This is a genomic window from Pseudomonas sp. FSL R10-1350 (assembly GCF_009600525.1).
GTDB lineage: Bacteria > Pseudomonadota > Gammaproteobacteria > Pseudomonadales > Pseudomonadaceae > Aquipseudomonas > Aquipseudomonas helleri.
In genome coordinates this window covers 113,363-155,226 of record NZ_WIVR01000007.1, presented here as the reverse complement: position 1 = coordinate 155,226, position 41,864 = coordinate 113,363, and the positions used below count along the sequence as shown (strand labels likewise).

At 55.7% G+C, this 41,864-nt stretch carries 36 protein-coding genes and 2 pseudogenes (1 of these 38 cut by a window edge); 16 read left to right on the top strand and 22 right to left on the bottom strand.

What is annotated here, in order from left to right; all coding sequences use genetic code 11:
* Positions 1 to 259: 259 nt before the first annotated feature.
* Positions 260 to 2,215, bottom strand: coding sequence for an acetate--CoA ligase (gene acs / locus GHO25_RS05985; protein ID WP_153390131.1), 1,956 nt, complete (start codon positions 2,213 to 2,215; stop codon positions 260 to 262).
* A 417-nt stretch (positions 2,216 to 2,632) separates the two neighbouring features.
* Here acs and GHO25_RS05980 point away from each other — a divergent pair, with 417 nt between their 5' ends.
* On the top strand, positions 2,633 to 2,896 hold the full coding sequence (locus tag GHO25_RS05980; protein WP_048367889.1) for a DUF2790 domain-containing protein: 264 nt from the start codon (positions 2,633 to 2,635) through the stop codon (positions 2,894 to 2,896).
* An 86-nt stretch (positions 2,897 to 2,982) separates the two neighbouring features.
* On the opposite strand, the gene GHO25_RS05975 is transcribed toward GHO25_RS05980, so the two are convergent.
* Entirely contained in the window at positions 2,983 to 8,328 is a 5,346-nt protein-coding gene (locus GHO25_RS05975) for a dermonecrotic toxin domain-containing protein (protein WP_153390130.1), read from the bottom strand.
* A 549-nt stretch (positions 8,329 to 8,877) separates the two neighbouring features.
* Here GHO25_RS05975 and GHO25_RS05970 point away from each other — a divergent pair.
* Together GHO25_RS05970 and GHO25_RS05965 are read left to right on the top strand one after the other, a co-directional pair.
* Positions 8,878 to 10,128, top strand: coding sequence for a ribonucleotide-diphosphate reductase subunit beta (locus GHO25_RS05970; RefSeq protein WP_048367891.1), 1,251 nt, complete (start codon positions 8,878 to 8,880; stop codon positions 10,126 to 10,128).
* A gap of 401 nt (positions 10,129 to 10,529) precedes the next feature.
* The gene (locus tag GHO25_RS05965; RefSeq protein WP_048367892.1) at positions 10,530 to 10,847 is read left to right on the top strand and encodes a helix-turn-helix transcriptional regulator; all 318 of its coding nucleotides are present in this window, start codon (positions 10,530 to 10,532) and stop codon (positions 10,845 to 10,847) included.
* A 12-nt stretch (positions 10,848 to 10,859) separates the two neighbouring features.
* Here GHO25_RS05965 and GHO25_RS05960 read toward each other — a convergent pair whose 3' ends face one another.
* Entirely contained in the window at positions 10,860 to 11,912 is a 1,053-nt protein-coding gene (locus GHO25_RS05960) for an MBL fold metallo-hydrolase (protein WP_153390129.1), read from the bottom strand.
* Between the two features lie 229 nt (positions 11,913 to 12,141).
* On the opposite strand from GHO25_RS05960, the gene GHO25_RS05955 reads away from it, so the two are divergent.
* Positions 12,142 to 13,215 carry a diguanylate cyclase gene (locus tag GHO25_RS05955; protein ID WP_048367894.1) on the top strand — a complete coding sequence of 358 codons (1,074 nt, stop codon included), beginning with the start codon at positions 12,142 to 12,144 and terminating at the stop codon, positions 13,213 to 13,215.
* On the opposite strand, the gene GHO25_RS05950 is transcribed toward GHO25_RS05955, so the two are convergent.
* Positions 13,212 to 13,535, bottom strand: coding sequence for a DUF2025 family protein (locus GHO25_RS05950; RefSeq protein WP_048367896.1), 324 nt, complete (start codon positions 13,533 to 13,535; stop codon positions 13,212 to 13,214). The genes GHO25_RS05955 and GHO25_RS05950 overlap by 4 nt on opposite strands.
* A 186-nt stretch (positions 13,536 to 13,721) precedes the next feature.
* Here GHO25_RS05950 and GHO25_RS05945 point away from each other — a divergent pair, with 186 nt between their 5' ends.
* From GHO25_RS05945 to alaC, 4 genes are all read left to right on the top strand, one after another.
* Positions 13,722 to 14,027, top strand: a complete 306-nt coding sequence (locus GHO25_RS05945) for a PepSY domain-containing protein (RefSeq protein WP_048385414.1) — start codon at positions 13,722 to 13,724, stop codon at positions 14,025 to 14,027.
* A gap of 191 nt (positions 14,028 to 14,218) precedes the next feature.
* Positions 14,219 to 15,412: a GAF domain-containing sensor histidine kinase gene (locus tag GHO25_RS05940; RefSeq protein WP_153390128.1), complete on the top strand. Its 1,194-nt coding sequence runs from the start codon at positions 14,219 to 14,221 to the stop codon at positions 15,410 to 15,412.
* Between the two features lies 1 nt (position 15,413).
* On the top strand, positions 15,414 to 15,911 hold the full coding sequence (locus GHO25_RS05935; RefSeq protein WP_153390127.1) for an N-acetyltransferase: 498 nt from the start codon (positions 15,414 to 15,416) through the stop codon (positions 15,909 to 15,911).
* Positions 15,912 to 16,111: 200 nt separating this feature from the next.
* Positions 16,112 to 17,320, top strand: coding sequence for an alanine transaminase (gene alaC / locus GHO25_RS05930; protein WP_123749785.1), 1,209 nt, complete (start codon positions 16,112 to 16,114; stop codon positions 17,318 to 17,320).
* Positions 17,321 to 17,437: 117 nt separating this feature from the next.
* On the opposite strand, the gene GHO25_RS05925 is transcribed toward alaC, so the two are convergent.
* Complete coding sequence (locus tag GHO25_RS05925; RefSeq protein WP_153390126.1) at positions 17,438 to 18,790, bottom strand: GntP family permease; 1,353 nt, start codon at positions 18,788 to 18,790, stop codon at positions 17,438 to 17,440.
* 85 nt (positions 18,791 to 18,875) lie between these two features.
* The gene (locus GHO25_RS05920; protein ID WP_048367908.1) at positions 18,876 to 19,409 is read right to left on the bottom strand and encodes a gluconokinase; all 534 of its coding nucleotides are present in this window, start codon (positions 19,407 to 19,409) and stop codon (positions 18,876 to 18,878) included.
* A gap of 228 nt (positions 19,410 to 19,637) precedes the next feature.
* On the opposite strand from GHO25_RS05920, the gene GHO25_RS05915 reads away from it, so the two are divergent.
* Together GHO25_RS05915 and GHO25_RS05910 are read left to right on the top strand one after the other, a co-directional pair.
* Complete coding sequence (locus GHO25_RS05915) at positions 19,638 to 20,669, top strand: LacI family DNA-binding transcriptional regulator (protein WP_153390125.1); 1,032 nt, start codon at positions 19,638 to 19,640, stop codon at positions 20,667 to 20,669.
* Between the two features lie 143 nt (positions 20,670 to 20,812).
* A complete protein-coding gene (locus tag GHO25_RS05910) occupies positions 20,813 to 21,292 on the top strand; it encodes a hypothetical protein (protein ID WP_153390124.1) in 480 nt (159 codons plus the stop codon).
* Between the two features lie 137 nt (positions 21,293 to 21,429).
* Here the strand turns inward: GHO25_RS05910 and GHO25_RS26855 are convergent.
* Both GHO25_RS26855 and GHO25_RS26850 read right to left on the bottom strand, forming a co-directional pair.
* Positions 21,430 to 21,858, bottom strand: a pseudogene (locus GHO25_RS26855) (methyl-accepting chemotaxis protein); the annotation flags it as partial.
* Positions 21,859 to 21,981: 123 nt separating this feature from the next.
* Positions 21,982 to 22,650 (bottom strand): annotated as a pseudogene (locus GHO25_RS26850) (PAS domain-containing protein); the annotation flags it as partial.
* Between the two features lie 490 nt (positions 22,651 to 23,140).
* Between GHO25_RS26850 and GHO25_RS05900 the strand changes: the two are divergent.
* A complete protein-coding gene (locus tag GHO25_RS05900) occupies positions 23,141 to 23,593 on the top strand; it encodes a GNAT family N-acetyltransferase (protein ID WP_048385613.1) in 453 nt (150 codons plus the stop codon).
* Here GHO25_RS05900 and def read toward each other — a convergent pair.
* From def to GHO25_RS05885, 3 genes are all read right to left on the bottom strand, one after another.
* Positions 23,547 to 24,086: a peptide deformylase gene (def, locus tag GHO25_RS05895; protein WP_153390122.1), complete on the bottom strand. Its 540-nt coding sequence runs from the start codon at positions 24,084 to 24,086 to the stop codon at positions 23,547 to 23,549. The two genes, GHO25_RS05900 and def, sit on opposite strands and share 47 nt — an antisense overlap.
* A gap of 2 nt (positions 24,087 to 24,088) precedes the next feature.
* Entirely contained in the window at positions 24,089 to 25,033 is a 945-nt protein-coding gene (locus GHO25_RS05890) for a YihY/virulence factor BrkB family protein (RefSeq protein WP_048367914.1), read from the bottom strand.
* A 179-nt stretch (positions 25,034 to 25,212) separates the two neighbouring features.
* Positions 25,213 to 25,404 (bottom strand): CsbD family protein, encoded by a 192-nt coding sequence (locus GHO25_RS05885; RefSeq protein ID WP_048367915.1) that lies wholly within the window; start codon positions 25,402 to 25,404, stop codon positions 25,213 to 25,215.
* A 198-nt stretch (positions 25,405 to 25,602) separates the two neighbouring features.
* On the opposite strand from GHO25_RS05885, the gene GHO25_RS05880 reads away from it, so the two are divergent.
* Complete coding sequence (locus tag GHO25_RS05880) at positions 25,603 to 25,983, top strand: hypothetical protein (protein ID WP_048367916.1); 381 nt, start codon at positions 25,603 to 25,605, stop codon at positions 25,981 to 25,983.
* A 151-nt stretch (positions 25,984 to 26,134) separates the two neighbouring features.
* Here GHO25_RS05880 and fadD1 read toward each other — a convergent pair whose 3' ends face one another.
* Positions 26,135 to 27,826, bottom strand: coding sequence for a long-chain-fatty-acid--CoA ligase FadD1 (gene fadD1, locus GHO25_RS05875; RefSeq protein ID WP_123749780.1), 1,692 nt, complete (start codon positions 27,824 to 27,826; stop codon positions 26,135 to 26,137).
* A 361-nt stretch (positions 27,827 to 28,187) separates the two neighbouring features.
* Positions 28,188 to 29,876 (bottom strand): long-chain-fatty-acid--CoA ligase FadD2, encoded by a 1,689-nt coding sequence (gene fadD2, locus GHO25_RS05870; protein ID WP_153390121.1) that lies wholly within the window; start codon positions 29,874 to 29,876, stop codon positions 28,188 to 28,190.
* 199 nt (positions 29,877 to 30,075) lie between these two features.
* On the opposite strand from fadD2, the gene GHO25_RS05865 reads away from it, so the two are divergent.
* Positions 30,076 to 31,020 (top strand): alpha/beta hydrolase, encoded by a 945-nt coding sequence (locus GHO25_RS05865; RefSeq protein ID WP_153390120.1) that lies wholly within the window; start codon positions 30,076 to 30,078, stop codon positions 31,018 to 31,020.
* 75 nt (positions 31,021 to 31,095) lie between these two features.
* Entirely contained in the window at positions 31,096 to 31,566 is a 471-nt protein-coding gene (locus tag GHO25_RS05860) for a MaoC family dehydratase (protein WP_048367923.1), read from the top strand.
* Between the two features lie 119 nt (positions 31,567 to 31,685).
* Here the strand turns inward: GHO25_RS05860 and GHO25_RS05855 are convergent, their stop codons facing one another.
* A complete protein-coding gene (locus GHO25_RS05855; RefSeq protein WP_048367924.1) occupies positions 31,686 to 32,153 on the bottom strand; it encodes a PA2169 family four-helix-bundle protein in 468 nt (155 codons plus the stop codon).
* A gap of 207 nt (positions 32,154 to 32,360) precedes the next feature.
* Between GHO25_RS05855 and GHO25_RS05850 the strand changes: the two genes are divergently transcribed.
* The gene (locus GHO25_RS05850; protein WP_048367925.1) at positions 32,361 to 32,597 is read left to right on the top strand and encodes a DUF3820 family protein; all 237 of its coding nucleotides are present in this window, start codon (positions 32,361 to 32,363) and stop codon (positions 32,595 to 32,597) included.
* 149 nt (positions 32,598 to 32,746) lie between these two features.
* On the opposite strand, the gene GHO25_RS05845 is transcribed toward GHO25_RS05850, so the two are convergent.
* From GHO25_RS05845 to zwf, 3 genes are read right to left on the bottom strand one after another with little or no spacing between them, the layout of a single operon-like run.
* Positions 32,747 to 33,412, bottom strand: a complete 666-nt coding sequence (locus GHO25_RS05845) for a bifunctional 4-hydroxy-2-oxoglutarate aldolase/2-dehydro-3-deoxy-phosphogluconate aldolase (RefSeq protein ID WP_048367926.1) — start codon at positions 33,410 to 33,412, stop codon at positions 32,747 to 32,749.
* A 17-nt stretch (positions 33,413 to 33,429) separates the two neighbouring features.
* Positions 33,430 to 34,143: a 6-phosphogluconolactonase gene (gene pgl, locus GHO25_RS05840; protein WP_153390119.1), complete on the bottom strand. Its 714-nt coding sequence runs from the start codon at positions 34,141 to 34,143 to the stop codon at positions 33,430 to 33,432.
* Positions 34,130 to 35,599 (bottom strand): glucose-6-phosphate dehydrogenase, encoded by a 1,470-nt coding sequence (gene zwf / locus GHO25_RS05835; RefSeq protein WP_048367930.1) that lies wholly within the window; start codon positions 35,597 to 35,599, stop codon positions 34,130 to 34,132. The genes pgl and zwf overlap by 14 nt, the downstream gene beginning before the upstream one ends.
* Before the next feature lie 205 nt (positions 35,600 to 35,804).
* On the opposite strand from zwf, the gene GHO25_RS05830 reads away from it, so the two are divergent.
* Positions 35,805 to 36,665, top strand: coding sequence for a MurR/RpiR family transcriptional regulator (locus GHO25_RS05830; RefSeq protein ID WP_173430580.1), 861 nt, complete (start codon positions 35,805 to 35,807; stop codon positions 36,663 to 36,665).
* A 90-nt stretch (positions 36,666 to 36,755) separates the two neighbouring features.
* On the opposite strand, the gene GHO25_RS05825 is transcribed toward GHO25_RS05830, so the two are convergent.
* The 5 genes from GHO25_RS05825 to GHO25_RS05805 all read right to left on the bottom strand — a co-directional run.
* Complete coding sequence (locus GHO25_RS05825; protein WP_048367934.1) at positions 36,756 to 37,619, bottom strand: D-hexose-6-phosphate mutarotase; 864 nt, start codon at positions 37,617 to 37,619, stop codon at positions 36,756 to 36,758.
* Positions 37,620 to 37,760: 141 nt separating this feature from the next.
* Complete coding sequence (locus tag GHO25_RS05820) at positions 37,761 to 39,110, bottom strand: carbohydrate porin (RefSeq protein WP_048367935.1); 1,350 nt, start codon at positions 39,108 to 39,110, stop codon at positions 37,761 to 37,763.
* 93 nt (positions 39,111 to 39,203) lie between these two features.
* Positions 39,204 to 40,367 carry an ABC transporter ATP-binding protein gene (locus tag GHO25_RS05815; RefSeq protein ID WP_048367937.1) on the bottom strand — a complete coding sequence of 388 codons (1,164 nt, stop codon included), beginning with the start codon at positions 40,365 to 40,367 and terminating at the stop codon, positions 39,204 to 39,206.
* Positions 40,368 to 40,369: 2 nt separating this feature from the next.
* Entirely contained in the window at positions 40,370 to 41,215 is an 846-nt protein-coding gene (locus GHO25_RS05810) for a carbohydrate ABC transporter permease (RefSeq protein WP_153329581.1), read from the bottom strand.
* A protein-coding gene (locus tag GHO25_RS05805; RefSeq protein WP_048367941.1) for a carbohydrate ABC transporter permease crosses the window boundary here: on the bottom strand, positions 41,208 to 41,864 show its 3' portion. The gene runs 252 nt beyond the window's last position; the window shows 657 of its 909 coding nt (coding positions 253-909); its start codon lies beyond the right edge, outside the window — the gene reads right to left on this strand; the stop codon is at positions 41,208 to 41,210. The genes GHO25_RS05810 and GHO25_RS05805 overlap by 8 nt, the downstream gene beginning before the upstream one ends.

The following is a 41,864-nucleotide window of genomic DNA, read 5'->3' as shown; positions in this document are numbered from 1 at the left end:
CCCGCGCGCGCTCTTCAACTCTAGACCCAGTTTGCTGCGCGACAGCGCGGCGTCGAAGACGGGGCGGCCCCTCCTACAGGGCCTTAGGTATTAATCAGTTAATTTCTGTTTGATAAAAGCTCGCTTGCCTCGCGATCTTTTGTTCGTTAAAAAATCGCAGCCTTCGGCCATTCCTACAGGTTGGGCGGGGATTTGATCGGCCAAATAAAAAGCCCCGCCTGACAGCGTCAGGCGGGGCTTTGTTACAACGAAGGAGGCGTCAGGCGACCTTCATTCTCTTGTGGGTGTCGATCAGGTGTTGCACCACGCCCGGATCCGCCAGGGTCGAGATATCGCCCAGGCCGTCATATTCACCCGTGGCAATTTTGCGCAGGATACGGCGCATGATTTTGCCCGAGCGGGTTTTCGGCAAGCCCGGCGCCCACTGGATGACATCGGGCGAGGCAATCGGGCCGATCTCCTTGCGCACCCAGTTTTTCAGCTCCTGACGCAGCGCCTCGCTCGGCTCTTCGCCACCATTAAGGGTGACGTAGACATAGATGCCCTGCCCTTTAATGTCATGGGGCACGCCGACAACAGCCGCCTCAGCCACTTTGGAGTGGGCAACCATCGCGCTCTCGATTTCTGCTGTGCCCATACGGTGGCCAGACACGTTGAGCACGTCGTCCACACGACCGGTGATCCAGTAGTAGCCGTCTTCATCGCGGCGCGCACCGTCGCCAGTGAAGTACATGCCGCGGAAAGTTTTGAAGTAGGTGTCGACGAAGCGATCATGATCGCCGTACAGGGTACGTGCCTGGCCCGGCCACGAATCCAGAATCACCAGATTGCCTTCGGCCGCACCTTCGATCAGGTTGCCCAGGTTGTCCACCAGCCCCGGCACCACACCAAAGAACGGACGCGCAGCAGACCCCGGCTTGAGCGCATGGGCGCCCGGCAGCGGGCTCATCATGCACGCGCCGGTTTCGGTCTGCCACCAGGTATCCACAATCGGGCAGCGTTCTTTGCCGACTGTGGTGTAGTACCAGTTCCAGGCCTCAGGGTTGATCGGCTCACCCACCGAACCCAGCAAGCGCAAGCTTGAGCCGTCGGCATCTTTAACCGCCGCCTGCCCTTCGGCCATCATGGCGCGAATGGCGGTGGGCGCGGTGTAGAGGATGTTGACCTTGTGCTTGTCGACGATTTTCGACACGCGGGTGATGTCCGGGTAGTTCGGCACCCCTTCAAACAACACGGTGGTCGCGCCGTTGGCCAGCGGGCCGTAGACGATGTAGGTGTGGCCGGTGACCCAGCCCACGTCCGCCGTGCACCAGTAAACTTCGCCCGGACGGTAATCGAACACACGCTCATGGGTCAGCGCGGCATACAGCAGGTAGCCACCGGTGGTGTGCTGCACGCCCTTCGGCTTGCCCGTGGAGCCCGAGGTATAAAGGATGAACAGGGCTTCTTCGGCGCCCATTTCTTTGGGTGCGCAGTGGGTCGAAGCCACGGCCATCAAATCGTGATACCAGATATCACGGTGCTTGTACCAAGCGATGTCGCCGCCGGTACGTTTGAACACGATGATTTTCTGCACGCTGGAGGTGTCAGGGTTGGTCAGCGCCACGTCGACATTGGCTTTCAATGCCGTGCGCTTGCCGCCACGTACGCCTTCGTCAGCAGTGATCACCACTTTAGATTTGCAGTCGATAATCCGCCCGGCCAGCGCTTCTGGCGAGAAGCCACCGAACACCACCGAGTGAATCGCACCAATGCGGGTACAGGCCAGCATGGCGACAACCGCCTCGGGCACCATCGGCATATAGATAGTCACAACGTCGCCACGGTGAACGTCCTGGCCGCGCAAGGCGTTGGCCAGCTTGCACACTTCTTCGTGCAGTTCACGGTAGGTAATGTTGCGCTGTTCGGAAGGATCGTCGCCTTCCCAGATAATCGCGACCTGATCACCGCGCTCGGCGAGGTGGCGGTCCAGACAGTTGTAGGAAACGTTGAGAGTGCCATCGGCAAACCATTTGATATCGACATGGTGGTCGTCAAAGGAGGTTTGCTTCACGGTGGTGAACGGCTTGATCCAGTCCAGACGCTTGGCCTGATCACGCCAGAAGCCATCCGGGTTGATGACCGATTGCTGGTACATCGCCTTGTAGGTCGCCTCGTCAGTCAGCGTATTGGCTGCAACTTCAGGGCGTACGGGATACAGGGAAGCGGCACTCATGTTTCATACCTCTATATTTGTAGTTGTTGTTTTATGACCCTGTTTTAGCCGGGCCTTGGCGTGAGATCCATTCGACGTTGGTAGTAAGAAACACCCAGAAAAACCATGGTTTTTCCGCGCAAGGCTCAAGACCGATGCTTACAGCGCTTTACCCCGCGTCGACGGATTTGAAATACCTGTAAACACCGTCTGTTTTCGACGATTGTTGCAGAATCTGTCAACAGTCTTTATCAAAAGCCCCTCTATATGCCCGCCCGGCAGCGGCCTAAAATTCACCTCGCCAACCAAGGCACCGCGATTAACGCAAGTTACAGCCCCCACGAAGGCATGTTTAATCGCTCTTACTTAAACCAAGTTTCACACGCAGCCTCACAAGGGCCGCGTGACCCCACTCGACCCTAGACAGGTAAATACGAAATGAAAGCGTTGTTAGTTCTGGCCCTCAGCAGTGTGTGTGTTAGCGCGTTTGCTGATGAAGCAAGTACTCAGGTCTCGCACCAGCAACCGGTTGTAGAACACTATTCCTACTCTTCCGAACTTGATATTGCCAAAGTGATTTCCATGAGCGAAATCCCTAATGTTTGCGAAGTAGTACCGGCCCGCATGGTTTACGAAGACTCGCAAGGCATCAAGCACACTCTCGAATACCGTGTCATGGGTAACGGTTGCTCCAACGGTTAAAAAACATATTATCCCCCAGCGATATGCGGCAGGGCGCGCATTGAATACAGTGCAGCCCGCCGCGGCTTTTTGTTCAGCGAGAAATGCTAAGGCCCCAACCTGATCACGCTATAGTTTTCCCGCCCCCCGCCTAATCGACTGATGATCAGTGCCAACGAGTCGGCATTCGAAAGAATGACTTCTGCGCGCATTAACTCATCATTGATGAATATGTCCCGCGCATTATCCAGCGTCAGTGCGCCCGTCAATTTCATAATATGTTCAGACACTCGCAAGCCGACATCCTGCCTGGGCATAAGTTGTGAATCTTGCATCTTGAACAACTCATGACGGGGAGTCAGTGCAGACAAGGCCTGGGCCTGCATGATCCTGTTTCTGCTTGCCGAGCTGAACGTTACTGGCACAACATCCTTCAACAGTTCAACAAACGGAAGAGCCGAGTTCATGTAAGCAATATCTTCTGAACCCGCGACTTGATGACTTAATTCGTGAATCATCGTAACTGCTCTGAAGTGGCCATTGAAATCAAAGGGCGGCACAGTGGTTTTAAGCTCGTCCATCGTCCCGGCCAGACGGGTATCCAATGGGGTATTAAAAAAAGCGTCTGATAAATAAATATATTTACGTTTATCCAGCATATTCACAAAAGCAATGCGCTCAGCGCCATAAATATGGCCACGCCCTACTACGTACCGTTTTGAACTTATCGGGCTCATGGAGGGTTTGATCAAGCGGTTAAAAATAAGACCGATGACTGAATCTATTTTTCGGGTTTGGACCAAGCTCAAGCGAGAAACGCCGAGAAAATCTCTCAACCACGCAGCATGCGCCAGCGAAGTCACGTCATTCTCAAAAATATGCCTGAGCACATCGCGCCCCTCATTCAGATAAGCAATCGCCCGTTGATGGGCCTCCTGGAGGGCCGTTGCCTTGCCTGGATAAAGCGCTCTAATCTGGGCCATGCCAACAGCTTCTTTAATGAAGCCATACCCACCACGCGGTGGTGCATGCCTGCTGAGTATCGGACCGCCGCCAGCCAGCGGCTCCCTGACGTCGACATCCCAACGGCCAGATGCGCTGTCGCGACGCAAGGCAGGTCCGTCCTGATCAGCACCGATGTAAATCCGCCAGCGCCTTTCCAAAAGCTGTGTTTGAAATACTCTGCCGAGAACGACCGCGTAATATTTTTCAGTCAATACACTCTGATAGATATCGGTTAGCGGGTCATGCTTTAACTCTGATAATGAAACGGCATGCTCTATGTAGGGCTCAAGTGCTGATTCATACTGTGCCGTCCACCGTGATTGCCCACCCGCCCCCTCGGATACGGCAGGTGCTCCATAAACTGAGTCTAAGGACTTGACTTCAGTAGTGCCCGCATTGCGCTCTGATGCTCTGGGCTGTCTTGACGTCAAAAGCATCGACAGGCTGGTCACAAATTCGGTCACGGCCTCCCCCCAGTGGGCCTGGGACGCAGCACTGGCTGCCGCTTTCAAGGTGTCTCGGGTTTGCCATATTGTCAAAGGGATAGCCAACCGCGCGGGCATAAACTGGATCGCAGTTGCCATAACCAATGACAGCAGCTCCTTGAAAGAAGCCCAATCTTTCTCAGCTGTGGTAACCGATTGAGATTTCGCCATGCCCAGTAACTGCTGGCAATTATCCTTATACATTTTTGAGAGTAAATTCCCCGTGTAGTCAGCCTGCGAAATCGTCACGGGTGCTGGCGTCACGAACAGATCAACACTGAAAAAATCTTGGCTAATATAATTAATATGCGGCTCTTTAAAACCGCCATTCGCGTATATTTTGCGTTGCCACGGTTTCAGGCGACCTAATAGTTGAGTTTGCAGAACTTCCCGATTGATGATATCCGCTATAAAGCTCGCCTCATCAGGGTACTCTTTAATTGAATATTCACGACTGTACATGACGACCACAATCAGTGGGCCAACCGCCTTGGCATCAGGCCCGACCAGGTATACCCCACTGACCTCATCAGGCACTGCATCGGGACTGGACCGGATAGCAAGTGGGCGCATAACGATACGATGACCTTCAAACAATTCCCGCGCCATTGCATCAGGCATATTGAGAACATGCTCCAGGTAGCAGTAAGCCTTTTCACTGAGCACCCCTTTTAACTTATCCCGAAATGCTATTTCCAGCATCTGTGGCGGTAACTGAGCACAAAATAACTTAAAGCGACCGCTAGACTCCTCCGCATCCACTATTAACTTATTCTCAAGCAAGGTGCGATATTCTTCACCTACGTTTAATTTTCGGACTAACGATTTTACATAATGTTCATTAAAGTCATTTGGCAGTGAAACGTTCCCCGACACCGAAAAAGTCAGATGGCCTGTCAATTGCCCGAACCCGCGCAAGGCATACGCGCTTAATGTTTGACTTGTACTGGACACTGCACTACCCAGCGATGCAATTTCTCCTGACCAGCCAGGCGAACTCGTTTGAGTGATAATGACATTAACGGCCTCCGGGTCCAACGACTGCATTGGAAAGTCCAGAGCCAGTTGCTTTTTAAGCGCTTTGAACGTGTACTCGTCAATGCCCACAATGCCATGCAAATAATCGCGATCATCAACCACCGCATTACGATAACGTTGCAAAATACGCGAATAGTCATATTTTTCTTTCATTGTGGCGTGGGCCAGCACCTCAGGCAGGGCGGATTCAAACAGCACAGTATCGGCTTGCAGCAGTAACGATGCCACGTTAAAACCGGCCTCAACGGCGACAATATAGTTGTCGACACGGTCTTGAAGTTCTTGACTTGAAACCTTCGCAACAACGCCCTGATGATAAGCACGTCGCGCGTCATCAAGATGGTGTTGCAGACGGCTACTCTCCAGTTCAAGCAAGTAGTCCCCCTCAACAACAGAAAAATAAAACAAATCATCGGTCGTGCTCAACAACGCTTTGCTTTCAAGAATAGCGGCGCGCTGAAGACTATTAATAGTGCCTGTCAACTCTACATAATCAACAGGATCAAGAATACGTTGTCGTAATACAGCGCGACATTCATCAACTGAATTAAATGCTTCGTACTGTCGTGCAGGGGACCAAAAAATAGCATGTCCCGCGCAGGCTGGCTGGAGCCCGCCCCTCTCGGTAATCAAAAAACAGTTTTCTAAAAACGCCGTAAAATTGGTGCTCTTCTCATACACCGATATCCGGTAAACCTCAGGCACAAAATAGTAATAGGACGGTCGGTTCGATCGAACTCTATACGTCTGCAGCGCTGTCAAACAACCAACGTCCTGCTGACCAAGTCGTTTGTCATGACCAAAAAAATAGTATCCACCCGCCCATAGCAACTGAGATTTCAGTAGCACCAGATCATGCAGCAACGTGTTACCCGAGGGTAACTGATCTTTAAAAACGAACCGCTCAAGGTACAGTTCAAATTGGCTGGCAAAATCATCGGCCAATTTAAGCAAGACGCCATGAAGAACAAGGTTCTCATCCGCAGCAAAATACGCGACCTGCTCTGACGCCTCTGCTGTCCGCTCAAATCGGACTCGTGTGGGTTCGCCAGGTAAAGGCTGTTTTCCCGTTACATGCTCTAAAAATGCATCGACCAACGGCATGGCACGCACGTCTGCTGAGGATGCGTTAGATTCTGGACCCATAATGCTTACCAAGACATTGTCAGGGTCAAGTGAGTCTCGCCCACTTAACTGCCATAGTTCAGCCAACTTTTTTTTGCAGAAGGCGCTCACGGTTGGGAACATTGATAGCTGTGTTGTCACCGCCTGCTCCAACGTCTCAATACGCAACCGAATGAGATCAATCGGAACGTTAAGCTGATCAAGCAATTCAGCGGTTGTTTCGGCCATCGTTTCACCCAGTGAAAATCGGGTGCTCCAACGATAATTGTCAAACGGGATGGATCGATCAGGATTCAGCAATGTCATTATATTGAGGGCATCGTCCAGTACAGCCAACGCGGTACTTGCATAATCCGCAGATGTCAAAGACTCCGCATAAATACGATCAACTTCTAACCACTCAATTAAGTACCCCATATCGGACAGCACTTTTTTATAAATCTGAGATTCCAGTGCTGCGTACACGTCCCCCTGCAACACGGTATACCCTATGTTGATGGGGTTTGAAGCGCTCCACCGAACACTGTCCGCTCGCGCCACATACCGACTCAGATGATCATTGGGCAACGGCGGGCCGCTCTCGAATTCCTTGGGAAGCAACACGTTGAAGCGAGGGGATGTAACACGCTGAAAATGCGACCAATTGTTAAATACTTCCAGCCCCCGGTCCCCCATCACAACGAATCGGCCATCGACACCGTCAATAAAAAGACCGTACCAGGCTACCAACTCAACGGGGGCATCCGCTGCTTGCTTAAGGTGTATCAACGCAAGCTCAACGTGTGACACGTCAACGCCTTGCATACGTTCTTGCAACTGTTTTACGTCCAGTGCAGAGAGTGCTCCATCATGCTGCGCCTGCATAAGACTGCTATATAGACGCTCACTCAAAGTGTCATGCACACATACCTTTAAACTGGGAAAAAATCCTCGTGACTCATTCCAGTATTGGCCTATCGCCTTACTAAACGTGCTCACCAGATCATGGGTAGAGTCGTGGAGAAAACTGACAAATTCCAACTCTATCTCAGCACTGCTTTTGCCACGCTCAATGCCGCAGGCTAAGCGCGGGGCATAGCTGAAGCCCTCCTGCTTGGGCAGCGCTTTTTTCAAATAATATTCGAACGCCCAATCCACCAAAGAGCTATTGATTGTCATTTCACGCGTGATAACACTTCCTGCACACTCTGCCGGAGTGGCCAGCCTTCTTTCTTCCTGCTTGGACTTGAGCCTGTCAAATAGAACAGATCGAATTGAGGGTATGTGCGACACCACTTGATGGACGACAAACTGATCATTTCCCAATGAGCGTTCAAAGAGTTGGCTGAGGCTCTTGAAAATGGGTAACGCCAGCGGCAACAACTGCACATCTATCACATCTTCGCCCAATAAAGCATGCCGACTGGCCAAGGGAAGACAGTGTAAAAGAGGGGATATATCATTCACGATAAACTGTTCATTTATAGCCCTGACTAAATCAGCCCTGCTCAAGAACTTGTGAAGCCCCGTCATTAAGCTATAAAAATAATAAGTGTCCGAAGGTAGTACCCCGCTGGCAAGTACAACTGCCCCTCGTAAAAATTCCGGCTGGTCATCTGCTCGCGCTAACGTCAATTGACTCGCATACAGCGGCGCAATCGCAGGCACTGTATTAACCGCATAAGCCCTCCAGGCTTGTTGAAGCCAAATTTTTTCAGCGCCGGTGATCACCCCCTCAGCAAGCGCTGAATTCGTACACTGTTCAAAACTCGATCTTAAAGAATTTTCCGAATAATACTTAAACGCTTCTATTTGACTCATTTTGGCGACCTTCTCATGGATGGGCAGTTACGCGTCATCCACGTCACGCACCCTGATGAAAAAGACCTTACGTGTCTTGCCGCTTGCACAGGCACTACATAGAGCTATACGAACATCGGTCTCGCCCTGCCGTGCTTGTGGCCTCTCATAAAAATACCGGCCGACCGGTCCTGAGCCGGGAAAGCCGTGCCCGGCCGCCACTGTGTTGAAGTCCAGGCCAAATTTAGGTCATTTCGTCGCATCGGCCGAAAAAAAACTGGCTGAAATACCCTGTACAAACCCCGTATACTTGCGCCCTCCAAAGGGTGCTAACACCCTGAGCGGGCTGACCACCAAGCTGCTCCGGCTTTAAAGGCCAGGGCGAGATGCTATCGTTACTGCATCCCCCGAGCGACAGCGGGTCGGCCCCGAACACATTCATGTTTATGCGTGCGTAAACCGCTACTGCAGCAACATTTCTTAGATCCAAGTGGCCTATGGGCCGTGTGCAAACCAAACCATCAGTGTTACCACACGGGCACAAGGCCCTCACGCAGGAGACGACACGTCATGCTGAGCTGGGACGAATTCGACAAAGAAGACGAAGGCGAAGTCGCTGTTAAAGGCGCCAACGCAGGCCACGCAACCGAAGCCAACATGGACCGCCTGGACGCTGCTGGCGGCGTTGCGGCCCAGGAAGCCCGTGCTGTCACCGCTACCGACTCGGCAGCAATCAAGCGCGCCAAAGCTGCCCTGGACAAGCTCGACATCGCTGAAGGCCTGGCAGAACTCGAAGGCGCCAGCGCTCGCGTTGCCGTTGACGAAAAAATGATGATCAACTGCCGTGCCGACCTTAACCAACTCGTGCCGTTCAAGTACGACTGGGCCTGGCAGAAGTATCTGGACGGTTGCGCAAACCACTGGATGCCGCAAGAAGTCAACATGACCGCCGACATCGCCCTCTGGAAAAACCCGGAAGGCCTGACCGACGACGAGCGTCGCATCGTGATGCGCAACCTGGGCTTCTTCTCTACTGCTGACTCCCTGGTTGCCAACAACCTGGTGCTGGCCGTGTACCGCCTGATCACCAACCCGGAATGCCGCCAGTACATCCTGCGCCAGGCGTTCGAAGAGGCGATCCACACCCACGCCTACCAGTACTGCATCGAATCGCTGGCCATGGATGAAGGCGAGATCTTCAACATGTACCACGAGATCCCGTCGGTCGCTAAAAAGGCAACCTGGGGCCTGAAGTACACCCGTTCGATCTCCGATCCGAAGTTCGAAACCGGCACCGTTGAAACCGACAAAGAGCTGCTGCGCAACCTGATCGCCTACTACTGCGTTCTGGAAGGCATCTTCTTCTACTGCGGCTTCACCCAGATCCTGTCGATGGGTCGCCGCAACAAGATGACCGGCGTTGCCGAGCAGTTCCAGTACATCTTGCGTGACGAATCCATGCACCTGAACTTCGGCATCGATGTGATCAACCAGATCAAAATCGAAAACCCGCACCTGTGGGACGCTGAAATGAAGGAAGAAGCGACTCAGATGATCTTGCAGGGCACTCAGCTCGAGATCGAATACGCGCGTGACACCATGCCACGCGGCGTACTGGGCATGAACGCGGCCATGATGGAGGACTACCTCAAGTTCATCGCTAACCGCCGCCTGTCGCAGATCGGCCTGAAAGAAGAATACCCGGGCACCACCAACCCATTCCCATGGATGAGCGAAATCATGGACTTGAAGAAAGAGAAGAACTTCTTCGAGACGCGGGTTATCGAGTACCAGACTGGCGGCGCGTTGAGCTGGGATTGATCCAGGCTTGAACTGACTGCTGATAAAAGGGGCTGCCGCGAGGTGGCCCTTTTTGTTTTCAAGATGTCGCCCCCTGTAGTCGTTGACGAGCCTTGCGAGGCTACGTCCGACTGCGCAGCAGTCGTAAAACCTCAAGGCCAGATCAAAAGATCGCGAGGCAAGCTCGCTCCTACAAAAACATCGCCCGCCCTGTCGTTGTTGAAGAGCCTTGCGAGGCAACACCGGCTGCGCAGAATGGTTTATATCGAAGTTTTCGACCGTTGCTTACCGCGCAAACGGGCTTGAATCACGGGTTCTCTGCGACCGCACTGATTCAAAAAATGAGTTTGATCGACCTCGAAAACAACTGTATAAAAACACAGTATATTTTCAAGCACTGACTCAGCCCTGGAGATCTCCCCATGCCCAACTCAGCCATGCGCAACACGTTTGAACGCATCATCATCAACCAATTCACCCCGCTGCACTGTGCGCAAGCCCGGGAACTGCTCGGCTGGAGCCTTGAGCAACTGAGCGACAAGTCAAAGGTCTCGGTGCCGGCCATTCAACGGTTTGAAGCCTCCGAACGGGTGCGCGATGTCACTCTCCTGGCCCTGGCTTACTCCCTTGAAGCCGAAGGCCTGGTGTTTTTCCCGGGCTTTGCGCCAAGTTGGGCCAGTAACTTTCGCGGCACCACGCCCGACCCAATGGGCCGGGAGGACTTTGCCCTGATCGAGTAAACCGCCCGCACCTCAGAGGCTGGCCTGTTTGGCCGGCACTTCGTCGGTGGCTTGCACGCCAAGCCACCAGGCGCGGCCTTTGTGGGGTTGCATCAGGTTAAAGGCTTCACCCATGGCAGGCGTCGAGATAAGCACATTACGTTCTGCTGCCAACGCCACAATGCGCTCAAACGGTTCGTACCAGGCATGAAAGGCCAAATCAAAGGTGCCGTTGTGAATCGGCAACAACCAACGGCCTTTCAAGTCGATATGGGCTTGCAGGCTGTGTTCAGGCTGCATGTGCACATCGGGCCAGTCAACGTTGTAGGCCCCCGTTTCCATGAGCGTCAGGTCAAAGGGGCCAAACTGCTCACCGATCAGTTTAAAACCGTCGAAGTAACCTGAGTCGCCACTGAAGAAAATCCGCACGTCATCAATAATCATGACCCACGACACCCACAGGGTCTCGTTGTGGTCAAACAACCCTCGCCCCGAAAAATGCTGGCACGGCGTGGCGATAAACCGAATGCCGTCACGTTGTGTTTCTTGCCACCAATCCAGTTGCTGTACTTTGTTTGCAGGCACGCCCCACTTGATCAGCAGGTCGCCCACCCCTAGCGGGGCCAAAAAGTGCTCGGTCTTGGCCGCCAGTTGCAGCACTGTTTTCTGGTCAAGGTGATCGTAGTGGTTATGCGACAGGATTACGCCTTGCAACGGTGGCAGTTCATCCAGGGTGATCGGCGGTGCATGAAAACGCTTGGGCCCCGCCCACTGAAACGGCGAAGCACGCTCGGCATACACAGGGTCGGTCAGCCAGAATTTGCCCTTGAGCTTGAGCAACAAGGTGGAGTGCCCCAGCCGGAACACACTGAAGTCAGGCGCTTTATCCAACGCTTCGCGGCTCAACGGGGTGACCGGGATCGCTGCGGCGGGCCGAGTGTTTGAAGGTTTTTGGAACAGCATCTTCCAAAAAATGCCCAAGGTTTTGCCCAGGCTTGCGGCGGGCCTGACACCCTGATTTCGAAACTTACCTTGATGCTGCTCGGCAGGCTTAAGCTCAGCCTTTGTCGAAGACTCGATTGGCATGCTTCAAAGACTCCAGAAGACAAAGTGCAATTATTACGCTGGTTTTTTGGGCGGTAGAAGGTCAATCGTCATTTTCTAACATCCAAGTGTTAGTTTTAAGGTTATTCCCCTTAAAGCTCAGGCAGAATGCCAGCATCGATGATCGACATTACCTGCACGTTAAACCGACACGTCTGTGTTTAACGAGCGGGTGTGGCATTCCGTGCCTCAACACCTTGCGCAGATACCTATGAACACTCAAAGAGGTAAAGGTTTGTCATTTTCACGGCGCATTTATGTGCCGCGAACCTTTGGCCTGGGAATTGGTTGCCTGTGCGTGATGCCTGCTCTGTACCCATTGAACATGCCCACCTGGGTCTGGGTATTGTTCTTCGCCTCGGGTTTTGCCTGGCCACAACTGGCCTACTTGCGCTCTTCCCGCTCGCCATACCCGTATCGTGCTGAACGCCGCAACATATTGATGGATTCTGTGTTGGGCGGCTTTTGGGCTGCCACCCTGCAGTTCAATCCTCTGCCGGCCATCATTATTGTGTCGATGATGACCATGAACAACGTGGCGGTCGGCGGTGCAAAAATGCTGCTCCGCGGGCTCGTGGCGCAATGCGTGGGCATTGTCATCTCATGGCTGATGTTCGGGATTGCCTTCAACCCTGAGACCACATCGATACAACTCTATGCGTGCCTGCCCATTCTGATCCTCTACCCGTTTACCGTGGGCATGATCAGTTATCGAATGGCTACCACCCTGGCCGCGCACAAGCGCGCCTTCAGCGCCCTCAGCCGTACCGACAGCCTGACCGGCCTGCTCAATCACGGCTCCTGGAAAGACCTGCTGCAACTCAGCTTCCATACCTGCAAGCACACTCACGCAGACGCCACGCTGGCGCTGATTGATATCGACCACTTCAAGCGTATCAATGACACCTACGGGCACATTGTCGGCGACAGCGTGCTGCGCCAGTTCAGCATTGCACTCAAGGAAAACCTGCGCGCAGAAGATCTGGCCGGACGTTATGGCGGCGATGAGTTTTGCGTGATTTTGCCCAACCGCTCGCTGGCGCAGACGCAAGAAATCATGGAGCGTCTGCGCCACCGCTGCTGCGACTTTCGCTACCCCGATGCACCCGAGCTGCGCTTTAGCCTGAGCATCGGGCTGGCCTCATGCCAGGCGGCCTTCACCGACGCCTCGATGTGGCTCAACGAGGCCGACAAGGCGCTGTACATCGCCAAGAACACGGGCCGCAATAAAATCAGCATTGGCTCTGGCGACCTGCTGGCAAACACCGTGCTGGGCGAGCCTTAGCTGAGGCAGCGACGCACCGCTGAAATTTCCGGTACATCTTCGCGCCGCATGTACACCCGCAAGGGTTCTGTGATGTTCAGGCGATCGTCGATATTTTGATCCAGCAACAACTGAATCAACTCGCGCTTGAGGGTCATGGTGTCGGCCCCGACGGCTTGCCAGACAAACTCGCTGGTGGGGGTGATGGCGTCGTCGGCAACATCCATCCCGAATGAGTCCTCGCTAAAACGTACGATGTACTGCTGCGTCTTGCGATTGAATCCGACAAAACCGTGGAGATCGTCGGCGGCCTGGCAGATGAGTTGCGAAGTGATGCGCATGGTAAACCTCTCTCTGGAAACGATGGTTTACACACAAGGTGAATGCTCATCCCTCTGACGGGGACGCTAATGACTCAAAGGGTACGTCACACCTTTGGTTTCAGGCAAAGGGCAAAATTAAGGATGAGTTAAGTTGCCATGGTTACTCTGATCCCACCTAAACAGATCACCCCAGAGGGATTAACCATGAAAGCACTTAACGTCATCTTCGCCGCTACCGCCCTGACCCTGACTGCCGGCCTGGCTCAAGCCGATGTGCGCCCTGACCATATTCCGGGCTTGCTCAAGTCGGGCGAAATTGCCGCTTTTGAGAAACTCAACCAAGCGGCGCTGGACAAGCACCCCGGCGCGACCATCCTCGACACCGAGCTGGACCATTCCTACGGCAAGCTGGTGTATGAAGTTGAATTGCGCGACACCAAAGGCGTGAAGTGGGATGTCGACATGGACGCCAAAACAGCCGAAGTCCTGCAAGACAAACAAGACACCTGATTCCCGCTGTCCATCGCCTGTAGGAGCGAGCTTGTCTCGCGATCTTTTGACCTTCTAAAAGATCGCGAGGCAAGCTCGCTCCTACAGGGGTCAGGCGAGCAAATGCATACAATATTTATACAAATTTGTACCGTTATTCCCAGAGTGGCTAAAATCATCTTTTTATAACATTTAAGCCGAGATTCTCTTCTATGAGGCCAAGTGCCGCTGCGGATATCGCCACGATTAACCGGATCAGCGCAGTCCCGGCAATCCTTCAGGTCGTTACTGAAATGACCGGCATGCGCTTTGCTGCCGTTGCCCGGGTGACGCCTAACAGCTGGACAGCCTGCGCCGTGCTCGACAACTTGGGGTTTGGCTTGAAACCCGGTGGCGAACTGGATCTGGTCACGACGCTGTGCTTTGAAAGCATGAACTCGCAGCAGCCCATTCTCATCGACAAAGCCAGCGAAGACCCGCTGTACCACGACCACCCAACACCCAGAACCTACCGGTTCGAGAGCTACTTCACGATACCGGTGTACCGCACTGACGGCCGCTTCTTTGGCTCGCTGTGCGCCTTGGACCCTGAACCCGCGCGCCTCAAAAACACCTCAATTCAGGCCACGCTGGAGTCTTTTTCGCGCCTGCTCTCGCTGCAGATTGAAGCCGAAGAAAACCTGGAACAGGCGCAATCCGAGCTGGCTCTGGCCCGTGAGCACGCAGAGCTGCGCGAGCAGTTTATTGCAGTGCTCGGCCATGACCTGCGCAACCCTTTGTTTGCCATGACGACTGCGGCTGATCGCTTGCTCTGCAAGTACCCGAACCATCAAACCCATGATCTCGTGCAACACATCAAGACCTGTGGCCTGCGCGCCTCGCAGTTGGTCGAAGATGTCCTGGATTTCGCCCGTGGAAGGCTCGGCAGCGGGATCCCGGTGCTACTGAGCCCGTGCCCGGACCTCACGCAAGTGCTCGAACACGTGATCTCGGAAGTCCGCCATATTTACCCTGAGCGGCAGATCGACTCGGCAATCGGCTCGCTAGAAAGCATTGAATGTGACAGCAGCCGCCTGGCTCAGTTGCTTTCCAATCTGCTTGCAAACGCCATCGCCCATGGTTCTGCCACAGGGCCGGTGCACATTACCGGGACGACGCAAAACGCACTGTTTGCGCTAAGCGTGACCAACCAGGGCCAGCCGATTCCAGCTGAAGCGCTGCAGCATTTATTTCAACCGTACTCGCGCCCTGCCAGCAACACCCCGCAAGCCGGTCTTGGCCTGGGTTTGTACATTGCCAGCCAGATTGCCCTGTCTCACAATGGCCGCTTGAGTGTGATGTCGGACGAACTGCACGGCACCACGTTTACCTTTACCATGCCGCTTTCCCTGCCCCCTGAGGCCTAGCATGACCCGCCTCTGCCCCTACGAAGACCTAAACGCTGAGCAGCGCGAGCAACTGCTCGGCATTGAGGTGCTGCCAGAACAGTTACCGTTCAGTGGTGACATCGCGTGCGCCTTGTACTCATTGCCCGCGCAATGCCATCCGGGGATCAGAGGCTTTGCTCTGTTAATCGATGAACGCCCCGTGGCCTTTATGCTGCTCAAGCGGCATCCGCTGTTGGCGCACTGGGCTGACGCCGGCAGCGCCACGCTGCACGCCTTGCAGGTACACAGGCAAGTGCAAGGCCAAGGGCTGGGCAAAATCTGTTTGCGCTTGCTCACGCAGGACATCCAGTACTACTGGCCCGACGTCAGTCAGTTGATGTTGTCGGTGAGCCCCGATAACACGTCAGCCCTGGCTTTTTACTTAGGTCAGGGCTGGTCTGAGCGCGGCGAAGCCTACCGGGGTGAGCGGCGATTAGTGTTGCCTCTCACGCCCTTGCAGGCTAAACCCGCCGCTTGACCGGCCCCGTTGAAACGAGCCGTTAGCAAAACGCGGAGTGGGAAATAGGAAAAACGCCTAAATAAACCTTCTTTTTCAGAAAATTCTCTCGCCAGACATCTAGACAAAAGGCCATTACGCCGTTTATTGTCTCGCCGCAGACCACCGCAGTGGTCAACGTCGCTCGGACGGTTCCGGGCGCTTACGTATCAGAGGCATACATGGCAGACCAAGGTTCGCCGCGCCGCTTTGCGCGCATAGATCGACTCCCCCCTTACGTGTTCAACATCACTGCTGAGCTGAAGATGGCCGCCCGACGTCGTGGCGAAGACATCATCGACTTCAGCATGGGCAACCCCGACGGCCCTACGCCGCCCCATATCGTTGAAAAACTCTGCACTGTCGCACAACGTGAGGACACTCACGGCTACTCGACTTCGCGTGGCATCCCACGACTGCGCAGGGCTATTTCTCGCTGGTACGCCGATCGCTACAACGTGGAGATCGACCCGGAAAGCGAAGCCATCGTCACCATTGGTTCCAAAGAAGGCCTGGCGCACTTGATGCTCGCCACCCTCGACCAGGGCGACACCGTACTAGTGCCGAACCCCAGCTACCCGATTCACATCTACGGCGCCGTGATTGCTGGCGCACAGGTGCGCTCGGTGCCTTTGATTCCGGGCGTGGACTTTTTTGCAGAGCTGGAAAAAGCTATCCGCGGCTCGATCCCGAAACCCAAAATGATGATTCTGGGCTTTCCGTCGAACCCGACGGCGCAGTGCGTCGAACTGGACTTCTTTGAGCGCGTGGTGGCCCTGGCCAAGCAGTATGACGTGCTGGTGGTTCACGACCTGGCCTACGCCGACATCGTCTATGACGGCTGGAAAGCGCCTTCGATCATGCAGGTGCCTGGCGCCAAAGACGTCGCCGTCGAGTTCTTCACCCTGTCCAAAAGCTACAACATGGCGGGCTGGCGCATCGGCTTTATGGTCGGCAACCCGGAACTGGTCAACGCCTTGGCGCGGATCAAGAGCTACCACGACTACGGCACCTTCACCCCGCTGCAAGTGGCGGCCATTGCCGCACTTGAAGGCGACCAGCAGTGCGTCAAAGACATTGCCGAGCAATACCGCCAGCGTCGTAACGTGTTGGTCAAAGGGCTGCACGAGTTGGGCTGGATGGTCGAAAACCCGAAAGCCTCGATGTACGTCTGGGCCAAAATTCCCAAGGCTTACGCCGAAATGGGCTCGCTGGAGTTTGCCAAGAAACTGCTGGCCGATGCCAAGGTGTGTGTCTCACCGGGTGTAGGCTTTGGTGAGTATGGTGACGACCATGTGCGCTTTGCCCTGATTGAAAACCAGGACCGTATTCGCCAAGCCTTGCGCGGTATCCGCGCGATGTTCCGCGCGGACGGTTTGAGCGCCAGCTAAACATATACCTGTAGTCGCTGCCGCAGGCTGCGATAAGGGCCGAAGGACCTTCTGCTTTTGAGGGTTGCTACGCAACCCATCGCAGCCTTCGGCAGCGACTACAAAGTTTCACAACGCTTAAACCACCAACGACAGCAGCATGATGAAGATCAGGCCGACAACCGAAAGGATGGTTTCCATCGCGGTCCAGGTCTTGAAGGTCTCAACCACGGTCATGTTGAAGTACTGCTTGACCAGCCAGAAACCCGCATCGTTGACGTGCGACAGGATCAACGAGCCTGCGCCCGTTGCCAGCACCAGCAGTTCGCGGTTCACGCCCGGAATCATATCCACCACCGGCAACACAATCCCCGCCCCGGTAATGGTCGCCACGGTTGCCGAACCGGTTGCGATACGAATCACCGCCGCCACCAGCCACGCCAGCAAAATAGGCGAGATGTTGGCGTGCACCGCCATGTGACCGATCACGTCACCCACGCCGCTGGCCACCAGCATTTGCTTGAAGCCACCGCCCGCGCCAATGATGAACACGATCGCAGCCGTCGGCGCCAGGCTCGCGTCGAGCAGTTTGAGCACGCGCTTGGAGTCGATCCCCTGTCGCGCACCAAAGGTGTAGAGCGACAACAGCAACGCCAGCAACAGCGCGCTGATCGGGTGGCCGATCATGTCCATCCAGCCGCGGAAGAAGTTGCCCGTGGGCAATGCCACGTCGGCAAATGTCTTCAGCAACATCAGGAACACCGGCAACAGCACCGTGGCCAGGGTGATGCCAAAACTCGGCAGGCTGCTGGACTCCGGCTCGCTGGCCAGTTGGTCGACGAGTTCCTGAGACGGGTTGCCCGGGATGTATTTGGAGATGAACGTGCCGTAAATAGGACCGGCAATGATCGCTGTTGGCAGCGCCACGATCAGACCGTACAGGATGGTTTTACCGATATCCGCCCCGAACACGCCAATCGCCAGCAACGGGCCAGGGTGCGGCGGAACCAGACCGTGCACCGCCGACAAACCGGCCAGCAACGGAATACCGATCTTGATCAGCGACACGCCGGTACGACGCGCCACGATAAAGACCAGCGGAATCAGCAAGACAAAACCGATCTCGAAAAACAGCGGAATGCCGACCAGGAACGCGGCAAACATCATCGCCCACTTCACCCGCTCCTTGCCGAAGGCACGGATCAAGGTGCGGGCAATCTGATCGGCGCCGCCCGAGTCAGCCATCATTTTGCCGAGCATCGTGCCCAGCGCCAAAATGATCCCGACAAAGCCCAGTACGCCACCAAAACCTTCCTGGAACGACTTGAGGATCTGGTCGGTCGGCATACCGGTGGTCAGGCCCAAAAAGGCCGACGCGATAATCAGGGCAATAAAGGGATGTATTTTGAACCGAGTGATCAGCACGATCAGCCCGATGATCGTCACCACTGCATCAAGCAGCAGAAAGGTGTGTTGGGACATGCCTAGCATGGGGCGTCTCCTGCCATGTTTTTGTTATCAACGACGAATGAACAGCCTGGGGTCACACAGACAGCGCTGTCTTTTTGAAACAAAATCATGACGTTGCCAGTAAAGAATGTTCACGCCACCACTCATGAGAAGCGAGCGCCAACTGGTCAATGTTCAGGGCCGCCGCATTCAGCGTCAGCACCAAGGGTTCCTTGCTCGGCGATTCGAGAGCCGCAAACTGGCTGTCGATGAGCGTCTTGGGCATGAAGTGCCCCGGCCGATGCGCCACACGGTCAGCGGCCACTTGCGGCGTCAGTTCCAGAAACACGAAACCCAGGCCATCAACGGCGGCACGCAAACGCTCGCGGTAACGCAGTTTAAGCGCCGAACAGGTCAGCACCGGGCGCTGGCCACGGGCAATCGCCGTGCGCAGTTCATCGCACAAGCTGTCCAGCCAGCCAGAGCGGTCTTCATCGGTCAGGGGAATGCCGGCGCTCATTTTTTCAATGTTGGCCGCCGGGTGAAAGGCATCGCCTTCAATCGGCGTTGCACCATTAAGATGGCACAACGCCTGGCTCACACTGGATTTGCCGCAGCCGGCAACACCCATGATGACCAGGGCAGTGATAGGTTGGTTCATGAAACACCTCAGTCCGTAGACAGCGCTGTCTGAGTCAAAGCGTTCACTAGCTGAAAGCAAAGCACAAAGACCAGGCTACCGACGTCTATTTCTCATTTTTATGGGGAGACGCCGTGACGCTCTCGACATACAAAGATCTTGAATAATCCCACAGACAATTAGGCAATTGCCGACAGACAAGGACAGCGCTACCTTAGTGACTTGTTTTTTGTTTGGCAAGCCGCCCTGATGACCTCCTCTAAAAACGATAAAAACCCCCGTACCACGGGCCGCCCGACCCTTAATGAAGTCGCTCGACTGGCGGGTGTCAGCCCGATTACCGCCTCCCGCGCCTTGCGCGGCATCAGCAGCGTGGCCACAGAGCTGGCCGAAAAAGTACGCCAGGCTGCCGACGAACTGAACTACGTGGTCAACCCTGCCGCTCGGGCACTGGCCTCGGCGCAAAGCCACTCGGTAGTGGTGCTGGTGCCCTCGTTATCCAACTTGCTGTTTATCGACACCCTCGAAGCCATCCACGAGGTGTTGCGCCCCAAAGGTTTTGAAGTGCTGATCGGTAACTACCACTACTCCCGCGAGGAAGAAGAAAACCTGCTGCGTAACTACATGGCGTACCAGCCGCGCGGCCTGTTGCTGACCGGTTTTGACCGCACTGAAAGCTCGCGGCGCATGCTTGAAGCGAGCAATACACCTTGTGTGTACATGATGGAACTGGATGCCGGTGCCGGTCTCAATTGCGTTGGGTTCTCGCAGCTAAAAGCCGGTGAAACGGCGGCCCGGCACTTGATCTCACGCGGGCGTCGACACCTTGCCTACATCGGTGCACAACTCGACCAGCGCACGCTCTTGCGCGGCGAAGGTTATCGTCGCGCCTTGCAGGAGGCCGGGCTGTACAACCCGGACCTGGAAGTGCTGACACCACGTCCTTCTTCCGTGGGCCTGGGCGGCGAGCTGTTCTTACAGCTGCTGGCGACTCACCCTCACGTGGACGCGATCTTTTTTGGTAACGACGACCTTGCCCACGGCGCCTTGCTCGAAGCCGCCCGCATCGGGATTAAAATCCCGGAGCAAATTTCCATTCTGGGCTTCAACGACCTGCCTTCTTCCGAGTTTATGGTCCCGCGCCTGAGCAGCATTCGTACGCCACGAGAAGCCATTGGCCGTCGCGCCGCCGAGCAGATGCTCACATTGATGGCGGGCAACAAGGTGCAACAGCCGGTGCAAGACATGGGCTTTGAGTTGATGCTGCGCGAAAGCACCTGAGTTCGCCGCCGAGCGGCAAGAATTGTCCGCTCGCCCTGCCCCCTCCACCCTCGCCCAGCCTGCGGCCCTTTAAAAATGGGTGTTTGCGACTGGGCACGGTTATTGCCCTGCTAATAGTCATCACCTTTTAGAGGGGCACATTCATGTTGATCAACACGCAGCATACGTCTGCAATTCAAAAGACCCAGCGCACCGACCTCGACCCGGCGAACGCTGCCGCCAGCGCGTTGTACAGCGCGGCCCAGCAGAATGCTCAGCCACTGACCAACCTCCAGGCAACCCCGGCATCCGTGGCCGGCAATGCGCAAGCGGATAACGTCAACGCGGCTTTCGCCAAAACACGGGTCATGTTGCAGGCCAGCGCTTCAAGCACCGGCACGGCGGCCAAGACCTCGGCCACCGACGAGTTCAAGGACTACATGAGCAAGTCACCGGCGCAACGGATTCGCGAGCAATTGCTCAAGGAAATGGGCCTGACGGAAGACGACTTTAAAGCCATGCCGCCAGAAAAGCAGCAAGCGATTACAGACCAGATCACCGCGCTCATGCAGCAAAAAGAAGCGATCAAACAGGCTGCCGCCCAGCAGCAGGTTGCTGAGAAGCGCTCAACCGACTTGGTGTGACCGCACATCTCGAATCATAAGCCCGGTAACAGAAGGGCATCGTGGGAGCGAGCTTGCTCGCGATGCTGTCGACGCGGTCTTACCGTTAAACCACGCCGATTCAATCACGAGCAAGCCCGTTCCCACGGGCACGCGCCTCAACTGATCTGCAACGTGGAATTGAACTGGCTGATGGCGTCGACCACATGCCGGGAGCCCTGCTGGATCTCCAGAATCGCCTCCCCCGCCTCATTGGCCAGTGAAACCCCCAGCCCGGTTCGGCTCAAGCTCGATTGCATGCTGTTTACCGCGCTCAACGACAGGTCATGGTTTTTACGCACCACCTCGACAATTTCAATGGTCGCCGCACTGGTGCGCGCCGCCAGGCTCCTGACCTCGTCAGCCACCACCGCAAACCCACGCCCGTGCTCTCCGGCCCTAGCCGCTTCAATGGCCGCATTGAGTGCCAGCAGGTTGGTTTGATCGGCAATGCCGCGAATGGTCTGGACGATCTTGCCGATGATTTCCGACTGCTTGCTCACCGCATCGATACTGCTCGCGGCCTCGTTGAGGTCTTTGGAAATGGCCTCGATGGTTTGCACCGTTTGCTGAACCACTTGCGAACCTTTCTGCGCGCACGCGTCGTTTTGTACTGACGTCGCGTGGGCCGATTCAGCGGCGGTTTGCAGGTTGCTGACCTGTGCGGTGATGTCGCTGGCAAACTTCACCACTTTATACAGGCGGCCTTTGGCATCGAATATCGGGTTGTAGGAAGCCTCCAGAAAAACCGTGTGGCCATATTTATCGACCCGTTCGAAACGTCTGGAATGGTATTCACCGCGATTGAGTGACTCCCAGAAGGCTTTGTACTCGGCGGACTCGGCTTCGCTGCGGCGGCAGAACATGCTGTGGTGCTGGCCTACGATCTCTTGCAACGAATAATGCACGGTGTTGAGAAAGTTCTGATTGGCATTGATAACCCGGCCATCAGGGGAAAACTCGATCATGGCCATGGAGCGGCTCAAGGCATTCACGATGCTCTGGTTTTCGTGCTCTTTATTGACCCGGTCGGTGATGTCGGCCGCCACTTTCATCACACTGAGCACCTGCCCGCTGGCGTCGGTGATCGGCATGTAGCTGGCCTCTAGCCAGATTTCACGCCCTGTTTTGTCGAGCCGGGTGAACGTCCCGCTCAGCGGCGCACCACTGGCCAGGCTCTTCCAGAATTGCGCGTATTCAATGCCGCGCTGGTAGGCGTCTTCGCAAAAAATCCGGTGATGCTTGCCGCGAATCTCGTCGACGGTATAACCCATCGCCCGGCAAAAATTGTCATTGGCCTCAAGAATGATCCCTTCAGGGGTGAACTCGATGATGGCCATTGAACGACTGACGGCCAATGCCTTGGCCTTCATGTCCTCCAAAGAACAACTTAAGCGCTGATTCTCGAGCAGGTCGGCTTTACGACGCGAATTAAACATGACTCAACCCCTGATGATGCTTTCTTGTGATGATGTGTAATTTTCAAGGCACAACAAAACCTCAGCCCATGTAACGCTTGCTGTTTGCATTACAACGAATCAGGGGAAAAGCCACTTCATATTCGGGCCCCTATGGTCCCAAGCATAGACAGGCCTAAACAGGGTGCAAGCAAATTGCCAGCAAGGGGCGACGAAACGCACAGCACGGGCTGCAGGCATCTGCTCGATTCAGTTAGCTGGCTAACTTATGTTTAAAGGTGAATATTCAAAAAAGCTCGCAAAGTGCACTTTCCAATAACCAATAAACACTCAAACGAATACAAATCGAGAGACTTAAATGATTCAGCGCTGTGTATATACTGCGCGCTTATTTTTAACGCCCGTGGACGACATGACCGCCATTGTTTACGCCCCGCTCGAAGCGCCATTGTGGCCATTAATGAACAAGTTTTACCGCGCGCATCAGTCGTCGATGAAAGCCAGTAAAGACGCACAACTGTGGGTTGCACGTCAGCAAGACATCATTGGCGGGTTGTGCCTGCGCTCAATGGCTCATGGTTATTGGCTGACCGGGTTATTTGTTGCGCCCGCGTTGCGTGGGCAAGGGGTTGCCGGGGCATTGGTGAAGGCGTCGGTGGCCGCCTGCGAGGGACCGGTGTGGCTGTTCTGCGACCCCGAGTTGCAAGGCTTTTATGAAGGGCTGGGGTTTAGCGTGGAAGTCGACTTGCCCTATGTGTTGCATGAGCGGCTGGTTCGCTATCAACGCAATAAAGCGATGATAGCGATGGGCCTTGAGCCTACTCTTGCGTGCCCGGCGCCAGCTCCGGGAACAACACCTCAATAAAGCCGAACTTGCTGAAGTCCTTGATGCGTGACGGGTACAGACGGCCGATCAGGTGATCACACTCGTGCTGCACAACGCGCGCATGAAAGCCATCAGCAACGCGTAAGACGGGATCACCCTTGGGGTCAAAACCTTCGTAACGGATCTTCTCGAAGCGCTCGACCACACCGCGCAGCCCTGGCACTGACAAGCAGCCTTCCCAATCTTCTTCAACCGCAGGGCTCAAGGGCGTGATCAGCGGGTTGATCAAGATGGTTTGCGGCACGGGTTCGGCGTCCGGGTAACGCTCACTGTGTTCGAAGCCAAAGATCACCAGTTGCAAATCAACGCCAATTTGCGGAGCCGCCAGACCAACGCCACCGGCGTGCTCCATGGTCTGCAGCATGTCGTCGATCAGTTGCCACAGCTCTGGCGTATCAAACATCTCGGGAGGCACTGGCTTGGCAACTCGCAGCAGGCGCTCATCACCCATTTTCAAAATTTCACGAATCATAATCAGGCTTCATCTGAAGTGGATTTAAGGGAGTGGTCGCGCCCAAGCCCGGACACATGCGGTGTGTCGTCGGACTCTTCGAAGGTTTTCTCACCCGGATCTTTGCCTTCAGCTGACATGTGCTCGATAACAGCGTTCATTTCAGCCCCCAACAACAATACGGCTGACGAAATATAGAAATACAGCAACAGCACAATGATCGCCCCGATGCTGCCATACATCGCGTTGTAATCGGCGAAGGTTTTCACATAAAACGCAAAACCCAACGACGCAGCGATCCACACCACCACGGCCAACACCGAGCCTGGCGTAATAAAACGAAACTTCTGCTCAACGTCTGGCATCACGTAGTAGATGACCGCCACGGCCACCATCATCAGCAGGATAATCACCGGCCAGCGCAGGATGGTCCACAACGTGACCACGAACTCCTCAAGCCCCACCTGCCCCGCCAGCCAGCCCATCACTTGCGGCCCAAGCACCATCAACGCGGCAGCTGCCAGGAGCATCCCGGCAATGCCGATGGTGTAAAAAATCGACAGCGGAAAGCGCTTCCAGATTGGCCGCCCTTCCACCACGTCGTAGGCGGCGTTCATGGCACTCATCATCAAGCGCACGCCCGCCGAAGCGGTCCACAGCGCGACGACAATACCGAAAGACAGCAAGCCACCCTTCGATTGCTCCAACTGGTCAATCACCGGGTTTACCTGCTCCAGCGCTTGTGGCGGCAGGACCAGCTCGGACTGCAAACGCAGCCAGCTGAAAAAGTCAGGCAAATGCAAAAAGCCGATCAGTGCGATCAAAAACAGGATGAACGGGAACAGCGAGAAGAGCATTTGATAGGCCAAAGCCGAGGCATAGGTCGACATTTCATCGTCGATAAATTCTTTGACCGTACGCACCAACACTTTGCCTAACGGCAGGCCATTCAAGACCGGAAAAATCATAGCGTCTCCTTTCGCCGCTTATAAATTGAGTTCGACACACCCTCTGCAACGGGTTCAGTACGGGGGTTTTACCTCAAAAGTAGTTCAAATGGCGACTTTGGAAATACTTAACCGCAAAACCCATAAAAACGGCCACCTCAAGGATGGCCGTTTTCAGGGCTAGTGACGAAGTCACCCGATTAGGCTTTATCGACGGTGTTCTTCACTGCATCTTTGGCTTTACCGACAGTCTGTTGCGCTTCGCCCTTCAGTTCCTGGGCTTTGCCTTCTGCGCGCAGCTTGTCGTTGTCGGTGGCTTTACCCACCGCTTGTTTGACATTGCCTACTGCTTCGTTCGCCATGCCTTTGATCTTATCGCCAGTGCTGCTCATGGGATTTCTCCTAGTGAAAGTTCGGATGTCATTCTCGACATCTAGGTTGACCCGCAGACGTCGAGCAGAGTTTCATTTATTTTCTGTGGCTCATTTCGTCGCGCAGCGCAGGTTGAGCTTTATGTTTGCCCGCTAACCCCTGAGAATGCGCAACGTATTCAGGCTATGGCGCTGAAGATCCGCAATTGTAGGAAGGTTATGAAACTCGATAAAAAGCAGGCCATCGCCCGCAGAAACCAGGAACTTGGCGGCGCGGTACTGGGCGTCAACAACTGCCATCTCGCTACGTTGAACACCAACAAGAACATCTGGTGGTTCGATATTCCTTTGGCCCGCCTGGCCATCGGTCAATACGAATGGGTGCACCTGCTGTTGCACACCCCGAGCACCGATGAGTTGCTGCATTTGAAGGTCACTACCGCTTTCCTGCGTGAAAAACGCGAAGGCATGGTGGTCCGCGCGACGCACAAGCGCACGCCGACCATGAGCCTTGAACTGAGCGCAGACAAAGACTCCTTCCTGCAGGACGTGCGTCCAGCAGGCACCGGCGTCAATTTCGCGCAGTTCCTGCAGAAGTAATTGAGTTCACCCTCTGTAGGAGCGAGCTTGTCTCGCGATCTGTTTAAAAAATCAAAAGATCGCGAGGCAAGCTCGCTCCTACAGAGGGTGTGCAGCCGCTGCAAAAACAACAAAGCCCCGCAATGCGGGGCTTTGTTGTGTCTGGGCGGGGTTACTTTTTGAGGCCCAGTTTTTTCAGTTCTTCATCGCGCAATTCGCGACGCAAGATCTTGCCCACGTTGGTCGTTGGCAGGCTCTCACGGAACTCGATGATCTTGGGTGCTTTGTAAGCCGTCAGGTTGGCCCGCATGTGTGCCATGACCTGTTCTTTGGTCAGGGTCATGCCCGGCTTGACCACGATGAAGACCTTGATCAGTTCACCGGTTTTTTCATCCGGAATACCAATCGCCGCCGACTGCAAAACACCTGGCAACGAGGCCATCACGTCTTCCAGCTCGTTCGGGTACACGTTGAAGCCCGACACCAGGATCATGTCTTTTTTGCGGTCAACGATGCGCATATAGCCATCCGGCTGAATCACCGCAATGTCACCGGACTTCAACCAGCCATCGCTGTCCATGATTTCGGCGGTGGCATCAGGACGCTCCCAGTAGCCTTTCATGACCTGCGGGCCTTTGATGCACAGCTCGCCAATTTCACCCAACGGCAACTCTTCGCCCGCATCGTTGATGACTTTGCACAAGGTAGAAGGCATCGGGATCCCGATGGTGCCCACCTGGATGTTCTGGATCGGGTTGACCGACGCCACCGGGCTGGTTTCGGTCATGCCGTAGCCTTCGCAGATCGGACAACCGGTCACGGTCTTCCAACGCTCAGCCACTGACAATTGCAACGCCATACCGCCCGACAAGGTGACCTTGAGGTGCGAAAAGTCCAGCTTGCGGAAAGCCTCGCTGTTACACAGCGCAATAAACAAGGTGTTTAGCCCGACAAAGCCGGAGAACTTCCACTTCGACAGTTCTTTAACCATCGCCGGCAGATCGCGCGGGTTGCTGATCAGGATGTTGTGGTTGCCCAGCAACATCATCGCCATGCAATGGAAGGTAAACGCGTAGATGTGGTACAGCGGCAACGGGGTGATGAGGATCTCGCTGCCTTCATTGAGGTTGGAGCCCATCAGCGCCTTGCACTGCAACATGTTGGCGATCAGGTTGCGGTGGGACAGCATCGCGCCCTTGGCCACGCCGGTGGTGCCACCGGTGTATTGAAGCACCGCAACATCACTGCTGATCGGGTTGGCTTCCTTGACGGGCTGGCCATGACCTTTGCTCAGGATGTCATTGAACTTGATGGCGTTCGGCAAGTGGTACGCCGGGACCATTTTTTTCACGTACTTGATGACGCTGTTGATCAGCACACGCTTGAACGGCGACAGCATGTCGGCCACTTCGGTGACGATCACATACTTGACCGAAGTCTGCGGCACGACCTTTTCGGCCAGGTGCGCCATGTTGGCCAGACACACCAGCGCCTTGGCGCCGGAGTCATTGAACTGGTGTTCCATTTCCCGCGCGGTGTACAGCGGGTTGGTGTTGACCACGATCAAACCGGCGCGGATGGCTCCGAACACAGCAATCGGGTATTGCAACAGGTTGGGCAGTTGTACGGCGATACGGTCGCCAGGTTGCAGGTCGGTGTGCTGTTGCAACCAGGCAGCAAAGGCGCCTGACAGCTCGTAAAGCTCACCGTAGGTGATGGTTTTGCCGAGGTTACTGAAGGCCGGCTTATCGGCGAAACGTTGGCAAGATTGGCGCAATACCGTCTGAATATTTGGGTATTCGTCAGGATTGATTTCAGCAGCAATCCCAGCTGGGTACTTATCCTTCCAAAAGTCTTCAATCATGGAAGCCCACTCCTCAGCGTCGCGAATTCTTCACCGCATTTGATGCGGTTATTATTTGTTTGATTTTTGTAATGGTAATTCTGGCTTTTTTACTTACCGAGAAGTCACAAAGCGCGCCGAGAGTAGCAGCTTTGCCAGAGGCCGCCTAGAGCCAAAAAAGGCCCTTAGCGTCACTTTTCTGACTGTCCTACAATCCTAAGTCACCATTAGAGCCATAACTCTATTTTTGTCAAAACCCGTCTAAACAAGGGCTTACAGCGCCATCAACGGCCTTTTCAAGACGCGACCCGGTTGATTTAACACTCAATAAAAAAGCCCGCGTGCCAAAGGCACACGGGCATTTGTCGCCTGACTGAACGAATCAGACGGTATCTCGTAACTCGCGGCGCAGGATCTTGCCCACCGGCGTCATGGGCAATGAATCCCGAACCACAATCTGCTTGGGCACTTTGTAGCCGGTGAAATTGTCTTTGCAGTACGCATTGAGCTCTTCAACGCTCACCCCGCCAGCACGCGGCACCACGAACAATTTGACGGCTTCGCCTGTCCGTTCGTCGGGTACTCCGATAACGGCACAGTTCGCCACTTTGGGGTGAGCCATCACGATGTCTTCGATTTCGTTGGGGTACACATTGAAACCCGAGACGATGATCAGGTCTTTTTTACGGTCGACGATGCGCACATAGCCATCGGGATCAATCACCGCGATATCGCCGGTCTTGAACCAGCCCTCGGCATCCAGCACCTCGGCCGTGGCCTCGGGGTTTTTCCAGTAGCCTTTCATGACCTGCGGGCCTTTGACACACAGTTCGCCGCGCTCCCCCAGCCCCAGTTCAGCCCCGTCATCGTTGATGACTTTCATGAGTGTGCCCGGCACCGGCATGCCCACCGTGCCCAAGCGGGCAAACCCGCCGTAGGGGTTAGCACTGGCAACCGGCGAGGTTTCGGTCAGGCCATAGCCCTCGACGATGCGGCAACCGGTGAGTTTTTCCCAACGCTCAGCCGTGGCCTTGACCAGCGCCGTGCCGCCCGAGTTGGTGAGTTTGAGTGAGGAGAAATCCAGGGTCTTGAATTCCGGGTGATCCATGAGTGCCACAAACAGGGTGTTCAGGCCCAAAAATGCAGTGAACCGCCAGTTTTTAAGCTCCTTGATAAAACCTGCGATGTCACGCGGGTTGGTGATCAGGATGTTGTGGTTGCCGGTCACCATCATGCACATGCAATTCGCGGTAAACGCATAGATATGGTAGAGCGGCAACGGCGCCACCATGATTTCCTGGCCTTCCTTGAGCAGCGGCAAACCATCTTCGGCATGCTGGGACAAGCAGCCACGAATCTGCTGCATGTTGGCTACCAGATTGCCATGGGTGAGCATGGCGCCTTTGGGCAAACCTGTGGTGCCGCCGGTGTATTGCAGCACAGCTATGTCGTCCAGCCTGACTTGCAGCGACCGCAACGGATGCCCTGCTCCCTGCTGCAACACCTGCTTGAAAGGAATGGCCTGCGGCAACCGGTAAGACGGCACGAGCTTTTTAACCTTGTCGACTACCAAGTTGGTGACCCAGCCTTTGACGGTGGGCATCAGGTCGCCCATTTTTGCTTCGATCAGGTATTCGATTTCAGTGTCTTCGAGCACCTCCTGCACGCGCTTGCCAAACATGTTCAGGTAGACCAATGCACGTATGCCCGCACTCTTGAACTGATGGCGCATTTCACGCGAGGTGTACAACGGGTTGGTGTTAACCACCACCAGGCCCGCACGCAACGCACCAAACACCGCAATCGGGTACTGCAGGATATTGGGCATTTGTACCGCGATGCGATCACCGGGCACCAGGTTGGTGTGCTGCTGCAAATAACCGGCAAACGCCGCGCTATGGCGATCAAGCTCGGCATAGGTCAGGGTGACCCCGAGGTTACTGAAGGCAGGCCGGTCTGCAAATTTTTTGCAGGAGCGCTCAAAGACATCCACCACTGAGGTGAAGGCAGTCATATCAATGTCCAGCGGTACGCCTGCGGGACGTTTGTCGTTCCAGAAATCAGGATGCATTGTTTTTATCCTCTTACCTGAGCATGTCTGGCTGCATCGTGATGCAGTAAAAGCACAGCATCCGGACGTTAACAGTTATCAAGTAGTAGGCAAATAAGGCGATCTTCGCCATTTACATCTTGAATCTTATTACTGTGATTTCGCCTGTGGTGCCGTTAATGCGCTATACAGTGCTACGACACCGTGTAAAGGAACTGCCATGAACCCACACACCTTTTGGCTGGAGACGAATGACCGCACAGGGCTTTTCGTGCACCAGTGGCTGCCTGAAGGTAAGCCCAAGGCGATTGTCTTGTTGGCCCATGGCATGGCCGAGCACGGTGGGCGCTACGCACGTTTGGGCCAGGCCTTGAGTGAGGCCGGTTTTGGGCTGTGTGCCCACGACCAGCGCGGGCATGGCAAGACGGCAGAACGCGGAACGCTGGGCTATTACGCCGATGAAGACGGCTGGTGCGCCGTGGTCAGCGATGTGGCGACCCTTAACCGCCACATTGGCCAGACTCACCCCGGCACACCCGTGTTTATTCTCGGCCACAGTATGGGCAGCTACATTGCCCAGGCGTACTTGCTGCATCACAGCGCCAGCGTGCAGGGCGCGATTCTCAGCGCTTCGAATTTTCAGCCGGTGGCGCTGTATCGCAGCGCCAGCCTGATTGCCCGTTTCGAACGCTGGCGCCAAGGGCCTAAAGGTCGCAGCGCGCTGATCGAGTGGCTGTCGTTCGGTTCATTCAATAAAGCCTTCAAGCCCAATCGCACACGTTATGACTGGCTTAGCCGCGATCCGGTCGAGGTCGACGCCTACGCCAATGACCCGTTGTGCGGTTTTAGGTGCACCAATCAGTTGTGGGTCGACCTGCTCGGTGGCTTGCAGCAAATCAGCAAAGCGTCCAATCTCGTCCAGATTGACTCTTCACTTCCGGTTTTGGTTATCGGCGGCACCTGTGACCCGGTCAGTGAAGGCAAGCGTCTGGTAGATCTGAGCGACGCTTTGCGCAAGGCGGGTATTCAACAGGTGCAACTCAACCTGTACCCCCACGCGCGTCATGAGCTATTTAATGAAACCAACCGCGACGATGTGACGGCTGATGTCATCGCATGGCTGAATCAGGCGCTAAGCTGTTCACGCCCGCCGCGCAGCGAATAATCGAACCATATTTTAGAAAAAAGACTTTAAAATCAAAATCTTGAAACTAATCACCCGTCACAGGACATGCGCTAGATGACCCAGGTTACCAACACCCCGTACGAAGCCCTCGAAGTCGGCCAGACTGCCAGCTACAGCAAAACCGTCGAAGAGCGTGATATTCAGCTTTTTGCGGCCATGTCTGGTGACCACAACCCGGTGCACCTCGACCCTGAATTTGCCGCAGCCACCATGTTCAAAGAGCGCATTGCCCACGGCATGTTCAGTGGTGCACTGATCAGCGCTGCCGTAGCGTGCGAGCTGCCCGGCCCGGGCACTATTTATGTTGGTCAGCAAATGAGCTTTCAGAAGCCGGTCAAAATCGGCGACACCCTGACTGTGCGTCTGGAGATTCTGGAAAAGCTGCCAAAGTTTCGCGTGCGCATTGCCACCCGTGTGTTCAACCAGCGCGAAGAAATCGTGGTCGACGGCGAAGCCGAGATCATTGCGCCACGCAAGCAACAAACCGTGAACCTGCCGGTGTTGCCAGCCATCAGCATTGGCTGATTGAGCGCCAAAAAAAGTGGGAGCGGGCTTGTTCGCGATACAAACAACGCGGTCCTGTTAGAGACCGCGTTGCTGCTATCGCGGGCAAGCCCGCTCCCACATTGGCTTAAGGGCTGAGGTTAAGCCCGGGCACGCGCCTGATTACGCAGTGCTTTAACCTGGTCGTGGTTGCGCTGTACGTTCAAGTACTGACGCTCAACCACATCACGGATGCCGACCAGATTGTGCTTGGAGATTTTCTCCAGCGCTTCTTTATAAGCTTTCAGCGCATGGTCTTCACCGCGCTCGGCTTCGTTGAGCACAGCCTCTTCACCTTTGCCGGTAAAGATCGATTTAACGTCGACCCAACGACGGTGCAGGTCACCGGCTACGCTGGTGCTGGTTTCCGGATCACCGCCAAGCTTGCGCACTTCGGCCTGAAGCTCAGCTGCGGCCGTGCCGCAATCTGCAGAACGCTTTACAAACAGCGCTTTGAGCTCAGGGTTCTTGATATCTTCGGCGCAGGTCTTGAAGCCTTCCTGGCCATCTTTGCTGGTTTCGATCAGGTCGTTCAGGACAGAGATGGCTTCTTTATTAAGGTCAGTCATTTTTCAATTCCTTGCTGAGTTGAGGATCGTGCAATAGAGATTGCAGTCCTCGTGCCAGCTTTTGAATAAAAATAAAACCTTATAAATCAATAAGTTAACCATTTATCAAAAATTAGCTTCCGGCTGTTTTGCATGATCTGTCAATTGGCCTGCATGCAAAATGCCTGTATTTTCCACCCTGTTGCTGCACGCACTGAAGGCCCAGGAATGAACCCCGAAAAACTCGAACTGCTGATCACCCACGAAATGCCCTTCGGCAAATACAAAGGCCGAATCATCGCCGACCTGCCGGGGCAGTACCTGAACTGGTTTGCCCGCGAAGGCTTCCCCAAAGGGGAATTGGGTGGTTTGCTGGCGTTGATGCAAGAGATCGATCACAACGGCCTTTCGGACCTGCTGGACCCGTTGCGGGCCAAACATGGCAAGCCCAAGCCACGTCATTAACGCCACAAATCCTGTAGGAGCGAGCTTGCCTCGCGATCTTTTGATCTTGATCCGAAAGGTTATAAGGCCCCAATCGACAGGCAAAAAAAAGGTGCGCCGACCAAGCGCACCAAAAACCGTAGAACACACAACAATTCGTTACTAGGTCATCAATCCAGCAGTGCCAGTGCCTCGGCGGTGCATTCTTGAATGCGCGCCCAATCACCGTTTTTGATCCACTCGCTGTCGAGCATCCAGCTACCGCCCACGCACATAACGTTTTTCAACGCCATGTAGTTGCGGATGTTCGCCGGGCCTACGCCGCCGGTCGGGCAGAATTTCACTTCGCCAAACGGGCCGCCCAGCGCCTTGATGGCAGCGACGCCACCGCTGACTTCAGCCGGGAACAGTTTGAACCGGCGATAGCCCAGGCCATAGCCTTCCATGATGCCGGAAGCGTTGCTGATGCCCGGCAGCAGCGGGATATCGCTAGCCACGCTGGCTTCGAGCAGGTCACGGGTAATGCCCGGCGTGACGATAAATTGCGAACCGGCTTCTTCGGCAGCCGCCAGCATGTGGCGATCCAGAATGGTGCCAGCACCGGTCACCAGCTCAGGGCGCTGATCACGCAGTACGCGGATGGCTTCCAGGCCGAACTCTGAACGCAGGGTGACTTCCAGGGCTGTCAGGCCACCAGCCGCCAGCGCATCGGCCAACGGCAAAATGTCCTGCTTACGCGCAATGGTAATCACCGGCAAAATGCGCGCCTTGGCGCACAAATCGTCGATCAGGGCGACTTTATCCGCCATCGAGACGTTGGCAATGCGTGTTGTCATGGCAGCTGATCCTTGGCTCATGGGCACCAGTAAATCTCTAACGTAGGTTGCAGAAAGGCACGAATCGGCAAGGCGGCAATGTCGGTGCCTCCCAGCGCATCGTTGAGGGTGTTCAATTTGCCCTGCCCGCTAATCGACAGGACCTTGTTTTTTGCGCTCGCCAACAGACTGCGGCTCATGCTCAAACGCTGATGCGGCACAGTCGGCGCCAGCATCGGCCAGCAGCGACGGGGGTTATCCAGCGTCAACGCTTCGGCCAGGTTCGGGCTGTTCGGGAACAACGAAGCGGTATGCCCGTCATCGCCCATGCCCAGTATCAGCACGTCAATCGGCGGCAGCTCGGCCAAGGCTCGATCGGCCTGTTCTGCGGCGTCTTCAAGATTGGCAGCAACGCTGTACAAGCCCACAAAGCGCGCTTTGGCAGCCGGGCCCTGAAGCAAATGTTTTTTCAGCAAACCGGCATTGCTGTCGGCGTGCTCTACCGGCACCCAGCGCTCGTCAGCCAGGCTGACGACCACTTTCGACCAGTCGAGCGGTTGTTTGATCAAGCTCTGGAAAAACGCCACCGGGCTACGACCGCCGGAAACCACCAGCGTTGCAGTACCTTGCGCCTGAATGGCGTCATTCAGTTGCCCGGCCACCTTAATGGCCAGCCCTTCGGCCAGTACCGCCGGGTTTTTGAAGGTGTGCGCAGTGACACCTTCGGGCAGTTTCAAATCAGATATCGCCATACCAAGACCTCCCGTCTCGTGTAATCAGTGCAATGGAGCTCATCGGCCCCCAGGAGCCCGCCGCGTAGGGCTTGGGCACATCACCGGACTTTTTCCAGCCAGCGATCAACTGGTCGCACCACTTCCACGCCGCTTCGATTTCATCTTTGCGTACGAACAGGTTCTGGTTGCCGCGCATCACTTCGAGCAACAAACGCTCGTAGGCGTCCGGTACCCGCGCGCTGTGATATGTGTCGGAAAAATTCAATTGCAACGGGCCGCTGCGCAGGTGCATGCCTTTGTCCAGGCCTTGGTCCTTGGTCATCACCCGCAGGGAAATGCCTTCGTCCGGCTGCAAGCGAATGATCAGCTTGTTACCGATTTGCAGGCGCTGCTCAGGAGCGAAGATGTAGTGCGACGGCTCCTTGAAGTGGATCACGATCTGCGACAGCTTTTGCGGCATGCGCTTGCCGGTACGCAGGTAAAACGGCACACCGGCCCAACGCCAGTTGCGAATGTCTGCTCGCAGGGCGACGAAAGTTTCGGTGTCGCTCTGGGTGTTGGAGTTCTCTTCTTCCAGGTAGCCCGGCACCGACTGGCCTTCGCTGTAGCCGGCGATGTACTGACCGCGTACCACCTGGGTGGTCAGGCCTTCGGCGCTGATCGGCGCCAGGGCCTTGAGCACTTTGACTTTCTCGTCACGGATGCTGTCTGCCGACAAGTCCGCAGGCGGGTCCATGGCGATCAGGCAGAGCAACTGCAACAAGTGGTTTTGAATCATGTCGCGCAGTTGGCCAGCCTTGTCGAAGTAACCCCAACGGCCCTCAATGCCGACCTTCTCGGCCACGGTGATTTCCACGTGGGAGATGTAGCGCTGGTTCCACTGAGTTTCGAACAGGCTGTTGGCAAAGCGCAGGGCAATCAGGTTTTGAACGGTTTCTTTGCCCAAGTAGTGGTCGATGCGGTACACGCGATTCTCGGGGAAGAACTGCGCCACGGCGTCGTTAACCTTGCGCGACGACTCAAGGTCCGAACCGATCGGCTTTTCCAGCACCACACGGGCGTTGTCAGCCAGACCGACTTTGGACAGGTTTTCGCAAATGGCGCCGTAGACCGCTGCCGGGGTGGCGAAGTAAGCGATGACTCGCTGTTCAGTCCCCGCCAGTTCGGCCAGCGGCACGTAATCTTCGGTCTTGAGAAAATCCACATGCAGGTAGCTCAAGCGCGCCAAAAAGCGCGTGAGCACGTCATCTTCGATTTCCTTGGCACCGACATACTGACGCAACTGACTGTCGATATGCGCCAGGTGGCTCAGTGCATCGCCGGGCTCACGGGCCAGCGCCAGAATGCGCGTGTCGGCATGCAGCAAGCCGGCACGGTCCAGTTGATATAAGGCAGGGAACAGTTTGCGCAAGGCCAGATCGCCCAGGGCGCCGAACAAGGCAAAGGTGCACGGTTCAACCGTAATCGAAGGCATGATGTTTGTTCTTTTATCAAGTTAAGCTACAAATACCTTTTTTCAAGGCATCACTCAAGGAAAAATGTAGTAATAAACACAACATTTTCTCTAAATACAGATTCCCGCTAGTGGTCATCTCGGGCCACCAGTAGGATAGGCCACCTCACGAACCGCTTTAGCACGGTTGATTGCATCGCCGACCCAAGGAACACAAATGGACCGCGTGCGAAATTTACTCGAACAGATCAAAGGCCGCCTCGAAGAGCTGAACAAGGCTGAGCGCAAGGTAGCTGAAATTATTCTCCAGAACCCGCAACAAGCGACCCGGTTCAGCATTGCTGCCCTGGCGCAGGCGGCGTCGGTCAGTGAGCCGACGGTCAATCGCTTTTGCCGCTCGTTTGGGGTCAGCGGTTATCCGGAATTAAAACTGCAATTGGCACAAAGCCTGGCCAGTGGCGCAGCTTACGTGAGTCGGGCGGTTGAGGCCGATGACAATCCGGCGGCGTACACGCAAAAGATTTTCGGCAGTGCGATTGCCTCGCTGGACAGTGCCTGCCAAGCCCTGGACCCGAACCTCATCAGCCGCGCCGTTGATTTGTTGATTCAGGCGCGCCAGATCCACTTTTTCGGGCTGGGTGCTTCGGCCCCGGTGGCGCTGGATGCACAGCATAAGTTCTTCCGTTTCAACCTCGCAGTCACGGCCCATGCTGACGTGCTGATGCAACGCATGATCGCGTCGGTGGCCCACACCGGCGAATTGTTCGTGATCATTTCGTACACCGGGCGTACCCGCGAGCTGGTTGAAGTCGCACGCATTGCCCGCGCCAACGGGGCTTCGGTGCTGGGCCTTACGGCAGAGAACTCACCGCTGGCCAAAGCCAGTACCTTGAGCCTGAACATCCCGCTGCCCGAAGACACGGACATTTACATGCCCATGACCTCGCGCATTATCCAGCTCACGGTGCTGGACGTGCTGGCCACCGGCATGACCCTGCGCCGGGGCGTGGATTTCCAGCCGCATTTGCGCAAGATCAAAGAAAGCCTGAATGCCAGCCGTTATCCGGTGGGGGATGAGTTCAACTGATCACCCTCTTGTAGGAGCGAGCTTGCCTCGCGATCTTTTAAAAGATCAAAAGATCGCGAGGCAAGCTCGCTCCTACAGTTTTTTATGGGGTCAGGCGTTACACAGCCCTGCCCGCGCCTGCAGGCTCAGGTGCGCTTGTTCGCCGGGGGCCAGGCTTTGGGTCTGGGCGCCAGTGCTGGCGGATTCGACACAGACAAACCCCATCACTTCATTCCAGCTCACGCCCAGCAACGGACGCTTGCCCGGGTGCCAGACCACGGTGTTGGCATGATCGCCGGTGTCGATGCTTAAAGCGCGCTGCCAAGCATGGTCGTTTAGCTGCATTTCACCTTCGTGCTGGAACACCCGCTGGCATCCACCCACCACCCGCAGTTCGCCTTTTTGCTGGCAAGCCTCGCGATTGAGCTGGTCGTAACCGCGCACACCATCAAGGCCGGACAGCGCTACCTCGGCCACGTCTCCAATCCGCCAATAAGCCCGCAACGCCTGGCTGACCTGGCAGGGTTCGTCGTCCTGGTGCTCGGTGCTCAGGCGCAGTTCCATGCTTTCACCCAATCGGGCGTGCAGATCAACCTGCCAGTCGCACAACTGCAAACGCCAGTGCAGCGAAACACCTTCTTCGTCGGTGCTGCTGTCCAGCAGTTTCCAGTCGATCAGCCGCGCCCAGCCATGGGACGGCCAGGCATTTTCGCTGGGATGGCGACCGTACCACGGCCAAAAGATCGGCACGCCACCACGGATCGCCCCCACTTGAGGCCATTTAGCCGCGCACCACAACCAGGGCTTTTGCCCGGTCGGCTTGAAGTGCAGCAACTGCGCACCTTGACGACTGAATACGGCCTGACAATGCGGGTGGTCGATGACCAGCACGTCGCGTTGCTGAAAACGCTCCCACTGGAAAATCGGCTGCTCACGCTTTGATTTGAAAAAACGGTGAAGCGGATGCTCATGCATGTCCCACAGTCCTGAAAATCATGTCGTCCAACCCTTTGGAAACGGCCTCGTCTGCATCAAAGCGCCCTCCCCAAAAAAAACCGGATAGCACAGGCTATCCGGAAAATACGCATAACGAAAAGGAGCTTATCGCAACAACCGTTAGAAGACCGACTGAATTTTCAAACCGGCCACCAATGCGTTATCCACTTTGTCCACGCCACCGGGGTGGGTGATGTACTGCAAGTTGGGACGCACGGTCAGCCAATTGGTCACGTGGATACCGTAGTTGAGCTCGTAGTTGTACTCGGTGTCGCGCAGCGGCGAGTACGACAGGCTGTCGTAGTTGGTGACATCATTGGCGACGTTGGCCAGCTCAGCGTTTTTCTTCACTTGGTCGTTGACGTGGATGCGGGCAAAGCCAATGCCGATGTCATCTTTTGGACGCGCATCGAACGGGCCTTTGTACACGAACATCAACGACTGGTAGTTGTCGACGATGTTGGTGGCCTTGTCATGGAAGGTTGCGTTGGCGGCAACGTTCAGGCCGCGCGATGCATCACCGTTGTGGCTGGTGAGTTGTTGCTGCACAACCAGCCAGTAACCGTGCTTGCTGTCATGCATGCGATACGGTTGACCGGTGGTAGCTGCATCCTGGCCGTTGATGTCTTCACGCAGGTCAGGCGCAGGGGCCGAGCTTTTGTAGTAACCGATGCGGTATTCGCCCGGCAGGTTGTTGACCTTGGGCGACCAGACCAGCTCGACCGGCAAGACCGTACCTTTGGTGCCGCTGCCGTTGAGTTTGAAGCCGTTGCCGTGCTCCAGTTGCGACGGGTTCTGGTTGTAGGCACCGATCTGCGCGTAGAACTCAGGCGTGATGTTGTATTTCACGCGCAGAGCCGCCTGGCTGACCGGCCAGTTGTACCAGATGTTGGTTGCCCAGTTACCCACCTGAGACCCGCAGAACGCCAGGTTCTGGAACTCGCACGGGAAGGTGTTGAAGTCTTCGCCTTCACCAAAGTAACCGGCTTTGACGTCGAGCTTGCCGTCGAGGAACTGATGCTGGATGTACAACTGGGTCAGTCGCACCATGTGCCCACGGCCGTAGACTTCTTGCGACGAACTCAAGGTGCCGGCACGCGGATCGCCGATACGGTCGTTGGAGATGTTCTCACCGTTACGGTTGGTGAGCTGGATCTTGGCCTGGGTGTTATCCCAGCCCCAGAGCTTTTGCAGGTCCAGCGCCACGCCCAGGCCAAACTGGTCGCTGTAACGCGCAGTTTTATTGTTGTTGTAGCCGCCATGCAGGTTGGCGCCTACTTCACCGACATAATCAGCCTTGATGTCGATGCCCTGTTCGATGAGCTTGGTCCGCTCGCCCCCCCAATCCCCGGTCATCCATTTTGAATCGGCACTGAACGCTTCGTCTGCCATCGCATTGGCAGACATAACCAGCACGGCGGCCGCTGACAGCTGGCAGAACAACCGGGTATTGCCGTGTTGCTTTTTCATCCCAAAATCCTCGTCTTTTGTTATTAACTGTTTTTATCTAACGCGGTTTACAACATCTTCAGCCAGAAACAACACGCGTCCTTGTGTGCAGCTTTAGCGTCCTTTGAATTGGGCGACGTTATCGCCCCTGCTGTCCTGGGCGGATAACGCAGCGCCAACCCCTAAACGCTCACCTGTCTGGGCATCAAACAGCAGTACCTTGGCCGGATCGAACTGCAAGTTCAGGCTCTCGCCCACTTGCGGCGCAACATCAGGTGCCAGGCGGCAGCACACCTTGACGTCATTGAGCTGGACAAACACCAGCGTGTCCGGCCCGGTGGGCTCGGTCACTTTGACTTCGGCGCGAAGCGTTGGCAGGCCATTGGCCTCGTGCGGTGCCAGCATGATCTGCTCGGGACGAATCCCCACGATGACATCCCGCTCTTCAAGCCCTGCGTCCTGCACCCCCAGCGGCAACTCACAACGTGCCTGCCCGCTGTCTAGCACGGCCATCAAGCGGCCGTCTTGACGCTTCAAGCGTAGACCAATGAAATTCATTGGCGGCGAACCGATGAAACTGGCGACGAACAGGTTGGCCGGATCGTTGTAGATCTGCTTGGGGGTGCCGAACTGCTGAATGATGCCGTCCTTCATGACCGCGACCTTGTCGCCCAGGGTCATGGCTTCGATCTGGTCGTGGGTCACGTAGACGGTGGTGGTCTTCAGACGCTGGTGCATCAGTTTCATTTCAGTACGCATCTCGACCCGCAGCTTGGCGTCGAGGTTGGACAGCGGCTCGTCGAACAGGTAGATCTTGGGCCGACGCGCCAGCGCACGCCCCATCGCCACCCGCTGCTGCTGACCACCGGACAACTGGCCGGGCTTGCGATTGAGCAAGTGCTCGATCTGCAACAGCTTGGCGACCCGCGCGACTTCTTCGTCAATGGCCGACTGGGCCATCTTGCGGATCTTGAGGCCGAACTCGATGTTCTCGCGCACGCTCATGGTCGGGTACAGCGCGTAAGACTGGAACACCATGGCGATGTCACGATCCTTGGGGCTCATGCCGCTGACGTCCTGATCATCAATCATGATCGCGCCGCCAGTGATGTTCTCAAGGCCCGCGATGCAGTTCATCAGCGTCGACTTGCCGCAGCCCGAAGGCCCGACCAGGATCAAAAACTCGCCGTCCTTGATCGACAGTTCAATGTTCTTGAGGGTGTCTGGCAGGCCAGCACCATAGGTCTTGTTTACGTTACGAAGCTCGAGCGTTGCCATGATTACCCCTTGACCGCGCCGGCCGTCAGCCCGCGCACGAAATACTTGCCTGCGACCACATAGACCAGCAGGGTCGGCAGCCCGGCGATCATCGCCGCCGCCATGTCCACGTTGTATTCCTTGACCCCGGTGCTGGTGTTGACCAGGTTGTTCAGCGCCACAGTAATGGGCTGGGAATCACCGCTGGAAAACACCACACCGAACAGGAAGTCGTTCCAGATCTGGGTGAACTGCCAAATCAGGCAGACCATGATGATCGGGGTCGACATCGGCAGAATGATCCGCCGAAAGATCGTGAAGAAACCCGCGCCATCCAGACGTGCAGCCTTCACCAGTGCGTCGGGAATGCTGACGTAGTAGTTACGGAAAAACAGGGTGGTGAACGCCAGCCCGTACACGATGTGCACGATCACCAAGCCCGTGGTGGTGCTGGCCAGGCCCATCTTGCCGAGGGTGAACGAGGCTGGCAGCAGCACGGTTTGAAACGGCAAGAAGCAGCCAAACAGCAGCAAGCCGAAAAACAACTGCGAACCGCGAAAGCGCCACATCGACAGCACGTAGCCGTTCAACGCGCCGATGGCGGTCGAAGCCAGTACCGCCGGAACGGTGATCTTGATCGAGTTCCAGAAGTAACCGTCAACGGTGGCCCAGGCCTTGACCCAGCCAATGCCGGTGACCACGCTCGGCCAGCTCAGCAAGTTGCCGGTGCTGATGTCTTCCGGGGTTTTGAAACTGGTCAGCAGCATCACCACCAAAGGCACCAGGTACAGCAATACCGCGACAATCAGCACCGCGTAGATCGCGATGCGGCTCAGGCTTATTGAGCGTTTGCCGGTCAGACTAGTCATTTCGCTTGGCCCTCAGCTCGGAATACAGGTAAGGCACGATGATCGCGAGAATCGCCCCGAGCATCAGAATCGCACTGGCCGAGCCCATGCCCATCTGGCCGCGACTGAAGGTGAAGGAGTACATGAACATGGCCGGTAAATCTGACGAGTAGCCCGGGCCACCGGCAGTCATCGCCGCCACCAGGTCAAAGCTCTTGATCGCGATATGCGCCAGGATCATCACCGCACTGAAGAACACCGGACGCAGGCTGGGCAGCACCACTTTCCAGTAAATGCGCGGCAAGCTTGCGCCATCGATCTGGGCGGCACGGATGATCGATTGATCCACCCCGCGCAGGCCCGCAAGAAACATGGCCATGATAAAACCCGAGGCTTGCCAGACGGCGGCGATGACCAGGCAATACACCACGCGGTCAGGGTCAATCAGCCAGTCGAGGCGAAAGCCTTCCCAGCCCCAGTCACGCAGCAGCTTGTCCAGGCCCATGCCGGGGTTCAGCAGCCATTTCCAGGCGGTACCGGTGACGATCATCGACAGCGCCATCGGGTACAGATAAATCGTGCGGATAAACCCTTCGCGGCGAATGCGCTGGTCGAGAAACACCGCCAGGGTCACGCCGATCACCAGGGTGATGCCGATAAACATGCCGCC

Coding starts and splice junctions, on each gene's coding strand:
- acs (WP_153390131.1), bottom strand. CDS start 2,215: ATGAGTGCCGCTTCCCTGTATCCCGTACGCCCTGAAGTTGCAGCCAAT.
- GHO25_RS05980 (WP_048367889.1), top strand. CDS start 2,633: ATGAAAGCGTTGTTAGTTCTGGCCCTCAGCAGTGTGTGTGTTAGCGCG.
- GHO25_RS05975 (WP_153390130.1), bottom strand. CDS start 8,328: ATGAGTCAAATAGAAGCGTTTAAGTATTATTCGGAAAATTCTTTAAGA.
- GHO25_RS05970 (WP_048367891.1), top strand. CDS start 8,878: ATGCTGAGCTGGGACGAATTCGACAAAGAAGACGAAGGCGAAGTCGCT.
- GHO25_RS05965 (WP_048367892.1), top strand. CDS start 10,530: ATGCCCAACTCAGCCATGCGCAACACGTTTGAACGCATCATCATCAAC.
- GHO25_RS05960 (WP_153390129.1), bottom strand. CDS start 11,912: ATGCCAATCGAGTCTTCGACAAAGGCTGAGCTTAAGCCTGCCGAGCAG.
- GHO25_RS05955 (WP_048367894.1), top strand. CDS start 12,142: ATGAACACTCAAAGAGGTAAAGGTTTGTCATTTTCACGGCGCATTTAT.
- GHO25_RS05950 (WP_048367896.1), bottom strand. CDS start 13,535: ATGCGCATCACTTCGCAACTCATCTGCCAGGCCGCCGACGATCTCCAC.
- GHO25_RS05945 (WP_048385414.1), top strand. CDS start 13,722: ATGAAAGCACTTAACGTCATCTTCGCCGCTACCGCCCTGACCCTGACT.
- GHO25_RS05940 (WP_153390128.1), top strand. CDS start 14,219: ATGAGGCCAAGTGCCGCTGCGGATATCGCCACGATTAACCGGATCAGC.
- GHO25_RS05935 (WP_153390127.1), top strand. CDS start 15,414: ATGACCCGCCTCTGCCCCTACGAAGACCTAAACGCTGAGCAGCGCGAG.
- alaC (WP_123749785.1), top strand. CDS start 16,112: ATGGCAGACCAAGGTTCGCCGCGCCGCTTTGCGCGCATAGATCGACTC.
- GHO25_RS05925 (WP_153390126.1), bottom strand. CDS start 18,790: ATGCTAGGCATGTCCCAACACACCTTTCTGCTGCTTGATGCAGTGGTG.
- GHO25_RS05920 (WP_048367908.1), bottom strand. CDS start 19,409: ATGAACCAACCTATCACTGCCCTGGTCATCATGGGTGTTGCCGGCTGC.
- GHO25_RS05915 (WP_153390125.1), top strand. CDS start 19,638: ATGACCTCCTCTAAAAACGATAAAAACCCCCGTACCACGGGCCGCCCG.
- GHO25_RS05910 (WP_153390124.1), top strand. CDS start 20,813: ATGTTGATCAACACGCAGCATACGTCTGCAATTCAAAAGACCCAGCGC.
- GHO25_RS05900 (WP_048385613.1), top strand. CDS start 23,141: ATGACCGCCATTGTTTACGCCCCGCTCGAAGCGCCATTGTGGCCATTA.
- def (WP_153390122.1), bottom strand. CDS start 24,086: ATGATTCGTGAAATTTTGAAAATGGGTGATGAGCGCCTGCTGCGAGTT.
- GHO25_RS05890 (WP_048367914.1), bottom strand. CDS start 25,033: ATGATTTTTCCGGTCTTGAATGGCCTGCCGTTAGGCAAAGTGTTGGTG.
- GHO25_RS05885 (WP_048367915.1), bottom strand. CDS start 25,404: ATGAGCAGCACTGGCGATAAGATCAAAGGCATGGCGAACGAAGCAGTA.
- GHO25_RS05880 (WP_048367916.1), top strand. CDS start 25,603: ATGAAACTCGATAAAAAGCAGGCCATCGCCCGCAGAAACCAGGAACTT.
- fadD1 (WP_123749780.1), bottom strand. CDS start 27,826: ATGATTGAAGACTTTTGGAAGGATAAGTACCCAGCTGGGATTGCTGCT.
- fadD2 (WP_153390121.1), bottom strand. CDS start 29,876: ATGCATCCTGATTTCTGGAACGACAAACGTCCCGCAGGCGTACCGCTG.
- GHO25_RS05865 (WP_153390120.1), top strand. CDS start 30,076: ATGAACCCACACACCTTTTGGCTGGAGACGAATGACCGCACAGGGCTT.
- GHO25_RS05860 (WP_048367923.1), top strand. CDS start 31,096: ATGACCCAGGTTACCAACACCCCGTACGAAGCCCTCGAAGTCGGCCAG.
- GHO25_RS05855 (WP_048367924.1), bottom strand. CDS start 32,153: ATGACTGACCTTAATAAAGAAGCCATCTCTGTCCTGAACGACCTGATC.
- GHO25_RS05850 (WP_048367925.1), top strand. CDS start 32,361: ATGAACCCCGAAAAACTCGAACTGCTGATCACCCACGAAATGCCCTTC.
- GHO25_RS05845 (WP_048367926.1), bottom strand. CDS start 33,412: ATGACAACACGCATTGCCAACGTCTCGATGGCGGATAAAGTCGCCCTG.
- pgl (WP_153390119.1), bottom strand. CDS start 34,143: ATGGCGATATCTGATTTGAAACTGCCCGAAGGTGTCACTGCGCACACC.
- zwf (WP_048367930.1), bottom strand. CDS start 35,599: ATGCCTTCGATTACGGTTGAACCGTGCACCTTTGCCTTGTTCGGCGCC.
- GHO25_RS05825 (WP_048367934.1), bottom strand. CDS start 37,619: ATGCATGAGCATCCGCTTCACCGTTTTTTCAAATCAAAGCGTGAGCAG.
- GHO25_RS05820 (WP_048367935.1), bottom strand. CDS start 39,110: ATGAAAAAGCAACACGGCAATACCCGGTTGTTCTGCCAGCTGTCAGCG.
- GHO25_RS05815 (WP_048367937.1), bottom strand. CDS start 40,367: ATGGCAACGCTCGAGCTTCGTAACGTAAACAAGACCTATGGTGCTGGC.
- GHO25_RS05810 (WP_153329581.1), bottom strand. CDS start 41,215: ATGACTAGTCTGACCGGCAAACGCTCAATAAGCCTGAGCCGCATCGCG.